The organism is Chromobacterium haemolyticum (genome assembly GCF_002081825.1).
GTDB classification, from domain to species: Bacteria; Pseudomonadota; Gammaproteobacteria; order Burkholderiales; family Chromobacteriaceae; genus Chromobacterium; species Chromobacterium fluminis.
In genome coordinates this window covers 1-54,796 of record NZ_MUKU01000032.1, presented here as the reverse complement: position 1 = coordinate 54,796, position 54,796 = coordinate 1, and the positions used below count along the sequence as shown (strand labels likewise).

Genomic DNA, 54,796 nt, shown 5'->3' with positions numbered 1-54,796 from the left:
AAAAGAACAGCACCAACAGCATGACGAAGTAGGTGGCGGCGAACTCCATCCCGTTGTTCAGGATGACCGGGTCGCCCAGTTCAGTGATGTAGTTGTAACGACCGGGGAAGTTCTCTGCCAGCCAGGACAGGAAGCCGGCCAAGCGCTGGCTGGACTCCATGTCCTTGGCGGCAATGGCCAGCCAGCCGCGCGGCAGGTGCACCATGGCGCTGGCCGCGCTCATCAGCACCATCATGGGGATGGCCATCACCCGGGTGAACAAGCCGAGCGCAATGCAGACCAGGCCCAGCACCTCGGTGGCCACCGCCAGAAAGGCGAACAGCACGGGGAAGGGCAGGCCCAGGCCGCCTTCGCTGGCCGGAGCGCCGAACCAGCTCACCGCCGCGCTGAAGCCGACCACCTTGGAGTGGGCGCCGACGTAGATCACCGGGAGCAGATAGAGGCGGACGCCCAGCAGGGCGATGAAGTCGTATTGTTTGCATGCTGCAAGCGCTCGGTCGAAGCCATTCATTATCTTGGCAATCATTTTCGTATTCCTCATATTGGGCGGCCGGCGTCGGACGCCGGCGCGCGCATGTCGCGCCTCTGTATCAAGCCGATGGCGAGCGCTTCCTTGAGCCAGGTCCAGAGCGCGTCGAGCGGAACTTCAGCCGACAGATCCGGATAGGTGCAAGGCGTCCGCAAGGCTTCAAGCAGCCAGCGATCTAAAGCGCTCAGCGGTTTCTGGATCACCTGATGACGGGCGTCGCGGAAGATGGCGTAAGGGCCGGCAAGGCCGGCGAAGTCCAGTTGGATATCAATGCAGGCCAGCGTGGGATTGAGCGAGAAGACTGAGCGCTCCGTCACTTCGCTTGTGGATGGCGGCGTCACGAGAGCTTCGTCGATTTCCACGCTGAACAGCAGCCACTCGTATTCCAGACATTGCCGCAGATCCGCGGGCAGGCCGGCTTGGGAAAAACAGAGAAACTCGGTGGCGATGTGGTGGAACTCGGGGCTGGACGAGGCGTGACCCGCCAAAAAGTCGTCGATGCTGCCGCGCAGCTGCTCAGCCGACAGCCTGGCGCAGAACAAGGGGAAAACATGGCTCAGCACTTCCTCGATATTGCCGCGCAGAAACTGGCGGTAAAGCTCGACGGAACGCTCGCCCAAGGCCTCCGGGCCGCCCCGCAGCCGCTGGCTGAAGGTTTCGATGTCCGATATCGCGTTCATGATGTCTCCTTTGCCGCGCTCAGGCGGCCTGGGCCGCGGCTTGGTGGAGGCACTGCCGCAGTTTGGCCGCTTCAGCGCATAACTCGCTCCACGGCGGCATGCTGTTGTCTCGCTCCAGCAGCAAGGGACGAGAGCCATGCTGCGCTACGGCGTATCGGGCAAGCTCCAGAACTTCCTCGCATACGGCCGCGCCATGGGTGTCGATCAACATGCCGTCGTCGCGGCGCCAGTGGCCGGCGATGTGGAAGTAGCGGATGGCCTGGGACGGCAGATCGGCGATGAAGCGTCGCGGGTCGTAGCCGTGGTTGCAGGCGTTGACGTAGACGTTGTTGATGTCCAGCAACAATTGACAGCCGCTCTGCTCCACGACGGCGCGGATGAAATCCGCTTCCGCCATCTGGCCGGGGTGATTGTGGTAATAGCTGATGTTTTCCAGAATCAGCGGCCGCTCCAGGGTGTCTTGGGCTTGGCGGATCTTGGTTGCGATGCGCGCCACGGCCGTCTCGTCGCGCGGAATCGGCAACAGTTCGTACAAATAACCTTGCCGATCGCGGGAGTAACTGAGGTGGTCGCCGTGCAGGCGGATGCGATAGCGGTCGAGAAAGCGCTTGGCGCGCTGGAGATAGTCCGCGTCCAGCGGCAGCTCGTCGCCTATCGACAGGCTGAGCCCATGCGAGATCAACGGGTATTTCTCCGCCAGGCGGTCCAGCTGCTCGCGTTTGCGGCCGCCGATGTCCATCCAGTTTTCCAGCGTGATTTCCAGGAAGTCGATTTCAGGCTGCGGGGGGTGATCGGCCAGCCATTGGGCATGTTCGGCGCGCAGCCCCACGCCGACGGCCTGTTGATTTATTGTCCGCATACGCCCTCCACCATTTTTCCCTTGCCGGTTTGGTCGGAGTGGACGCCTTGGCCGGTCTTGCCGCACTTGCCGTCGCGAGCGCGGACCAGTTGATCTTGCGGGTTGTGCTTGATGTCGGCTTTTTCATACATCTTCACCGTGCCGCACTTGCCGCTGGCGCATTTGCCACCATGGCCGCTTTGGCTTTTCACCTCCTGCTCCGGCTGGCTGGCTTCCGCCGCCAATGCGGCTTCGGCGCTCAGGCCGAGCAAGGATGTCATGGCGATGGAAAGAATGATCTGTTTTTTCATGTCGGTTCTCCTTTGGGATGGCGGCGCTCAATGCGCCGGGAAGCATGAAAGGTCGCGGCTGGCGTAGAGCGGTCCTTTGTAATAGCGGCGGACAATGGAGATTGATTGCTCCTTGAGCCGTAGCCCCTTGCCCATAAAATGGTTGAGTACCAGCTGCTTGGGTTTCACCGCTGCGGCGATGCGGCCGACGACGGACGGCTTGGCGTGCAGGAAGGCGGAAGCGGGGTCCGCCTGCTCGTCGATGGCGAGCGGCATTACCAGGATGTCCGCATTCTTGGCAAAATCGAGAAAGTGCGGGTTGCTGCCGTTCTGGTCGGCGGAGATGACAATGCTGCCGTCTTTCGTGTCTATGCGATAAGCCAGGCAGGGCACGTCGCCATGCGGAATGCCGAGCGCGCTGATGCGGACGCCGTCTTTTTCATACACGGTGGTCGGCGTGGTCTTGCGGTAGTCCACATTGGACAGCGATACCTTCAGCGGAATAGCGCCCTGACCGGAGTAGAGGCCGGACAGATAGGCGTAAGCGCCGCTTTTGGCGTTGAACTGGGCGTTCATGAAGCCGCTCAGGCTGGGAAAGCCGGCGCCGCCCGTTGGGCCGGACATCTGAATGGCGCGCGGCGAGCTGAAGAAGTAGCTGCCCTTAAGCAGCGCGGGCAAGTCCGATACATGGTCGGTGTGGAAGTGGGTGAGGCCGATGAAGCCGACGTCTTCCAGCCGCGCGCCGGATTGGCCGAAGCGCAGAAAGGCGCCACCGCCGGCGTCTATCATCGCCACGGGTTTGTTCTTCCACCAGATTAGCGAGGCCGACGAGGCGCGGCCGTCGTCGGAGATCGGCCCGCCCGAGCCCAGCAATTGCAAGGCGTAGTCTTTGTTTTCGCATTGAGTTGGGCTGGCCAGGGAAGCGTTGGCTGCGCAGGCCAGCAAGAGGGATAAGGCAAGCATGCGGATTTTCATTTTGCGCTCCTTGTGCGGCGCGGTGATTTGGCCTGAGGAGGGAGGCCGGCCTGCGTCATCGCCGCCGTATTTCATTGAATTCGACGAGATTTCCCCTTGCAGGCGGGAGTCGCGTCGCTTTTGCTATGACTAAAGCTTATCACCGCGCTTATATCAGCATTACTTTTTGTATTTATGGATATGAGTAGAAAAACTTATATGCAAGAGCGAAGATCCCTTGAACATTTGGCGATGGGCGACGGCGGGAGAGCGCGGAGGAAGTAGACGGGGACAGCGTCAAAACGATGTGGAGGATCAAGCAGACGCGCCGGCCTGCTTGTGATGGAAAGATGGATAGGGGTGCGAGACGGGGGCCGTCCGCCATGCGGCTAAGCGGCTAGGCCCGCCCCTCGTCCCGCGCGCGCAGCCACGCTACGGTGTGATTCAGCAATTGATAGGCAATGGAGATGGGCGTCGGCGTTTGCGGCAGGGCGTCGATGTCGAACCAGCCGGCGTCTTCGATTTCGCCCTCCTGAGGTTGGATGTCCCCGCTGTCGTACTCGGCGGTAAAACCCAGCATCAGCGAGTGGGGAAAGGGCCAGGATTGCGAGCAGACGTAGCGCAGATTCTTGATGCGCACGCCCACCTCTTCAAACGCCTCGCGGTGCACGCATTCCTCCAGTGTTTCGCCGGGCTCGACAAAACCGGCCAGCGCGCTGTAAACGCCGGGGACGAAGTGAGGGCTGCGCGCCAGCAACAATTGCCGGCCGCGATGGATCACCACCATCATCGCCGGCGACAGCTTGGGATAGTAGAGCTGGCCGCAGCTGGAACAGCGTTTGCCGCTATCGTCCGGCCGCTGAAGCAGCGGCCCGGCGCAGCGGCCGCAATAGCGATGAGTGCGTTGAAACTGGCGGATTTGCGCGGCGCGGGCGATGGCGGGCGCCAGCCCGGAAGGCAGACTGAGCAAGGCCGGCCGCAGGGCCAGCCAGTCGCTGCCGGACGGCGGCGCGCCCACCAGTTCCGCCAAGTAAAGATTGTGACCATCATGTACGCCGATGAACAGCTGCTGGGACAAAGACCAGCCGCGCGCGCGCTCATCCGGCAAGGCCTGATCCAACAGCAGAATCTTGGACCCTTCGAAAATGCAGTAGCGGGCAGGCAGCGCGGGGTCGGGCAGGGCGGGCAGGTCGAATGGCATGGCGGCTTGTGGTAATGTGGTAGCCGCTCAGTTTACGCCCACTCCCGGCGCCGCGTACATCCAGTGTTCGCTTTGTCGACGCACGACTTCGGACAAAGAACCGCTGTCGTCGAACACTTGGCGCAGCCAAGCGCTGTCCGACTGTCGTTTCAGCACCCGCTGACGCAAGGCGGCCAGTTGCGTCTGATTGCCCAACGCCTCGGCCTGCGGCTCCAACTGATTCAGCGTGTTGAGCAAATCCTCCTGCAGTCCGATTTGGCTATTGTTGCCGGCATCCACCAACATGCCGTCAAAACCGAAGCGGCAGGCCTGGAAGCGATTGTAGCTATAGGTCAGATAATGTTCCTGACACACCTCGTCCTGCTGCTCGCCCAGGCAACGATGCGCCAGCATCTGCGCATAAGCCGCCAACAACACCGGGGTCTCCACCGACAACGGCGTATCGCAAATGCGGATTTCCACCGTGCCGTATTCCGGTTTGGGCCGGATGTCCCAGTAAAAATCCTTCATGCTGGCGACAATGCCCAGATTGGCCATGCGCCGGAAATAGTCGTTGAACTGCTCCCAGTTGTTGACGCAAGGCATGCAGCCGGACAGCGGAAAGGCGTTGACGCTGGTCAGCCTTGAGGTCTGGAACAGCGTATCCACGCCTTGGTAGAACGGAGAGGAGGCGGACAGTGCGATGAAGTGCGGGATGTAGCGCGCCAGATAATGGGTCAGCCGCACCGCGCTGTCGCCATCAGGGCAGCCGATGTGAATGTGCTGACCGTAGACGGTGAATTGCTTGGCCAGATAACCGTACAGCTCGGATACCAGGTGATAGCGTTCTTTGGGATAAATGCGTTGCTCGTCCCAATGCTGGAACGGATGCGAGCCGCCGCCGGCCAGACCCAGGTTCAGTTTGCGCGCGCTGCTGACCAGCAGCTCGCGGATGGCCAGAATTTCCTCCAGCATCTTGTTGACATCGCTATGCACGGCGGTGCCGATTTCTATCATGCCCTGGGTGATTTCCGGCTTGATGTCGAAACCGTGTTGCTGACGATTCACCTGCAGCAGCAAATCGTCCGAGCCGCGGGTCAAATCGTAATCGCGCCGATTGAGAATCATCAGCTCCAGCTCCACCCCCAGGGTTAGCGGCTGACTGCGGTTGAATTCCAGCATCGTCTCACTCCTGCGGCCGGGTTTCGCCGGCCAGCTTCAAGGCCAGGCGGGTTAGCACCGGCGCGCACAACTCATTGATCACCAAGATGGCCATCATCACCCCGCTGAAGTTGCCCGCGGCGGCCCCAAGGGAAATCGCGCCCAGGCTCATCAGCAGCGAAGTGCCGCCGGACCAGGAATTCAGCGCCAGCCCCAGGCAGGCGCCATGGCGCTTGGGCAGGCCATTGGCGCTGGCGGCCAGCCACCAAATCAACACGGCGAAGCCGGTTCGCAACAGCAGGCAGGCCACCGCCACCGGCCAAAACTGCGCCAGCGACTGCGGAGCCAATTGCGCGCCGGCGGCCACGAAGAAAGCCACGGTAAAGATATGAGCCGACGACATGATGCCGCGTTCAGTGACGGTATGGCCGTGCTTGAGGTTGCGAGTGGCCAGGCCGGCCGTAAGCAAGGCAAGGGACGGTAAGACTTGCAGCATGTCCGCCACCCCGACGACCAGCGCGATCAAACCGAACAACATGACTTTCTGCGATTCCCGCTGTCGGCCGCCCAGCCAGCGATTAAGCTGGATCGCCGCGAGACCGGCCAGCAAGCCCAGTGCACAGGAGGCCAAGGTTAGCCAGCCCGGCAGCAAAATACCGCTTTCCACCCCGTTGTTGCCGGACAGATGCCCATAAGACAAGGCCAGCGCGAAGCAGGGCAGCGCCAGCAGATTGGACAGCGCGGTGGCCACCAACAGGCGCTCGCTGACCTGACCGTCAGCGTTAGATTCCCGCACAATTTCCAGTGTGACCACCGGAGAAGTGGCCACGCCCAGCGCCGCCAACATCAGGCTGGCCGCCAGCCCCAGGCCAAACAATTGCAAGGCTGCGAATAGGCCGAGCAAGGTCAGCAGACAATAGAACAAGGTGGTCAGCAGCAAGGTGCGCTCCACCCGCAGCCAGCGCAGATCCACGCGGCGGCCGGCCTCAAACAGCGCGATGCCCAAGGCCAGGTGCACGAAAATGGACGCTTGCTGCAGTAGCTGCTCGTCCAGCAGCCGCAAGCTGTGCGGACCAATCAGCAAGCCAGTCAGCACATAGCCGACAATGGCGGGCAGCCGCGCCACCCGCACAGCGATCTGGCCGCCTATCACCCCTAGCGACAGCAGCACGCCAAATGCCGCTAAAGGATTGAGCGCCAGCGTTTGCCAAGGCAGGCTCATGATAATTCCCCCGTTTATTTTATGATTTTGACTGTTGCGCTAGCCTGGGCCGGCGCAGCGAAAGCGGAATGTTGACGTCTTGCGACAGATCGGATGGGGTGCGCATTGAAATGCGCAAAATCGCCCTCAGAGTAGGAGAGACGATAAAACGGGACGAGAGTTCATGGTGATTGAGTGGATTCGCCGCGCGCTATCCGGCAAAACCGCTCCGGAAACAATGGCTGCGTTGCGCGAACAAGCTGTACGCATGCCGCTGTTGGCCGGGCTGAGCGAGGCGGAGCTATCGCGCCTGATCGAACTGGCGGCCTGGGTTTTGCGCAGCAAAAGCTTCTCCGGCCAAGACGGGGTGCGCTTAAGCGCCCGCTCATGCGCCAGCGTGGCCCTGCAAATGGCGCTGCCCGCCATGAATCTGGGCAAAGCCGCCCTGAGTGGCTGGAACGACGTGGTGCTGTACCCGTCGCCGTTTGTCGCGCGCGACATCTGGATGGACGGCATAGGCCTGCAGCATGAGAGCGAGAGCGTGCTGATAGGGCAGGCCCGTCAGGACGGCCCGGTGGTGTTGTCGCTGCCGGACGCGCGAGCTTCGGAGCAACTGGACGGATGGAATGTGGTGGTCCATGAAGTGGCGCACAAGCTGGACATGTTAAGCGGTCCGGCCAATGGCTCGCCGCCTTTGCACAAAGGAATGAACCAGGCGCAATGGAGCCGCGTCTGGTCTCAAGGTTATCGTTTATTTTGTCGCATGCTGGACCGCGGAATCGATCCTGGCTGGCTGGATCCGTATGCGGCGGAGAACCCTGCGGAATTCTTCGCCGTGTTGAGCGAGGCTTTTTTCGAGCTACCGCATCATCTCAAGCTGGATTGCCCGGAGCTATACGAGCAGCTTGCCTTGTTCTACCGGCAAGATCCGGCAAGGAGATTGCCCGAACCCGAGGGGGAACCCGCCCCAGGGCCCGAGCTCTGACTCAGCCGACCCGCGGGGCCGGCAGTTTCTCCAGATCATCCAGCAAGCCCAGCAGTTGCGCCAGTTTTTCCTGGCCCAAATGGCTTTCGATCTGTCGATAACAGTCTTCCGCCAACGGGGAGATTTGTTGAATCAGCTCACGCCCGTCCCGCGACATTGAAATGATCAGGCGCCGGCTGTCAACATGGTCGCGCTGGCGATGGATCAACCCCGCTTTTTCCATGCGGACCAAGATGCCGGTCAGGCTTGGCGGTAGGATACAAGCCCGGTCCGCGATAACGCCGGCCTCCTGATCGCCAAAGTCCTCCAGCACTCGCAGAATGCGCCACTGTTGCTCTGTCACCCCGTAACGGTTGAGGATCGGGCGGAAGTAGGCCATCACCGATTCTCGTGCCCGCAGCAGGTGCTGTGGCAGCCGTTGATTATGTAGTTTTATGTTTTTGTTGGTCATTTAGATCGTTGCTTCCGGCTGCGCGCAGCCAGTGTTGCTGGTTATCGCTCTCGCGGGCGAACTCGACAAATAAAATGCCATGCAAATATCTGTCACATATTTACTTTATTCCAAATTTTAATCCAAAAACAAAAAAAATAGCATCTCAATACCATATATCCTTCGAATTAATTATGCATACCGGGCGAAGTAACGGGCAAAAGCACCAAGCGGCATGGCCTCTAGGCGTGATATTTTCGTCACCGTGACGATAATTTTGAATTTCCGTCACGGTGACGCATAATTAACTTAGACAAATAAGCAGAGGAGGGCTGGCGATGAAGAAAGAACAGCGGCAAGGTGAAGCCAACACCGCCGCGACCAAAAAGCGCGGCCGTCCTAGCACCGGCCTGGCTATGTCCGGAGCGGAACGACAACGCAAGTACCGGGCAAATACCGTCACTGTAACGCTAAATGACCAGGAGTGGGCCCACCTGACCAATATGCTGGAGCAAGCAGTAAAAGCCGATCCATCGCGTTACGGCGAGTCCGATTTCGCGCTGGCCAGGAAAATCTACAGCGCCGCCATCAAAGGCAATCCGCCGCCGGATTGTTTTCACAAGCCCGCGACCAAGCGTCAAAACGAAACATAGTCATTCCAAGACGCAACCATCCCAATGGGCACTGCGCAAGACGCCGCCTGGCTTATGCTGATGAGTGTTGTTTTTTGCGTGGGACTAATGAAGATGAACGCCTCTTACAGTCCAAGCGGAATCTACGTTGAAGCCGCTGCGGCCGGCGCGCATGGATTTGACGCCGATACGCCGCTGTCCCTGGAGCTCGCCCGGCAGTTCGCCGCCTCCGGCTACCAATTTTGTGTTCGTTATCTCTCGCTAGGGTCCGATGAGTACGCCTCAGACCTGTCCGCAAGCGAGGCGCAGGATATTCTTGAAGCGAGCCTGGCTTTGATGGCCGTGCAACACGTGAGAGAGCCCGGTTGGTCGCCGAATGCGGCCATGGGCAAAAGCGACGGCCAAAACACCGCTGCGCACGCGAAAACGGTCGGATTATTGCCCGGCGTGAACATCTGGTGCGATCTGGAAGGCGTGGCGGATGGGACGGCGGCGCAGGATGTGGCCGACTATTGTTCGCAATGGTTTGAAGCGGTTTCCGCCGCGGGCTACGCGCCAGGCTTGTATGTAGGTTCCGACGCGGGACTGAGTGGAGCACAGTTGTATGAACTGCCTTTTCAGCATTACTGGCAATCTTGCAGCAGCGTGCCGGAGATCCCGCAACGGGGCTACCAAATGATGCAAACCCTGGTGCCTCAGCTGGTGAACGGGATCGGCATCGACGCAGATCAGACGCAAACCGACCAGTTGGGCGGCACGGTGAGATGGCAGGCTCTGGCGGAGGGGGCTTGACGATGAAGGCGGCGAAGAACTTGGGGAGCTTTTTCCCTAGCTTCCTTAATTTGACATAATATACATTATGCGAACCTGAGACGCAGAAAAAAAAGCCGCCCACTCTCGATCAAGCTGCGACTCATGAAAGCGCAGATCGTCGCGGCCCATCGCTTCAATCGCTTTGCAATACAAGCGGCCAAGCTTTTGCCAATATTCCGGCGTGTCCGGGTCATCTCCAAACATAGGACTACGGAGTGACCCGGTCACTTGTTTCTGACCAAGTTGAACGACTTTCCCACCGCCTTCAAGGCACTCACGGACGAAATCGCGCAAGCCAATGTCTTCACGCCATGTGTCGTGAGCGACTGAAACGAAGGTCTTTACGTCCATTGGCGTTACCGTAACGCCATTACGCTTACCGTCAAACTGGACAATGAACGGCGAAGCCATCCACACACCCGTAGCTAGGCTGATCCAGCCGCCGCCAATCGCGCGACGCACCTTGTAATCCTTGTTGTCCCAGACCGCACGAATCCAGCCAGGCGCAAGAATGTAAGCGCGCTCTTCACGCTGATCATCTGTAAAGCCCCCGGCGCCGTAAAGCCTCGCGCCTACCGGCAACTGCCAGCCGTCCCCGCCTTTGCTCGCATATTTCGCAAGATAGCCCACCGCATTGCGGGCCCACTCGATACGTGTGGACCCATGCGGCCACCAGCCCTGTTTATCAGGCTTGGGAAGCGTCAGGCCACGCGGAAGAAAGAACACAAGGTGATAATGAGGCTTGCCGGCCTTGGTAAGCTCCAAAACCCACACATACCGCAGCTGATGGACGCCGCGCCGCTTGAGCCACTTGCGCACGCGCTCAAGCAGGTCAGAAACGTGACGGGGGCTGTAATCAGCATCAGGACGATAGGTCAACGTCAGCATGGCAGCTTTGGGCTTACGAAAGCCCTTCGCTGAGACGTGTTCCGCATGAATTCTGGCGGACGTGATGACGGTCCGCTTCATGCGCTTGAGGCGGCTAGCACGCGCTTCAAAGAACCGCTGCTCGTGCGTCGCACTTGTTGAATATAAGACAAGCCCATGCGGACGCTTCGCGTCCTGACGACTAAGAGGCTTGGAAATCGGACCTTCAGGGTATATAGTTTCGGTGTGCATGGCAGCCTGTATCTGTCGTGTTCGCAACACCCCCCAAGATCAGCTGCAACTGACTTGGGGGTTTTTCATTTGGAGTAACGTAAGAATAACCCCAATTAGGTGACATTGTGAAGTGATTATGACGCCCTACTACGGCCGCTCGATGGCGGCCTAGTCCCCCTACCCCCACGGCGGGCACAAAACGCCCGCATGGGGCCCCTAGGGGCGCTTCGCGGGGCTACGGAAGCGAGCGGGTGAGAGAGCTATGAGAGGTCTTCAGAAGAGCCGGGGCGAGAGGCAGAGGCCCAAAGAATTTCGTTACGGTAACGGAAAATAGATACAAAAAAGCCCAGGGCGCACACCTGGGCATTTTTAGAAGCGGGGTTTTCGTTACGGTAACAAAAAGAAGAATTGAAAGTTAGTCATGGCGGACCCACAAATCGTCAATCTGGCCGCCACCATCAAGCCAGTTTTTAACCCACACAGGCTGACGCCCCCTACCCGTCCAGGTAAGCATAGGTTCATCCGGATGAACGTAGCGCACCTGAAAATTGTTTTTCGTTACAGTAACGGCTTTAGTAGTATCGGGAATTTCCGTTACGGTAACGGGTTCTTTTGACTGGGCCTGAACCTGGGCCAGCGCCTTCTTAACACGCGGCTTTTTCGTTACGGTAACGGGTTTGTCCTCAACATCCTCAATTTCCGTTACGGTAACGCTTTCTTGGACGAGTTGATTTTCCGTTACGGTAACGGACGTAAAATCAAACGATTTAGAATATTCAGCCGGCAATTCATCATTAAAGCGAGAATTGTAAACAAGCCTCATTAATTCAAAGGTCTCTTTACTCGAACTAAAATACGTGCTGCTTCTTGCGGCAGCGTCAATGACACAAATCAAATTAACCCACTGATCATCAGTTAATTCTAAGTGATGCTTAAATTTTTTAGAAAGCCTAAATATACGCTGACGCTCAGCATTGGTTAATGCTTTGCCACTCGCAGGACGGCCACGTTTCTTAGCAGTCGGAATCAATTCAAGCGTTGCGCTGTCATTCATGTCTTTAGCCATTTGCGTAAACTCCGTTTAGATAATTCATTATCCGTTATGGTAACGAATAATGGAAGTTATTTAATTGGAATTCTCAAATTCTTTTATTCTCCGTTGTAATTTAGCAACTCTTATTTTTAAAGCCCTGGCAATTAAATCTTTTGAAGGCGGCTTAATTAATCTATCGAAATATTTTTCGATTCGCCTTGAACTAAATAACATTCCAGCAAAGCTAGAAACTCCAAAGCCAGAGAAAAAGGCAAAAAAAGAAACAATTAAACAAAGCTTGAGAATATCAAAAATTTCAATCGTTTGCATTTTAGTTAACCCCGTAGGAAAAACTTAAAAATAAGAACTAGACCATACGCTGAAAAAGCTAGCATTAATAACCAAAACAAATAAGTCATTTCTTAACCTCTATCTGTTGAGTTTTAATGTTTGTCGTTTGTGGCGGCGAAACCTGTTGATCAAGATACGGGTTATAGCGAGGCTGCTCCATCTCAGACAAGCACTGCTCATTCGACATCGCAACTACCGTCCCTTGCTGTGTAAACGCCTTACAGCGCCCTTTGCTGGCGATATAGCCCACAACCATAGGCATAGCTTTTACAGAGCGCTGAGCATCATATAGCGGAGCTGTCTCAGGCCTTCCAGCGATACGCGGATGCTCAGCCTCGTAAATCGAAACCGCCGTCACATCCGCCTGAGGACGCGCCGCCGGCTGCGCCGTCGTCGCCACCTCAGGCGTCCGATCCGGCTGCGTTAAACTAGGCTGAGCCTGCTCGCCCTGGTGCATCTTTCGATTAATAGAACGATACGCAAAAAAGGCCAATAGCAAAGCAATGACAATAGAAAATCCAATAACCCAAACATAAGTAGGCATTCGCTTATCAACTTTAACGTGAAGACTAGCGCTTTTATAAAGACCAAATACTTTCTTGGGTAATTTGTAGTTTCGCCGTGCAGCAATATCGCGGGAGGTTTTACTCTTTGGGTCTCCACACTCGGACCACTCATAAAGCTTGCGGCCAAAAGGCAGCGCACGAATATGGACATGTCGACCCACAAGCGGACGGACATTGGAGTCTATTAAATGCACGCCCTGAGTAATCAGCCAAATATCAATGCCGGTATGGCGATGAGTTTCAATCGCCGCAACATGGTCAGGAACGCGGCTACCAGCCGCACGCGGTCTATATACGGTCTGTGCTTCATCGACTAGAAGGATTGCATTAGGCGGGAATTGAAAAACAGGACGCTGGATTGAAGGGTCTTCCGGCAAAGGCACGAGCTTTGTCCACTCTGCAACCGGCGGCGCCACTTCATGCGGTATCTTTAGCTCTGAAATACCCATCACAAACAAAGGACGCTCGCCCTGCTCTTCAAGCATCATAGAAACAGCTAACGCTGATTTGCCCGTACCAGGATCACCAGTAATTAGAGTCAACATAATTATTTGCTCTTGAAGTCAATGCGCTTAAACGAACCCATAGACAAGCGAAAAGCAAAGGCACCGACAATAATACCTAACGCTTCACCTACACCGGCCAAGCCAAATAAGTTTGATACAACAACAGGCAAGCCATTCAAGCTATTTTGAATATAGCCATTTAGTTGCGTCAAAATCATTTGAATGCCGCCAAAAGTAATTATCGACAAGCCAAGGCTCACTAAAATCTGAGCAATAAGCGGTTTCACCATCGAAATTAAAAAGCTTGCAAGATTCATGACTCACCCTTCCTTGCACCAAAACAAATGTAATAAGCAGCAACAAATGCAGCCAAAAGAATGACCGTCTTCATAGCCGAAGCAAATCGACAAAACCACTCAAAAGAATAATGGTACGTCATCCCATTCGATAGCGTAAAAACATAATCAGGCGGACATGTGGCAGGAAGTGAAAAGGGATTCCATTCAAATGTGACATTTTGTGTGGATTCCGGAATAGTAATTGTCGGAGGATCACCATATTCCGAGCAACCAATAGAATTGGGATGCTTGTCACAATCTGTTTTTTGTTCCTCAGGCGGCTTTGTTGTTGTCGTATTCGAATTAGTTGTGCAAGAGCCTGCACCCGTACACGTATTTGTTGTTGTCGTTGTCGTAGTCGTTTTTCCAATTTTGATTTCACCGCCGGCCTTGCCATCGCCTTTGGGGGTATAAGTGGTCTGAGTCTCTGTTTGCCATTGCGATTCTGTACCGTCAGCGTTTTTTTTAGTGCCCGATGCAGAAACAGACTTTGGACCGGTAACAGGATCACCAGAAGTCGTTACAGGCGTATTGTCATCCAATTCAAAAATAGTCCCCTCTTTCATAAAGCCTTCAAAAAGAGGTTGCGTATAGTTGTAGTAATAGTCTTTTGCCAAATTGTCGATATCATTTTGAGTGGCGGGCGAACTCTGAGCATATTTGACCGGCGTCGTTTCTCTGCACCAGTAATAACCCGCATACTCTCCGCCACCGACAGGAATGTTGTTTCTGTAGAAACATTTATCAGGATTAAAAGAAGGACCGCCGCCCGTAGTTTGAATACAAACCCAACCTGGAATATGTACTATAAAAGTACCCTTTTGACCCCAAGCGAGTGAATACATATCACAATCAGAAGCATTAGACTCATTAATGCCGCTTGCAGGCGCATTCCAGCATCCGCCAGCCTTCATTTCACATTGAGCATCTTTCATCATCTCCCAACCTTTTTGAACAGCATAATCAGCCAAAAGATTGGCAACAATGGCACCTGGATTAATGCGGCCCTTTTTAAGCGCTGAAGCAGCCGCAGCAGCAGCCGCAGCGGCGGGAATAGGTATTTGATCAAGAATGCGTGACTGGACTAGATTGGACTCCATATTGACAGCAATTTGCGTAGTCACCCGCGCATTTTTAGCATCGTCTAAAGCAACCTTCATTACGGTATCAGATAGCTTTTGAGCGTCAGAAGCGGATGTCACTTTGCGAGTAATTGAATCACCGTAACGATAATAGGTGCCAACTCTATAGCTTCCCGCAAAAGAAAAACTAGCCGCCGCCGAAATCATGACGCCCACTAGAAAATATAGAAACAGGCGCATTATATTCATTTGAATAGCACCATTCCTACAAACAAAATAGAAATGAAACCAGCGGCAAAATAAATCATGTCAGCGCCCTTTTTAAAACAAGAATGCCCCATACAATAATTGCCGGCGTCAAAACCAGCCAACCTAATGAGACGCCGTCAAAAATAAGCTGCTGAGGATCACATTCAGCAAATTTAGGCACAACAAGCGAGCTAGAAACTAAAACAGCCCCATCGGGGCTGTTACGGTAGTTATTTAGCTGCCAGCTATGCCCGCTCTTCTCAAAAGCCTGATAGCCAGTCTCAGTAATGCGCGGAGCAGTAGACGTGTAAAGCGCGTCCGCTGCCGACGCCTGATCCGAATAGCAGGCATAGCCGACAGCGAAGCCCATCACACCGCCTTACGCAGCCATTTGAAGCCGGCAATGCCAACCATCACAACGAGCACCAAGCCACCGACGATAGCGGCGTCAGCGCCGGAATCCTTGATGGCCTTGGTAATCTCCTCAGAGACAGCAGCGTTGGCCGATGCAGCAGCAGCCATTGCGAACAGACCCAGGGCGAACTTGCGGGCAACATTCATATGTTTCATTTCAATCTCCATGGCTACAAATGGAAAAGGTCCGCACACGTAGCCAATGCGCAGACCGGGGGTTAATCTTCAATCGCGGAAAAAACGTTGATGACAGCACGTTTCTTAACAATCTCGCCGGTAACTTTGTCTTTACTATCGAACGGCTTGCCGTAGTAGCCAGTACACTGAACCTTGATGTGAACATCTTGTCCGATGTCGCCCAGGCGCTTGCGGGAGCGAACCTCTACGACCCCCGGCATGCTGTATTCATCCGGGGCTGGCTGGATCACTTCGGTGTGGACGAAATCATCGGACTTGCGGACGGCTTTGATACGGCCAATAACGACGGCCATATTTGCCGAGAGAGAAGGTTTGGAAGTCGGTTGTTCAGCCATTTGAGAACCTCTAGCACGTTGGAATATCAGTGCAGCTGGCGGGCTGCAACGCTGATAAAATGATCTGTCAAGAACGAAACTAACCCCACACAGGGGATAGTCTGAACAGAAGGCTAACCCCTAGTTGGGGATATGGCAAATAATTAAGGATTGTTCGAATGAAAACATTCAAAGACTACGTAGAAGAAATTAAGCAAAAAGAAGGGCTTACGAGTGATTATGCTGTTGCAAAATTGCTGCTAATCGACGTAAAAAAGATGAGTGACATCATGGGAGGAAGAAGACAGGCACCGCCAGTAGCGGGATATGTCATAGCTGACATACTCGGACTTGACGCAAGAGAGGTAAAGGCTTGTTTAGACTATGAATACACGAAAGACCCCGTAGCAAAAGAGTACATCAAGAGCATTTTTTTGCGGCATTCGCGCAACGTTGCCGCTTTGTTCCTAGCGATTACGATGCTAGGCGCAGGGCAAAATTCAGAAGCCTCTACAATAGGTAAACATGACAAAGGATTAGACTTAACTGCCCATTATGCGAATATTTGAAAGCGGCGCGATATCACCCCCGTCGCTTGCCTTGCTCCCACATCTTCCACCATGGCAATACCTTAGATGCAGGCATGGGCTTGGCGATGCTGTAGCCCTGACCCAGATAGCAGCCTAGCTGCATCAAAACTGGCCAATACTTCTTGCGCTCCACGCCTTCAACAATAAAGTCGATAGAACGACTCTGACAAAACACCGCCATGCACTGTATCAGTGAAGCGTTGAAGGAGCCTGGCTCCAATTCCTGCGCAAAAGCCTTGTCCAGTTTGATTTCGGTGATTGGGCAGTTTTTCAGGTAGGTAAAGGACGTGAAGCCCGCGCCAAAGTCGTCTATAGACAGGGACACGCCCCTGGCGTGCAATTGCTCAATCATTTGCTTGGCCTTGACCGGGTTGATGACTAGAGCGGTTTCCGTCAATTCCAACACCAGTAGCTTGGGGGGAATCTTGTAACCGGCCAACCGCGTCATCACTTCTTCGACGAAGCGACCATCTTCCAGCATCCTCGCAGAAATGTTCACCGCAATCTTGAATGGTTCCTGCAACTGCCTGATCCAGAGCTGTTGCTGGGACAGCACCAGCTCCAGCGTCAGGTATGTAAAACGACTCAAGAGATTGCAAGACTCCAGCGTGGGCATGAAATCATCGGGATTCACCTGGCCCTGTGCAGGGCTGTTCCATCGGACAAGGGCTTCGAAGCCGACTACTTCCTCGGTGTCCAGCCGGACTTTTGGCTGGTAATGCATTTCCAGTTCCTCGTGCTGGATCGCTCGGGTTAGCTGGGTAATCAAGGCCTGAGTGGTTTGTCCCGACTTGGGCCAGGGTTTGTCGTTTTCGCCCGCGTACAAGGCAACGGAGCCGAGGTTGCTTTTTGCCTGGTACATTGCGATATCAGCGCAGGACAACAGCTGGGCGGGATCGCAGCCATGCTGCGGGCACATGGCCACGCCGAAGGAGGCGCCTATCGACAAGGCGTGTTCGCCCACCAGAATCGGCGCGTCCAGCGTATGCCCCACTTTCTCTGCCAAGGCCAACGCGCACTCCGCGCCATCCACCTCCAGAAGCAAGGCGGCGAATTCGTCGCCGCCCAGGCGCGCAATGGTATCCGAGCCTCGCAGCAGGCTGGCGAAGCGCGCGCCGACTTCCCGCAACACCAAATCGCCCGCCTGGTGGCCCAGTTTATCGTTGACCTCCTTGAAACGGTCCAGATCTATCATCAACACGGCAAACGGCAGCTGATTGCGAGCGTGCAATGCGCACAACTGGTCCAGGCGATCGAGAAACAGGTTGCGGTTGGGCAAGTCGGTCAGCGAATCGTACAGGCTGCGGTGTTGTAATAGCTGTTCGGTTTCACGCAGCTTGGCCTGCATTGCCGCCACCCGCACGCCGTCGCTGATGGTTTGGCGCAACCGGTCCTCGGTCAGCTCGAACTTGGGTAAGTATTCGTATACGCCCAGTTTGATGGCCTCGGCGGCGATTCGCTCATTGCCGGTGCCGGTGACCGCCACGATCAGACAGGATTGGTTGCGTTGCTGGATGGACGGCACCAGTTCGCGGCCGTCGCCGTCGTCCAGTTTGAAATCCAGAAAAACGAAATCAAATAGCTCTCGGCCCAGCAGGCTCAAGGCGCTGGCCTTGGAGTCCGCTTCCAGGATTTGCGAACATAAGGCGTTTCTGTGCAACAGGCGGATGATGCGCTCGCGGTCGACGTCGTCGTCGTCCACCACCAGCACGCTGACTTGCTGCGGAGCCTCTTGCAGGCATTCGACATCGTCGATCATTGCGATTACCGGGCCGGCAAAACCACGGACTGGGCGTAAGAATGCAGTAGATCCATCAGTTTCACGAATTGCGGACCCACGGCGGATTTCATCATATAGCCAGCTACATTTTCTTCGTAAGCGCGCATGCGGTCCGCATCCCGAGACGAGGTGGTCAGCACGAAGATGACCGAGTGGCGCAACTGGTTGTCGGCGCGGACGGCTTCAAGGAATTGAAACCCGTCCATCCGCGGCATATTGAGATCTAGCAAAATCAGGAAGGGGCTGGTAATCCGCTTGCTGTCGTGCGTTCCGCGCAAGATTTGCAAGGCCTCAAGGCCATCGCTAGCGGTCACCATCTTGCACTCAAGCCCCTGGCGGCGCACCCCCCGCAATACGCCTTCGATGGCCACGTCATCGTCATCCACCAGTAAAACCGTAATATCGCTTGATATCACCGCACTTGCCATCACTCCACCTCCTTGAGCGGAAACCGCGGCCAGCGGATGCGGAAACAGGCTCCACCCAAGGTGCCGTTTCGGTCCAGCACCACGGTGCCGCCATTGCTGTTGACCATGCGGCGGGTCACCGCCAGCCCAACGCCATGCCCCGCCGCCTGACTGCTGGCGCGGTGAAACAGCTTGAAAATACGCTCTTCCGAGCCCTCTGGCACGCCAACACCGTCGTCTTCCACCGTGAACAGATTGAAACGCCCCTCCTCCTCCACCGTGATGCGGATCACGCCTTTGCCACTGCCGTGATGCTTGCAGGCATTGGACAACAAATTGCGGATCGCCAAGGACAGCGGTGTGCGCGCGGCGGGAAAAGGCTTGGCATTGATTTCAACCTCCAGCTGGAAACCGGGGGAGATATCGAGGAGTTCCAGGGTTTCGCGCACCAGTTGACCGGGGTCAATCACTTCAAATCGTTCATCCTGGCGCCCTGCCCTCGCGTATTCCAACAAGTCTTCTATCATGCGTTCGGCGCGGGCGATGCGCTCTTCAGCCCGGGTAAAGTTTTTCTCTATATCCGCGCTGAGCTGGGAGGGATCCAAATCTTCGCGAATCCACGAAATCAGATCCGCGATTCCGCGCAAAGGCGAGCGCAAATCATGGGAGGCCACATAGGTGAACTCCTCCAGTTGAGCGTTGGCCTGCTGCAGCGTTTCCTCAAATTTCTTGCGCAGGGAAATGTCGGTGATTGCGGCCAACACCTGCCGCTCCCCTTCGGTTTCCAGCGGGGTCAGACCCACTTCCACCGGAAATTCGCTGCCGTTCCGATGCTGGGCCAGCAGATCGCGACCGGAGCCCATCGCCCGCACTTCCGGCGCTTTGGCGAAGGCGGCGCGCAAAGCCGGGTGGCCATTTCGCACGCGCTGCGGCAGCAACACCTCCACCGGTTTGCCCACCAGTTCGCCTGGCGGATAACCAAACATGGCGTCCAGCGCTTGATTGGTCATTGAAATCCTGCCGTCCGCGCCCGCCATCAGCAGGCCGATAGGCAGCGACGACACCACTTTAGAAAAGCGATGCTCGAGCCGGCGTCGCGGCGTGATGTCGCTGACAAAGGCCACTGCGCAGACTTCGTCGTCGTGGGGCATCGAACCCAGGCCGATTTCGATCGGGAACTGTCGTCCATCGGCATGCTGGGCAAACAGTTCGCGGCCGCTGCCCATGGTTCTGGGCGTGGGATTGGCAAAAAACAGCTGACGAAAATCCAGATGGCGTTCACGAATATCCGCCGGCAACAACATTTCCACCGGCTGTCCAAGAAGTTGGGCCTTGTTGTAGCCAAACATGTTTTCCAGCGCGCTGTTGACGTAGAGCATGCGTCCATCGGCCGCCACCACCAACACGCCCACAGGGGCGGCCTCTACGACGGAAGCCAGCCCGGCATTACCGGAGGCGCCCGCGGCAGGAACCCTTTCTGGAAACTTGAACGACATCTCGTCCTGCTTTCACCTATGTTTTATTGCTGTAGGTTTAGCATAGGGTTTTCTCAAGCGCTGTTAATTCTGATGTCCTATCCGCTTCATCGACAACGCTTTGCTCAAGCAAGCAGCAAGGCCAGTTCCGCCGCCGCCTCGCGGAGCACCGGCAAGATGCGCAATAACAAATCCTCGCGGCTGACGCGCGCCGCCTGCACGCCGACATTGATCGCCGCCGCGGCGCGGCCATCGGCGCCGATGATGGGCACGGCGATGGAACGCAGGCCGATTTCCAGCTCCTGATCAATCAAGGCATAGCCCTGCTCCGCCACCCTCGCCAGCTCCGCCTCCAGCTCCGGTCGCTCTACGATGGTGTACGGCGTGTGCTGGACCAGCCTCGCCCGATCCAATAGTTGAGTGAGCTCGGCGGCGGGCAGTCGGCTCAGCATCGCTCGGCCCATGGATGTGCACGCCGCGGGCAAACGGCTGCCTATGTCCAGGTCCACCGTCATGATTCGGCTGGTGAAGGCGCGCGCGATATAGAGGATGTCGTCGCCGTCCAGGATGGCGATGGAGCTGGATTCGTTGACGCTGCTGCTCACGTGGCGCAACACAGGCTGGCCGGCGCGCGCCAAGGGCGTGGAGCCCAGATAAGCGTGGCCCAGCGCCAGGATGCGCGGCCGCAGGGAGAAATGACGGCCGTCCTCGCTGTCCACGAAGCCCAGCTTGTTCAAGGTGTACAAGCAGCGCCGCACCGCCGCGCGAGGAATGCCGGTGCGCTGGCTGATTTGCGAAGTGGACAGCAGGCGCCGCTGCGCGGAGAAGGCCTGAATCACCGCCAAACCGCGCGCCAGCGAGGCCATGTAGTTGGGGTCGCCGCTGAAAGTCTCTTCCACGCCCTCTTCGGCGATAGGGTCTTGCCGCTGTTGCATCTTGCCTCCCTTTTTTCATCTTGAGCGATTACCGCACACTATTGCGATCATCGTATTGACCCAGCCGCTGGCGGGCAAGCATGCTGAATGCGCGATTAAAGTTATTTTGTTCGATAATCGCACAACTCCTTTATGGCTGCATGCAACCCGCAAAGGACAGTCGATGATAGATAAAACGGTAAGTTCTCCCGCCACCGCCATTGCCGACATCCACGACGACGCCACGGTGATGATCGGCGGCTTCGGCGTCGCCGGCCAGCCGGCGGAATTGATAGACGCGCTAATAGACCACGGCGCGCGCAACCTCACCATCGTCAACAACAACGCCGGCAACGGCGAAACCGGGCTGGCCGCGTTGCTGCGAGCACGCCGGGTGCGCAAGATCGTCTGCTCGTTTCCGCGCCAAGCGGACTCCCAGGTTTTCGACGCGCTCTACCGCGCCGGCGACATCGAACTGGAACTGGTGCCACAGGGCAATCTGGCGGCGCGCATCCAGGCCGCCGGCGCCGGGCTGGGCGCCATCTTCACGCCCACCGGTTATGGCACCCTGCTGGCGGAGGGTAAGGAAACCCGCCGAATCGATGGCCGCGACTATGTGCTGGAACTCCCCATCCACGCCGACTTCGCCCTGATCAAGGCCTGCCGCGGAGACCGCTGGGGCAATCTGCAATACCGCAAGGCGGCGCGCAACTTCGGCCCCATCATGGCCGCCGCCGCGCGCCAGACCATCGTCCAGGTGGGGCAACTGCTGCCGCTAGGCGAAATGGACCCGGAAACCGTGGTGACGCCGGGCATCTTCGTTCACAAGCTGGTTTGCGTCGCCGGCCAGCTTACGCAAGGAGGCCGGCATGCATAAGCGACTGGACCGCGAACAGATGGCGGCGCGGGTGGCGCGCGACATCCCGGAAGGCGCATACGTCAACTTGGGTATTGGCCTGCCCACCCGGGTGGCCGACTATCTGCCGCCGGAGCTGGATATCTTCCTGCATAGCGAAAACGGCCTGCTGGGCATGGGGCCGGCGCCGGCTCCAGGCCAGGCGGACCCGGACCTGATCAACGCCGGCAAGGAGCCGGTCACGCTATTGCCCGGCGGCTGCTTTTTCCACCATGGCGATTCTTTCGCCATGATGCGCGGCGGTCATCTGGACATCTGCGTGTTGGGCGCTTTTCAGGTGTCGAGGCGCGGGGACCTGGCCAACTGGCATACCGGCGCGCCGGACGCCATTCCGGCGGTGGGCGGCGCGATGGACCTGGCCATAGGCGCCAAGCAAGTGTTCGTGATGATGGAACATTTGAACAAACAGGGCGAATGCAAGCTGGTGGAAGCCTGCAGTTATCCTCTGACCGGCGTTGCTTGCGTGCACCGCGTGTACACCGACCTCGCGGTGATCGACCTCCGCGACGGAGAGTTGCTGGTGCGCGAATGCGTGCACGGCCTGGATTTCGATGAGTTGCAGCGGCTGACTCCGGTTCGGCTGACCGATGCCCGTCAAGGAGGTATCCAATGAAACAAGCTTATATCTGCGACGCCATCCGCACCCCCTTTGGCCGCTACGGCGGCGGGCTGTCCACCCTGCGCGCCGACGATCTGGCCGCCCTGCCCTTGAACGCGTTGCAACAACGCAATCCGGGCGTGGACTGGGCCTTGTTGGACGATGTTTTTTATGGTTGCGCCAACCAGGCCGGCGAAGACAATCGCAACGTGGCGCGCATGGCCGTGTTGCTGGCCGGCCTGCCGGCATCCACCCCCGCCAGCACGATCAACCGCCTGTGCGGTTCCAGCCTGGACGCCATTGGCCAGGCCGCGCGCGCCATCAAGAGCGGCGAAGCCGAACTGCTGATTGCCGGCGGCGTGGAAAGCATGAGCCGCGCGCCCTATGTGATGGGCAAGGCGGACAGCGCCTTCGCCCGCAATCTGCGCATAGAGGACAGCACCATGGGCTGGCGTTTCGTCAACCCCTTGCTGCGCGAGCGCTACGGTGTGGACTCGATGCCGGAAACCGCGGAAAACGTGGCCGAGCAGTTCCGCATCTCGCGCGCGGATCAGGACGCTTTCGCGCTGCGCAGCCAGCTGCGAGCCGCTGCCGCGCAGGAGGCCGGCCGGCTGGACGATGAACTGATGGAGGTGCTGATTCCGCGTCCCAAGAGCGAGCCGCTGCGCTTCACGCGCGACGAACACCCGCGCACCACCTCGCTGGAGGCGCTGGCCCGGCTCAAGGGCGTGGTGCGGACCGACGGCAGCGTCACCGCCGGCAACGCCTCCGGCATCAACGACGGCGCGGCGGCGCTGCTGCTGGCCGGAGAAGGCGCGCTGAAACGCCATGGCCTGACGCCGCGCGCACGCGTACTGGCCATGGCCTGCGCCGGCGTGGAGCCGCGCATCATGGGCTTCGGTCCGGCGCCGGCCATCCGCAAAGTCTTGACTCTGGCCGGGCTGCGCCTGGATCAAATGGACGTAATCGAACTTAACGAGGCCTTCGCCGCCCAGGCGCTGGCTGTATTGCGCGACCTGGGCTTGCCGGACGACGCCGAGCACGTCAACCCCAACGGCGGCGCCATCGCCCTCGGCCATCCTCTGGGCGCCAGCGGCGCGCGACTGGCCGCCACCGCGCTGTATCAGTTGCAACGCAACGGCGGCCGCTACGCGCTGTGCAGCATGTGCATAGGCGTGGGGCAAGGCATTGCGCTGATCATCGAGCGCGTCTGAGAACCTGTTCGCCATCAATCGCGCGTCGGCGAGGCGCGACACGGAGAGAGCCGACCGCGCGCCCACTCTCATAGGAGCCCCCCATGCAGAACAAGCCTATGGACATCAGCGAGTTCATCGACGACAGCCCGCTGTCCCGCTATCAAGTCATGGTGTTGACGCTGTGTTTTCTCATCGTGCTGCTGGACGGCTTCGACACCGCCGCCATCGGCTACATCGCGCCGGAGCTAATCGGCCAATGGGGCATTTCCCGCGGTCAACTGGCGCCGGCTTTCGGCGCAGGCTTGTTCGGCATGCTGATAGGCAATTTCGCCTTCGGTCCGGTGGCGGACCGCCTGGGCCGCAAGCGGGTGCTGCTGCTGTGCACCTTGATCTTTGGTCTGGGCACCTTGGCCTCGGCGCAATCCAAATCGATAGAAACGCTGGCGCTGTTGCGCTTTATCACCGGCATCGGCCTGGGCGGCGTGCTGCCCAATTGCATTACGCTGAGCTCGGAATACTCTCCTGCTCGCCACCGCATGTTGCTGGTGACGCTCAGCTACGCTGGGTTTACCGCCGGATTGGCCCTGGGCGGTGGTGTCGCCAGCCAGATTATTCCGTTATGGGGCTGGCAAGGCGTGCTGGTGGCCGGCGGCCTGGCGCCTCTGCTCTTGCTGCCCTTCATGGTCTGGCTGTTGCCGGAGTCCGTATGCTATCTCGCAGGCAGACCGGAGCAGATAGACGCGCTGCGCCGCATCGTTGCCCGCATCAATCCGGACCCTCATTGGCAAAGCCAGCCCTTTCGCCACGAAAACGCGGCGTCTTCCGGCCGCACCTCGGCCAGCCTGCTGTTCGTCGCCGGCGCTCGCGCCCGCACTTTGCTGTTGTGGCTGACTTTTTTCTGCTGCTTGTTCGTGTTCTATCTGTTGACCAACTGGATGCCCACCATTCTGCGGGACCACGGCTACAGCACCGCTCAGGCGGCGCGCATCAGCGCCATGGTGCCGCTGGGCGGCGCGGTAGGCGGCGTGGTCATGGCCATGCTGATGGACCGGATGGGCGCGCGCCGGGTGCTTCCCTGGCTGTGCTTGCTGGCGGCGCTGGCGCTGTCCGCCGTGGGCGCGGCGCTGGGCGACGGCGGCTGGCTGTTCGCCACGGTGTTCCTGGTGGGCTTCAGCCTGACCGGCGCCTTGAACAATTTGAGCATACTCGCCGCCACGCTCTACCCCACCCAGGCGCGCGCCACCGGGGTAAGCTGGGCGCTGGCGGCCGGCCGCGCCGGCTCCATCATCGGCTCGATGACCGGCGCTCTACTGCTCTCCGCGGCGGGTTCCGCGCACGGTTTCTTCGCTTGGGCCGCCGCGCCGGTGCTGGCCGGCGCGCTAGCCTTGTTCGCGATGGCGCGGCTGGACGCGGCGCCTACGGTTTTGAAATCCCAGGCATAGATAAAGGAGCCCGTCATGCCAATGCTGAAACTAGCCAGCCATTCGCTGCACTACCAACTAGAGGGCCCTCCGGCCGCGCCGGCATTGTTGCTGTCCAACTCCCTGGGCGCCACGTTGGACATGTGGAAGCCTCAACTTGCGGCCTTGAGCCAGCGTTACCGGGTGCTGCGCTACGATGTGCGCGGCCACGGCGCCAGTACGGCCAGCGCCGAGTGCAGGTTGGCGGACCTCGCCGGCGACGCGCTGTCGCTGCTGGATGCGCTGGACATCGAGCGCGCGCACTTTTGCGGCATTTCCATGGGGGGCCTCACCGGCCTGTGGCTAGGCGCTTACGCGCCGGAACGCCTGCAATGCCTGGTCGTCAGCAATAGCGCAGCCAAAATAGGCGAAAGCGAAGCCTGGCGGCAGCGCGCCGCCCAAGTGCGCGCCGAGGGCATGGCGGAATTAGCCTCCAGCGCCCATCTGCGTTGGTTCAGCGCCGATTTTTGCGCTAAGGCGCCGGACGCCGTCGAGCAGGCCCGCGCCTGGCTGGAGAGCGCTTCGCCGGACGGCTACGCCGCTTGCTGCGAGGCGCTGGCCGACGCCGACCTGCGCGCGGACTTGCCGCGCATCGCCACGCCCACACTGCTGATTGCCGGAAGTTACGATCCAGTCACCACCGCAGCGGAAGCGGAGAGAATGGTGGCGGCCATGCCTAAGGCCAGGCTGGCGCTGCTGCCAGCCTCCCATCTGTCCAATCTGGAAGCGCCGCTCGCTTTTGAGCAAGCGCTGCTTGAATTCCTGGACGCGAGCTGAAGCAAGGATGCCAATGGAACTGCTCAATTCCTTATTCCGCCCCGGCGTCGGGCCCCAGGCTTTCACGCCCGAGGCCACCATCCAGGCGCTGCTGGACGTCGAGGCCGCGCTGGCGTGGGCCGAGGCCGACGTCGGGGTGATTTTGCCCGCCGCGGCAGAAGCCATTGCCGCGCACTGTCGCGTCGAGCGGATCGATCTGCCCCGGCTGGCGGCGGACGCCGCGCAGGCCGGCAATCTGGCGATTCCCCTGGTCCGCCAGCTGACGGCGCTGGTCGCCACCGACGATGCCGTCGCCGCTGGCTTCGTGCACTGGGGCGCCACCAGCCAGGACATACTGGACACCGCGCTGGTGCTGCAATTGCGGCGGGCGTTGGCAGGCATCGCTGCCGATCTCGACAGCCTGATTGAGCTGTGCGCGGAGCGCTGCGCGCAACACCGCGGCGAGATCATGGCCGGCCGCACCTGGCTGCAACAGGCGCCGCCCATTACCTTGGGCCTGAAGCTGGCCAGCCTGCTGGATGCCCTGCTGCGCCAGCGCGAGCGTTTGCGGCAGCTGCGCCCGCGCCTGCTGACGCTGCAATTGGGCGGCGCGGTCGGCACCCTGGCCGCGCTGCAGCCACATGGCCTGGCGGTGGCGGAACAGATGGCGCGGCGGCTGGATCTCGCCGCGCCGGACCTGCCCTGGCACAGCCAGCGCGACCGCCTGGCCGAACTGGCCTGCTGGTGCGCGCTCTTGTGCGGCACCCTGGGCAAGCTGGGCCGCGATGTGTCCTTGTCGATGCAAACCGAAATCGCCGAGTTGTGCGAGCCGGAACAAGCTGGCCGCGGCGGCTCGTCCAGCATGCCGCACAAGCGCAATCCGGTGGCCTCGGCGGTGATGCTTGCCGCCGCCGCGCGGGCGCCGGGATTGGCCGCCACCCTGCTGACGGCCCAGGTTCAGGAGCAGGAACGCGGCCTGGGCGGCTGGCATGCGGAGTGGGAAACGCTGCCTGAGCTGCTGTGCTTGTGCGCCGGGGCCTTGCGCCAGGCGGTGGAGCTGTTGCGCGGGCTGGAAGTCCGCCCCGACGCCATGCGCCGCAATCTTGCCGCCAGCTGCGGCCTGATCATGGCGGAAGCGGTGACCATGGCCTTGGGAGAGCGGCTGGGCCGCTCGCGCGCTCATCAGCTGGTGGCGGAGTGCTGCCAACAGGCGCGCCTACGCGGGGAAGACCTGGCCGACGCGCTGCGCGGCCACCCCGAATTGTCGGCCTTGCTGAGCCACGACGAATTGAGCACGCTATTGGAGCCTTCTCAAAATCTGGGCGCGGCCGATGCCATGGTGGCGCGAGTCTTGCGTCGTTATCGGGAGCGAACGGATGAATGAACAAGAACGACTGCGCCAGGGCGAAGGCATACGCCGGGAAGTGCTTGGCGACGCCCACGTGGACCGCAGTCAGGCCGGACGCAACGACTTCAACGGCGATTTCCTGGACCTGATCACCCGCTACGCCTGGGGCGAGATCTGGGATCGCCCTGGCCTATCGCGCCGGCAGCGCAGCCTGATCACCATCGCCATGCTGGCGGTGCTGGGCAGAGAGGCGGAGCTGAAGCTGCATTTGCGCGCGGCGCGCAACAATGGCGTCAGCCGGGACGAACTGAAGGAAACCCTGCTGCAGGTGGCGATATATGGCGGCGTGCCGGCGGCGAACACCGCCTTCCAGCTGGCGGAAGAAGCCTTGGCCGCCTCGTCCTGCGACGGCGGCGACGGCTCAGACGCTTAGCCGCAACCCTTCCAGCAAGATCTCCAGCGCGTCCAGCGTCTGAGCCAGCGCCGCCGCCGGCTGCTCGGCGCCGGACGCCCAGCAAGCGCCCTCCACCAGCGCGCCGTTGATCAAACGCGCCAGCGCCTGAGGATCGGCGGGGCGGATCAGGCCGGCGTCCATCAGCGCGCGCAAGCGCTCGGCGATGGCGCCGACGCACTGCCGCTGGCCGGCCTGCACGTATTCGGCGCCCAGCGCCGCCGGCGCATCATACAGCAAAATGCGTTGCGCCTCCGGCTGCGTGACCGCTTGCAGGTAAGCGCGGCAACGGCGCTTGAAACCCTGCCACGGGTCCGCCGCCTCGCGCTCCGCCCGCGCCAGGCCGGCCTCGATCTCGGCGTCCAGCGCCTGGGCCACCGCCAACAGCAAGCCCTTCTTGTCGCCAAAGTGGTGGTAGAGCGCGCCACGAGTCACGCCAGCGGCGGCGGTCAACTCGTCCATCACCGTCGCGGCGTAACCATCGACGCCAAAGCTGCGGCGCGCAGACTGCAGCAGCCGGTTCCGGGTTTCCTCCATGGTTTCGCTGCGCGTTTTGCCTGCCATCGCGTTCTCCTGTTGCCGCCTGGGTCGTCACCCCGCATTTGACATACGGAATGTATGTCGATTAGTTTAACATACGTCGCGTATATTAAAACAGCGGACGAGCTGTATTCACATCGTCCGTCACAAGGAAACCCGATGGCCAACCCCTACCTTAGCCTGTTCTCCCATCCCGGCAGCCTGGCTTTCTCCGCCGCCGCCTGGGTAGCGCGGATGCCAATCTCCATGACCGGCATCGGCATCATCACCATGTTGTCGCAAACCTCCGGCTCCTATTGGCTGGCCGGCGCCGTCGCCGCCACCTTCACCTTTTCGATGGCGCTGCTAGCGCCGCAGATCTCCAGATTGGTGGACCGCTACGGCCAGCGTCGGGTATTGCCGGCCGCCACCGCGCTCAGCGTGACGGCGATGCTGGCGCTGTTGTTTTGCAGCTGGGCGCAATGGTCGGTGTGGACCTTGTTCGTTTCCGCCGCCCTCGCCGGCTGCATGCCCAGCATGTCGGCGATGGCGCGCGCGCGCTGGACCGAAATCTATCGCGGCTCGCCGCAACTGCACACCGCGTTTTCGCTGGAATCGGTATTGGATGAGGTGTGCTTCATCGTCGGCCCGCCCATTGCCGTTGGCCTGAGCGTGGCGGCGTTTCCGCAGGCCGGGCCCTTACTGGCCGCCGTGCTGCTGGCCGGCGGCGTCGCCGCCTTCTGCGCGCAAACCGGCACCGAACCGCCGGTGCACCCCAGCGCACGGGAACGTCGCGGCTCGGTCGCGTCCTTGGCCGGCATGCGGGTGTTGATCCTGGCCCTGCTGGCGCTGGGCACCATCGCCGGCGCGGTGGACGTGATCAGCGTCGCCTTCGCCCAGCAGCAAGGGCAGCCGGCGGCGGCCAGCATCGTGTTGTCGGTGTACGCGATCGGCTCCTGCCTGGCCGGCCTGCTGTTCGGCGCGCGCAAGCTCAACATGCCGCTGCCGCGGCTCTTCGTCTGGGCCGCCGCCGCTACCGCCTTGGCCACCCTGCCCTTGCTACTGGTTTCCAATCTGTGGCTGCTGGGCGCGGGCATGCTGCTGGCCGGGGTGTTCTTCGCCCCCACCATGATCGTGGCGATGGGCTTGGTGGAGGAGATGGTGGCGCCGGCTCAGTTGACCGAGGGCCTGACCTGGCTGATCACCGGCCTGGCCAGCGGCGTGGCGCTGGGCGCGGCGTTGACCGGCTGGGTGGTGGACCACGCCGGCGTGCGCGCCGGTTTCGGCGTGACGCAGGTCGCCGGCGTGCTGATGGCCTTGATCGCCTGGGCCGGGCGGAGCCGCTTGAAAACGCGTGTCCTCGAAGCGGCCTTGGACAGCTGATTGCGCGGCCCTTACAACTCGAAGAACACTGTTTCCCTCTCCCCTTGCAGATGGATATCGAAACGGTAGGCGAGTCCGTCGCTGGAGCTGTCCGGCAACGCCAGCAGGGTCTGCCGCCTTGCTTCCCCGTCGATCAGGTTCAACACCGGGTCCGCGGCATTGGCCTCTGCCTCGTCGGCGAAGTAAATCCGGGTATGGAGGCCGAGATTGATGCCGCGCGCCACCAGCCAGACATTGATGTGCGGCGCCATCCAGCGGCCGTCCCGCCCCGGTGCCCGGCCAGGCTTGATCGTGTCGAAGCGATAGCGCCCGCTGTCGAAATCAGTGCAGGCGCGCGCCCAGCCGCGGAAGCCTCCAGCCTCCGCTCCGGCATAGCGGCCGAGGGCGTCCGCCTGCCAGATCTCCAGCAGCGCGTCGCGCACCGGCGCGCTGGCGCCATCCAGCACTTGCCCATGCAAGACGATGGGCTGGCCCTCCAGACCGTCCGTCAGCAAGCAGGAACCCAAGCGACTCTGGAAAATATCGAAACCGGCCTGTTGCGGCGCCAGCCCGATGTGGACATAAGGGCCGGCGGTTTGGGAGGCGGTTTCGCGCAGCACGGCTTGCGGGATCGGGAACGGATTCATGAAACCTCCTGCGTGGTTTGAACGCGGTTTTCGAACAAGGTGACGCGCCGGCCGCGCAACACGATATCGAAACGATAGGCCAGGCTGTCGAAAGGCACTGTCGCCTTGCGATCCAGTTGCGCGATCAGCCCCCGTACCTGCTCCTCGTCGCCTATGGTCCCGACAATGGGGCAACTGGCGATCAAGGGATCGCCCTCGAAATACATCTGAGTGATCAAGCGCTGCGCATAGGCGGCGCCGGACAGGGAAAAATGGATGTGGGCCGGCCGCCAATCGTTGGCGCGGTTGCGCCATGGATAGGGACCGGGCTTGATGCTGCGGAAGAAGTAATAGCCGTTTTCGTCGGTCAGCGCGCGGCCGCAACCGCCGAAATGGGGATCTATGGGCGCCAGGTACTGGTCCTGGCGATGCCGGTAGCGGCCGCCGGCGTTGGCCTGCCATATTTCCACCAGGGTATTGGGCGCCGGACGGCCGTTTTGGTCGCGAACAAAACCGTGCACGATGATGCGCTCACCTATCGGCGAGCCCTGCCGCGCGTAATTGCGCGTCAGATCGTGATCCAGCGCGCCCAGCTCTTCGCCATGGAAGACCGGTCCGGTGATTTCCGACAGCGAATGCTGCAAGGCGATCTGCGCATGGTGCGGCGCGCGCAACACGCTGCTCTTGTAGTCCGGCGTCAATGCCGGCGGATGATCGCGATGATCCCGCGGGTAAAGTTCATCCGCGCTCTGAGCGGGTATCCACATGGGCTTGCTCCTGTTCGTTTGAGGTTGGCAGCGACGACGTTGCGGGCCGGGCTGCGTCGAAGGGCGCCGCCACGGCGGCAAAGCGCTGCTTGCACAGCAAGGCCGCAGTGGCCAGCACAGCCGGAATCGCCAGCAGCGCGAAGATGGTGTCCAGCTCCAGCTGCCGGCGCAGCAGCTCGCCGCCCAGCAAGGCGCCGGCGATGCCGCCAAAGCGCCCGATGCCCAGCATCCAGGCCACGCCGGTGGCGCGGCCATGGGTGGGGTAGAAGCCGGCGGCCAAGGCCGGCATCGACGATTGAGCGCCGTTCATCGCCGTGCCGGCCAGAAAGATCAGGCCGCCCAGGCTCAGCATCGTCGCCGTTCCCTGTCCCACGGCGAAGATCAGCGCCGCGGTCAAGGCATAGCCCAGCGCCACCACCCGGTTGGGGTTGAAGCGGTCCATCAAATATCCTGCGGCCAAGGTGCCGATGCCGCCTCCCAGCGGAAACAAGGCGGTCATCAGCGCGGCCTGGCTGATGGAAAAGCCGGCGTCCTTGATCAGGAGAGGCAGCCAACTGGTCAGCAGATAAAAGATCAACAGCCCCATGAAATAAGCCAGCCACAGCATCAGCGAGCCCAGCCGGTAGGCCGGCGCCAGGACGACGCCCACTGCCGAGCGCCCGCCCAGCGCCGGCTCGGCGGCGACAAAGCCGGGCTCGACGGACAGATCGCGCCCGGCGATGCGCTCCAGCACGCCGCGGATACGCGCCGCCGGCGCGCCGTGGGCGGCCATGTGGCGCACGGACTCCGGCAAATAGCGCCACAGCGGCACGGCCAGCCCCAGCGGCGCGAGGCCGCCGAGCAAGAGCACGCTGCGCCAGCCGTAATGCGGAATCAGCCAGGAGGCGAGCACCCCGCCCGCCGACGCGCCAAGCGGAAAGCCGCAGAACATCGCGTTCACCAGCACCGCTCGGTAGCGGGCCGGCGCGAATTCCGACATCAGCGTCACCGCATTGGGCATCGCTGCGCCCAGCCCCAGGCCGGTCAGAAAACGTAAGGCGGTCAATTGCTCCAAGGTGGCGGCGAAGGCGCTGGCCAGGCTGCCCGCGCCGAAGAACAGCACCGAGGCCAGCAGCACGGATTTGCGGCCGTAGCGGTCCGCCAGCGGCCCGGCGCTCAATGCGCCAAGCGCCAGGCCGAACAGGGCCGCGCTCAGCACCGGCCCCAGCGCGGCGCGCGGCACGCCCCACTCCTGCACCAGGGCCGGCGCGATATAGCCGACGGCGGCGGTATCGAAGCCATCCACCGCCACCACCAGGAAGCAAAGCGCCAGCAGCAGGCGCTGACAAGGGCTGAAACGCTCGTCGATGATGGTCTGCACATCCAGCGGCGGTTTGCTCATGACCTCTCCTTTGAACAGGCTCTTGCTTGTTGACGGCTCAGTCCCAGTCCCTGGGCATGCCGACATAGTTCTCGGCCAGGCTGGTGGCCGCCGCGCGCGAGGACACCAGGTAGTCGAGCTCGGCGCGCTGCATCTCGCGTTCAAACGGGCCGGCATCGGGAAAAGCGTGCAGCAAGCCAGTCAGCCGCCAGGAAAAGTGCTCGGCGCGCCAGATGCGGCGCAAGGCGCGCCGGCTGTAATCGAGCAGCGCCGCTTCGCTGCCGTCCCGGAAATGTTCTACCAGGGCCAAGGCCAATAAACGCACGTCGGCCGCGGCCAGGTTGAGTCCTTTGGCGCCGGTGGGCGGCACGATGTGGGCGGCGTCGCCGGCCAGAAACAGCCGGCCGCGCTGCAAGTTGCGCGCGACGAAACTGCGCATCGCGACGATGTTCTTGTGCAGGATCTCCCCCCGCTCCAGGCCCACGCCATCGGCGGCCGGCACCCTGGCCTGCAATTCGTCCCAGATACTGGCGTCCGGCCAGGCGTCCACGCTGTCGTCCGGCGCGCACTGGAAATAGAGCCGCTGCAGCGTGGGCGAACGGGTGCTGACCAGGGCGAAACCGCGTTCATGGCAGGCATAGATCAGTTCCGGAGCCGAGGGCGGCGTCGCCGCCAGAATGCCGAACCAGGCAAACGGGTATTGCCGCTGCCAAGGCGGTTCGCGCTCGCCCAGCGCCTGGCGCGCGATGCCGTGAAAACCATCGCAGCCGACGATGAAGTCGCACTCCAGCGCCCGCTCGCCGCCGGCGTCGCGGTAGCGTATCCGAGCTGGGCCGCTGCCGTCGAAAGCCTCCAGCGCCGTGACCGGGCAGTCGAACAACAGCCCGCCACCGGCCTCCAGCCGCGCGGTGATCAAATCCTTCAGCAACTCGTGCTGGGCGTAGACGGTGATGGCGCGCCCGGTCAGCGCGTACAAGTCGATGCGGTGGCGGCCTCCGTCAAAGGCCAGCGCTATGCCGCGGTGCTCCTGCCCCAGGCGACGCAGCCGCGCGTCCGCGCCGGCCTCCGCCAGCAATTCCACCGTCCCCGGCTCCAGCACGCCGGCGCGCACCGTCGATTCGATCTCGGCGCGCCCCCGCGCCTCCAGCACCACGGAATCGATGCCGTGCCGCTGCAGCAACTGCGCCAGCAGCAGGCCGGCAGGGCCGGCGCCGATGATGCCCACGGATGTACGCATGGCAAGCCTCCATGAAGAGCGTGACAAGGCTTGCACGATTGCGGCAATGCCAAGCCACCGCATATTGCGCCGCAGCAATGACGGCGGAAAACCGTGCAGCCGAATACATTGATTTGCCAGGGAAATCCTAGCCGCTACCGGGAACGTGCTAAATGGAGCAAGCTGACAAAGACTTGTACTATTTGCTCAGTCTTGATTCGGGAGAGCCGCATGGACCGCGCGCCGGAATTCACCCTGTATGGCGAAGAGAGCAGCGTCACAGACGCGGCGTTTCTGCATCTCGAGCTGCTCAGCTCGCGCAGCCGTCGCTTCGACTGGGAAATCGCCGATCATTGTCATCGCGGCCTGTTCCAGTTGCTTTGCCTGCTGGACGGCGAAGTCAAGGCGCGCATCGACGACCGGGAATATCCGCTGAGTGGACCGGCGGCCATATGCCTGCCGCCGGCGACGGTGCATGGCTTCAGTTTTCTGGAAGAGGCGCAGGGCTTTGTCTTGACCGTGGCCGAAAGCGCGCTGACACACGATCCGGATCAAGCCAGCGCCTTGTTGCGGCCGCTGCTGCAAACGCCCAGGCTGGTGGATCTGCGGCGGGACTGGCCGGCCAGGGAACGCATCGAATCCTTGTTTGGCCAACTGCTGGCAGAATTGCACTGGCCGCAACGCGGTCAAGACTTGATGGTGGACTGCTTGCTCAAGGCCCTTCTGCTGATGCTGGCGCGCCTGGTCGACGAGCAGGACGCCGGCGGCGGCGGGTACCCGGCCGAGCGCGATTTGCTAGCCCGTTTCCACGCCTTGTTGGAAGAACGCTATCGCGAGCATTGGGACATCCCGCGCTATGCGGACGCCTTATGCGTGACGGCCAGCAAGCTCAACCGCGCCAGCCTCAAGCTGAGCCGGAAAACCGCCTTCGCCTTGACGCAGGAGCGTCTGATGCTGGAGGCGCGCCGCATGCTGGCTTACAGCGCCTGGCCGATCAGCCGCGTGGCCTATGATCTCGGCTTCAACGATCCCGCTTATTTCTGTCGCTGCTTCAAGCGCCAGCTTGGCTTACCGCCAAGCGAGTTCCGCAATAAGACATGAACCAGCGCCAACGCCCTACTCCTCCAACACCTCCTCGCGCGGCAACAGCTCGCGCAATAAGCGTCGGATCAGGACCAGTTCCTCTGAGCAGTCCCCGCGCCGCGCGCTCATGATCAGCGGCGACGCCAGGCCCTCGTCCGTCAGCGGCCGGTAGACCACATCGTCTCGGCGCAGCCGCAACACGCTGGCCGGCACCACGCACACCCCCATGCCGGCGGCCACCAGGCCCAGCGCGGCTTGCAGCTCGCGCACCTCCAGCGCGTAAGCGGGCTCCAGCGCGCGCTGGCGGAAGGCGGACAACACCTGGTCGGCGTAACTGGGGCGCGGCTGGCGTGGATAGATCAGCACCGTCTCCTCCGCCGCGTCGCGCAAGCGCAGCGGGCCTTCTCGCCCCACCAGCGGATGCTCCAGCGGCAGCGCCAGCCACAGGGCCTCCTCGGCCAGCACCTCGCGCTCTACCGCCGGGTCGTCGAACAACAGCCGGCCGAAGCCGACGTCGATGCGTCCGGCTTTCAAGGCCTCCACCTGCTCCAACGAAGTCATTTCCAGCAAGGACAGCTCGGTGTCGGCGTGGATGGCGCGGAAACGGCGTATCACCTCCGGCAGCGGCCGGTACAGAGTGGAGCCGACATAACCTATCACCAGCTGGCGGCGCGCCAGAGCGATCTTGCGCGTCATCGCGCGCATGCCCTGGGCCTGGGCCAGCAGATTGCGCGCCTGGGCGTAGAAGAAGCGGCCGGCCTCGGTCAGCTGCAGCGGCCTCGCGCCGCGGTCCAGCAGCAACAGGCCCAGTTCCTCCTCCAGTTGCTGGATCTGTCGGCTCAGCGGCGGCTGGGCGATGTGCAGTCTTTCCGCCGCGCGAGTGAAGTTGAGCTCTTCGGCGACGGCGACGAAGTAGCGCAGATGGCGCAATTCCATTCAATACCTCACAGGTATGGAAGCAGACGAAAACGGTGTTGGACCCGCGGTTCCACAGGCTTGCATGATATCCGAAACCACGGGAGCGCAATCTTGATACCTGATACCGCGATAGACACGGTGGAGACCATCCTGGTCGACCTGCCCACCATCCGCCCGCACCAACTGTCGGTGGCCACCATGCGCAGCCAGACGCTGGCCCTGGTGCGCATCCGCTGCCGCGACGGGCTGGAAGGCTGGGGCGAGGCCACCACCATAGGCGGGCTGCAATACGGAGAGGAAAGCCCGGAAAGCGTCAAAACCAATATCGACCGCCACTTGGCGCCGCTGCTGCTGGGCGAGGACGCCCGCGGCCTGGGCCGACTGCTGGTCAAGCTGCGCCGCGGCGCCCGCGGCAACCGCTTCGCCAAATGCGCGCTGGAAACCGCCTTGCTGGACATCCAGGCGCAAAGATTGGGCGTGCCGGTGAGCGACTTGCTGGGCGGCCGGGTGCGCGACAGCTTGCCGGTGGCCTGGACCCTGGCCAGCGGAGACACCGGCCGCGACATCGACGAGGCCGAAGATATGCTGGATCGGCGCCGTCACCGCGTATTCAAGCTGAAGATAGGCCTGCGCGCGCCGGAAGACGACGTGGCACACGTGCTGGCCATCCGCCGCGCGCTGGACGGCCGCGCCGGCGTGCGCGTCGACGTCAACCAGGCCTGGAGTGAGATGCAGGCCGAACGCGCCATCGCCCGGCTGCAGGACGGCGGCGTGGAGCTGATCGAACAACCGGTGCCGCGCGAACACCCCGCCGCGCTGGCGCGGCTGGCGCGGCGTTTCGAGGTGCCCATCATGGCGGACGAATCCCTGCACGGCCCGGCGGACGCCAACCAACTGGCGCGCCAGGACGCCGCCGATGTGTTCGCGGTGAAGATAGCGCAGTCCGGCGGCTTGTTCGCCGCACGGCAGGTGGCCGAGATCGCCGCCGTCAATGGCCTGGGTCTTTACGGCGGCACCATGCTGGAGGGCGGCATCGGCACCATCGCCTCGGCCCAGTTGTTCTCCACTTTCGAACAGCTGGACTGGGGCAGCGAGCTATTCGGCCCGCTGCTGCTGACCGAGGAATTGCTGACCGAGCCTCTCTGCTACCGGGATTTCGAGCTGCACTTGCCGTCCGGCCCCGGCTTGGGCGTGAGGCCGGACCTGGACAAGCTGGCGGCCCTACGCCGCGACCGGAGCTCGCCGCGCTTGCACGCGCTCTGAACACGACAGCCACTGAGAACCTGTTCAAACAAGCCAAGGAGACCACCATGCTGTTTCATGTGGAAATGCAAGTGAATCTGCCCCACGACCTGGACCCGGAACGGGCGGCGGCCTTGAAGCTGGACGAGCGCGAACGCGCCCAGGCTCTGCAACGCAGCGGCCAGTGGCGCCATCTGTGGAGGCTCAGCGGCCAGTACGCCAACATCAGCGTATTCGACGTCGCCGACGCCGAGGAACTGCATCAGCTGCTGTCCAGCTTGCCGCTGTTCCCCTTCATGCGCATCGAGGTCCGGCCCTTGAACCGGCATCCGTCGAGCATCCACGCCGACGACCGCTAGGCGCCCGCCCAGTCGGGCCACCACGGCGGAATCAAAACACAACACCCCCGCCCGCCAACAAAGGAGAAACACCATGGAACGCGCCGAAATCGACGCTTTGCTGCAACGCTTCGACCAACCCGCCACCGACCAGGCCAACCCGCGCACCCGAGCCATCGTCAACCATTTGATGCGCGAGCTGTGCTATGCGATCGAGGATTTCGACATCCAACCGTCGGAGTTCTGGAGCGCTGTGGGCTTGCTGGCCGACGCCGGCCGCAGCGGCGAGCTGGGCTTGATCGTGCCCGGACTCGGGCTGGAACACTTCCTGGACATGCGCGCCGACGAGGCGGAACGCAAGGCCGGCCTGCTCGGCGGCACGCCGCGCACCATAGAAGGCCCGCTCTACGTGGCCGGCGCGCCGCTGTGCGAATGCGAGGCGCGGCTGGACGACGGCAAGGACGACGGCGAGCCCTTGTTCATGCGCGGCCAGGTGCTGGACAGCGCCGGCCAGCCGGTGCCGCACGCGCTGGTGGAAGTGTGGCACGCCAACAGCCTGGGCAATTACTCCTACTTCGACCAGACCCAGAGCGCTTTCAACCTGCGCCGCAGCATTCGCACCGACGAGCAAGGCCGCTACCGCTTCCGCAGCATCATGCCCTGTGGCTACAGCGTGCCGCCAGACGGCCCCACCGACCGACTGCTGCGGCAGCTGGGCCGTCACGGCCACCGTCCGGCCCACGTGCATTTCTTCATCTCCTCGCCGGGCTTTCGCAAGCTGACCACACAGATCAACATTCAGGACGACCCCCATCTATGGGACGACTTCGCCTTCGGCACGCGCGAAGGGTTGGTGCCGGATGTCCAACGCGTCAGCTCGCCTGAGGAACTGCGTCAGAGCGGCGTCGGCAAGCCTTTCGCACGCATTGAGTTCAACTTCACCCTGCACCGCGAAGCGGCGCCGGCGCCCTCCACCGAGGTGAGCCGCGCCCGCGCTCAGGGCTGATGGGCTGATTGAAACCGCGGCCCCGCCCCGCCCGGCGCGGCGAGGCCGCCGGAATGCAGAAAGGAGATTACGATGAGCACAAGCTTCCGCACCACGGAGCAATGGCGCAGCTTCGTCGGCGGCTGCCTGGACTTTCGCCCGGACGACGGCGTCTACCGCATCGCCCGCGACATGTTCACCGACGCGCAGCTGTTCGATCTGGAGATGGAGCTGATCTTCGAGAAAGTCTGGATTTACGCCTGTCACGAAAGCGAAATCGCCGCCCCCAACGACTTCATCACCGTGCAGGCCGGCCGCCAGCCGCTGATCGTCAGCCGAGACGGCAACGGCGAGCTGCACGCGCTGATCAACGCCTGCCAGCACCGCGGCGCCACCCTGGTGCGCCAGTGCAAGGGCAATCAATCCACCTTCACCTGCCCGTTCCACGCCTGGTGCTACAAGAACGACGGCCGCCTGCTCAAGGTCAAGGCCCCGGGCGAATACCCGGCGGACTTCGACAAGGCCGCCCGGTCGCTGAAACAGGCGCGCGTCGCCAGCTACAAGGGCTTCGTTTTCGTCAGCCTGGACCCGGACGGCGCGGACTCGCTGGAAGACTATTTGGGCGACGCCAAGGTCTTTTTCGACATGATGGTGGCGCAGTCTCCCAACGGCGAATTGGAAGTGCTGCCCGGCAAATCCAGCTACACCTACGACGGCAACTGGAAGCTGCAAAACGAAAACGGCCTGGACGGTTATCACGTCAGCACCGTGCACTACAACTACGTGACCACGGTGCAGCATCGCCAGGAAGTCTGCCGCCAACAGGGCGAGGCGCAGGCCGCCACGCTGGACTACAGCAAGCTGGGCGCCGGCGACGCCGCCACCGACGATGGCTGGTTCTCCTTCCCCAACGGCCACAGCGTGCTGTTCAGCGACATGCCCAACCCCGCGGTGCGGCCCGGCTACGCCGGCATCATGCCGCGTCTGGTGGCCGAACACGGCCAGGCCAAGGCGGAATGGATGATGCACCGGCTGCGCAACCTCAATATCTACCCCAGCTTGTTCTTCATGGACCAAATCAGCTCCCAGCTGCGCATCATCCGCCCGCTGGCCTGGAACAAGACCCTGGTGCAAAGCCAGTGCCTGGGCGTCAAGGGCGAATCCGCCGCCGACCGCGAGAACCGCATCCGCCAGTTCGAGGACTTCTTCAATGTGTCCGGCATGGGCACGCCGGATGATTTGACCGAGTTTCGCGAGGCCCAGCGCGGCTTCCAGGCGCGGCTGGAACGCTGGAGCGACATCTCGCGCGGCCACCCGCGCTGGCAGACCGGCGCCACGCCCAATAGCAAGACCCTGAACATCGCGCCCTGCCTGACCGGGACTGAAATCACTCATGAAGGCCTGTACGTCAACCAGCACAGCGCCTGGCGGCAGTTCCTGCTGCAAGGGCTGGCGCGGCGCGGCGCCGCCGAGGGAGTCGAGCGATGAATATCGAACTTCATTACCAAGTGGAACAGTTTCTCTATCGCCACGCCGAGCGCTGCGACAGCCAGGACTGGGACGGCTACCTGGCCGATTACGCGCCGGACTGCGAATACCACGTGCCGCAATGGGACGCCGAACACGTTTACACCACGGACCCCAAGCGCGAGATGTCGCTGATCTACTACGCCAGCCGCGCGGGCCTGGAGGACCGGGTGTTCCGTATACGCACCGGCAAATCCGCCGCCTGCAACCCGATGCCCCGCACTTTGCACCAGTTGGCCAATGTCCGCGTTGAACGCGGCGCCGACGGTTTGGTGGAAGCCCGCGTCAACTGGGCCACTTTCTACACCCGCTTTGGCGAGACCGGTTATTTCTACGGCCGAGCCGCTTACACGCTGGCGCGGGACGGCGACGGTTGGCTGATCCGGCGCCAGCATGTGCTGCTGTTGAACGATACCGTGAACGCGGTGCTGGATTTCTACCACCTCTGAGAACCTGTTTACGATCTGCCGCGCGTCGAGAGCCCTTTAGCGCTTAGGAAAGCTGATGTGCCGTCCACGCATTTCGCTTTCTCCGCCGCAACGTCTCTAGCTCGCAAGATCGTAAACACGCTCTGACATCTCAAAGCGGAAACACCGAAATGCATCAAGTGGCTTTGAATTTTCTCGATGGCCATACCCTGTTCCTGGAGGCCAAGCCGGGCGAACTGCTACTGGACGCCGCGCTGCGCCAGGGCATCAAGATCCCGATGGATTGCCGCGAAGGCGTGTGCGCCACCTGCCGCGGCCGCTGCGACCGCGGCGATTACAGCCAGGACTACGTTGACCCCGAGGCGTTGTCCGCGGAGGATCTGGCGGAGCGCCGCATCCTGTCCTGCCAGACCAGGGTGCTGTCCAACGCCGCCTTTTCCTTCGACTTCGACTCCAGCCTGTGCCGGAGCGCGCCGGCCGCCCGCCTCGCCGCCGTGGTCAGCCGCGTGGAGCCGGTGTCGGACAGCTGCGCCGTGCTGTGTCTGGACGCCTCCGCCACAGAAGGCGCGCTGTCCTTCCTGCCCGGCCAGTACGCGCGGCTGCGCGTGCCAGGCGGCGAGCAATGGCGCGCCTACTCCTTCGCCCACGCCCCCGCCGCGGACAAGCAACTGCGCTTCCTGGTGCGGCTGCTGCCGGACGGCGCGATGAGCAATTATTTGCGCACTGGCTGGCGGGCCGGCGATCGCATCGAACTGGAGGCGCCGCTGGGCAGCTTCTACCTGCGCCATATCGACAAGCCTGTGCTGATGCTGGCCGGCGGCACCGGCCTGTCCGCCTTTCTCGGCATGCTGGAGCAATTGGCCGAGCAAGGCGGCTGCGGCCAGCCGGTGACGCTGTACTACGGCGTCAACCGCGAAGGCGATCTATGCGAGCAGCCGCGGCTGCGCGGCCTGGCCGAACGGCTGCCCGGCTTTGCCTGGCATCCGGTGGTGATGGCGGCGGAAGACGGCTGGAGCGGCAAGCGCGGGCTGATCCCCGAGCACCTGGACGCGGATACGCTGCGCGCCCAGGCCGCCGACATCTATCTATGCGGCCCGCCGCCGATGGTGGACGCGATGCGTGACTGGCTGCGCCGCAACGGCTGCGAGCATCTCAATCTCTATTTGGAGAAATTCGCCGATAGCGGCGGCTGAACGACGGCCGGCGAAAACACCCGGGACGTGCGCGCGCCCCGAGCGTTTGCCTGTCCGTCCGCCTATTTCTTCATGAAAGGCGCGAAGAAGGCTTCCGGCATTTCGGTGGGGAAGCCTTTGGCGTCGCTGGGGCGCAGGTCGGACATGTCCGGCTGGAAGTCGTAAGTCTTCTGCCGGCGCTGCTGGTCCTGATGCACCGCCACCTGCTTGTCCACCGCCGACTTGATCGCGGTCATGTGGTCCAGCATCTGACGACCCACATCCTGCACATTGCCGATCATATTGCTGGCATTGCTGCCGGAGGCGATGTTCATGCCCGGCACCGAGTTCATGAACGGTTCGGCCATGGAGCCGCCGGCGCTCTGGCCGTACTGGTGGGCGGCGTTGCACGCCTTGAGGATTTCCGCCGGGTTGATCATGTTTTCTGCGGCCTTGGTCATGGTGTTTCCTTTCAGTGGATAGGGGAACGAAACAAACAGCGGAAAACCCGCCTGAAGCCCGTTCAAAATCTGCTGTGCTGAACGGGCTTCATCTTGCCGGGGCCGACAACGTCGGCCCCTGAACCGTCGTTAGCCGCCTTGCGGACAACGGAAAGACTGGATCAGCCCGGACCACAGCGGCGACGGCGAGGACAGCGACTGCCACTCTATGCGCACCGAACCCAGGCTGCCCTGATACAGGCGCTCGCGGCGATCCGCGCTCCCGCCCACGCCGCGGCCGGCGTCGAAGAAGCGGAACAGCGCCCACGGCCCGTCGTATTGCAAGGTGTTGACGCGGCCGTCCACCGACTTCATTTGCAGCCGTATCGCCAGCTTCTGGCTCTGGCCGTTCCAGTCGATGCGCTGCGGCGTGGTGGCGCCGTGGGCGAAACGCAAGGTCTGGCCGGCCAGGTCCAACTGCACCTCGGCCAATTGCGGGTCCATGTCCAGGAAGCGCAGCACCGTGGGCACCCGCAAGCGGCCGCCGTCGTCCAGCATCGCGTCGCGGATGCGGCTGGCGCTTTCGTAAGCGCCTATCACCTCCGGGCTCAGCAGCGCCTGCTTGCCGCCGTCCACGCTGCGCGCCTTCCACGGCGTGACCGAGGTGTCGACATAGGCGGCCAGATGCTCGCGGAAATACACCGCCATCGCGCCCTGGGGCGCGAACAGCCGCTCAAAGCCCTCTACGCTGGCGTCCGCGCCGGCGCCGCGGCGGAACGGGTAGCGGCCGGTCAAACCCTGATCGCAGGCGCTGCGCGTGGCGCCGGCCGCCCCCTTGTTCAGCACCGCCTGGGTCTGGCTGGAAGTGGCGGCGCTGCCGTTGTTGATCAGGTCCAGCATGATGCCGCGCACCGGCTCCGGCTGCAGGCCGGCGTCGCCGCGCAGCTTGGTAAACACATCGTATTGCGCCGGCAGCACCTGGCCGGTTTGCAAGGCGCCGTTGACCAGGCCCAACTGGCGATACAGCGAGTCGAACAGCCGCGCCAAGGGGTTGCTTCCGCTGTTGTCGTTTTTCTCCAATTGCTTGGCGATCTGACGCAAGGCCTGGAAGTGCTCCTCCACCGCGTGCTCCGGCAGCAAGGTGGTGCGGTAGCGCTCGCCGTTGATCTCGCCGACCAGGGAGCGGCGGCTTTTTTCCAGCCGCGCCTTCTGGCGGTCTATCCAGCTATCCATGCCCCCGTCGTAGTTGCCGGTCAGCATGGTTTCGCGCCCGGCGAAACGCAGCAGATTGGCCAGCGGCGATTGCGAGTTCATCATCGACGCCGCCAGCTGCGCGGCGTCGTCCAGGCCGGTGACGGAGCGCACGCTGACATTGGCAAGAAAGCTTTGCCAGGCGGTGATGTAGTCCTGCAGATATTGATTGCGGGCGCTATCGGCCAGCTTCTGCACCAGGCTATCGATTTCAAAACCGTTGCCCCGCAGCGGCTCGTTGCGCAGCACCCAACTCTGCTCCTCCAGCATGGCCCGGGCGCTGGGCTCCAGCCTGGGCAGGAAGGCGTCGACATAGCCGGCGCGGGTGTACCAGCCGGAAACGGCGCTGTCGGTATCCGGCACATTGTTGCGCAGGCGCAGGCTCATCGCCGAGCCGAAGCCGGCCGCGCGCGCCAGCGAGATGTCCTGAATCTGGGACGGCAGGCCCTGCTCCCGCACATGGTTGAGCACCCGAGTCACCACCGGAATCTGCGAAGCGCGGGCGCGGGCGGTCTGCACCAGGTTGGCGTCCTCCGGCGCCGCCGGCAGGCCGGGCAGCGTGATCAGCGCGCGCGCGTCGGCGATCAGCATGCGCCGGTCCTCGTCGTTGTATTGCCCTTCGGACAGCGCTTCCCAGCGGCCGGAGATCCAGCGCTCCACCGCGTCGGCGGAACGGTACTGCGGCCGGCACAACATCAGATAGACCTTGAGCGTCAGGAAGATGTCGCCGGGGCTGCCTTCGGTCTGCGCCAGCAAGGTGCGCTTCACCTCGTTGTACAACTCCGGCATCAGCGTTTTCTGCAGATGGCGGTGATAAGTGGCGGTGGCGGTTTCAGCCACGCGACGGTGCTCGAAATACGGGGTTCTCATCCCGCGCTCGGCGCTTTCGGCCTGGGCCTGCGCGTAGCGCATTTGAGCCGCCACCGCCAGTAGCGGCGATCCGGTGCTGGGCGCGCTGCCGGCCTGCTCCCGCGCCAGCGTCTTGCCCTCGCTGAACTGGGCCCAGACGTATTCCAGATAATTGCGCTCGGCGAAATAGCCCCAAGCCACCCAGACCAGCAAGGCCAGTGCCAGCATCGGCAAAGTCGCCCAACGCAGGGCATTCAGCAGCCGGCGCTTGCGCGACGGCGGCGCGGGCGGGGCCGGCCGTTCCCGAGCCTGACGTTCGACCGCGGTCAGGTTCTGCTCCATCAATTGCCGTTCCACGGCCACCTGCCGCAGCAAGGGCGTCCACAGCTCGCCCAAGGGCCGCGTCGTCGGCTCCGGTCCGTCGATCTCGATGTCGGCCACTTCCGCCACCGAGCCCAGCCACAGTCCGCGCAAATGGGCGGCGTCTTCGTCGCCGTCGCGGGCGAACAGCGGCGGCAGCAAGCCTTGCAGCGCCTGGCGCAGCCGGCCCAGCGCCTCCACGAAGCGCAGCTGGGCGTGGTTGGCCTCCACCTCGCCAGCCAAGGGCGCGGCGAACAATACCTGGCGCTGCACCCGCTGTTCCAAGCTATGCAAGGCCGGCGCCCAGGCGCCGGAGGCGTCCGCGCCGGCTTCCAACGGCAAGGGGAAGCCGATGCCGCGCGCCCAGCGCTCCGGCCGCATCTGGTTCAGCATCGCCAGCGCGCCGTCCAGCCGGTCCGCCCCGGTCAGCGCCAGGTAGACGTTGGGGGTGCGACCCAGGCCGTCGCGCAACTTGAGCAGGCGCTGGCGCAAGGTGGCGGCCATTTGCTGACGGCGTTTGGACGCCATCGCGATCAAATCGTCGCCGCCCACGCACAGCACCACGCCGCTGACGCTGATCTTGTCGCGCAAAGCGCCTAGGCCGGCCAGCAGCTTGTCCCAGGCCGCCGCGGCCTCCTGGTCGTAGCCTTCGCTCACGTTCCACTGGCCCTGGGTGTCCAGCCACACCGCGTCCGAGGACAGGCGAAAATCCAGTCCCATGCCCTGTCCTATCGCTGCCACCGCCGTCGGTTCCGCGCCGTCGCGCAGCGTCCAGGACAACAAGCTGCTTTTGCCGCTGCCGGCGGCGCCCAGCAGCAGATAGCACGGCAGCGGCGCGCCGCCGCGACGGCTCAACTGGCGTTCCAATTGCTGCAAGGTGTCGCTGATGTAATCCAGCGGGCCGGGGTCCGGCTCAGGCTCGGGCTCAGGTTTGGGCGCGCGGCGGAAGGAACGCGGCGCGGCGCTCAGCCGGCCCCATAGCCAGCTCAGCAGCGGCCAGAAGCCCCAGATCAACACCGCCGCCACTAGAATTTGTCGCAGCAGCGCCCAGCCCAGCGGCCGGTAGACGCCGATGGAAATCAGCGGGCCTATCCACCAGATCGCCAGCGCGATCAAGAGCGCGATCAAGACGCGCATGCTTTGCCGGATCATGGTTGTTGCTCCTTATAGCCAGGCTCAAGCGGGCTGGGCCCGTTGCCGATGCCGACGCCGGGGGCCAGCGCCAGCGGGGCTGGCGTCTGCGGGGACTGCGTTTGGGGAAGGGACGGCAGGGCCGGAGCGCCCTTGGCGGCGTCGGCCACTTTCCACAACACGTCGACGCGGCGGTTGCGTTCATAGGCGGCCGGGGTCTGCGCCGCGTCCAAGGGCGCGCTGTCGCCGCGGCCGGAGGAATCAATGCGGCGCGCCACCGCGTTGTCGGGCGCTTGCGCGCCGCCGGGAATCGCGGTCTGGCGCAGGGTGTCCGCCACCGAACGAGCGCGCGCCTCGGACAAGCGCTGGTTGCTGGGGAAGGCGCTGGTCTGGATGGGTTGGCGGTCGGTGTGGCCTATCACCTCCAGATCGCCCGGCCACGGCGCGAAAGCCTGGCCCAGCCGTTCGATGTTTTTCTGGAAGGAAGCCCTCACCTCGGCCTTGCCGACGTCGAAGGCGCCGTCGCTGCGGAAGACCAGCAGCCAGCCTTGCGGATGCTTATAGGCCACCAACCAGCCTTCGGACAGCAGCTGCGGCAGCGGCGGCGGCAAGGTGGTGGCCAGATTGATGCTGCGCAAGGGCGGGGTCCAGGCCGCCAGGGCTTCGCGTATCGGCCGGCCCAGCAGGTCCAGGCTGATATTGGCCGCGCCGTAGGCCAGCGCCACCACGCCCAGCGCGATGGCGCCGCCGCGTAAGGGGGTCAGCCAGCGCTGGCGCGGCGGCGCTTCGGGTTCCGGCGGCGGCGGGGGCGGCGGCGGCGCGATCAATTCCGCCCCCAGCGGCTCCGGCTCCCGCTGGCGCCAGATGGCGGCATGCAGCTGCGAGCGCAAATCCTGCAACAACGCCTCGCCGCGTTCCAGTACCCGGTAGCGGCCCTGCCAGCCCAAGGCCAGCACCAGTTCGTAAAGCTCCAGCAAAGGGGTGGGCGACGGCTCGTGGCGCAGCCAGCGCTGCAGGTCGGCGAAGGCGTCCTCCCCGCCCCAGGCGTCGTCGTGGAACTCCACCAAAAGGCTGCGCTCGCCGTCGTAGGGCTGCTGGCCGGCGCCGCGCGCCGCGTCGTTGCAGACTTCGTCCAGATAGGTGCACAGCAGATAGGAGGCGTCCTGGGCCTGTTGCCACTCGCAGCCGGACGCGGCCAGGCGTTCGCGATAGAGCTTGAGTTCCAGACCCAGCTGGGCGCGGATCTGCGCCTGACTCTCCGCCGCGCCGCCTTGCAGCCGCTGTAATTGCAGCACCGCCGGCAAGGCGTGGGAAATGAAGGGGTTGTCCCATTGCGCTTGTTGCAAGCCTGCCTTGAGCAGGCCGCCGCGCGCGCTGGAGCGCTGGTAGATCACCGGCGCGTCGTCGGGTTCGGCCTGCGCCCTGCCCGCGCCCGCCGTCGGCGGCGCGGCGGGCGGGAGCGCCAGCGGCAAGGCGTTCAAGGCTTCCGGCTCGGCTTCAGCGTCCAGCGTGGACACTTGCTGGCCCGGCATCAGCAAGGGCAGGTTTTCCAGCCGGCTGCGCATCGCGCCCTCCAGCATGCCGCTGTTCAGGTGCGCGGCGGAGGCCCGGCGGAAGATGGAGGAAAAATTGTGCAGCAGATTCATTTGGGTTCACTCTTTCGGCTATTGGGTTTTGAACCTGTTTTACGATCCCGCGAATACGCGCGGCGGATCGAAAACAAGTTCTAAGCGACCTTGCCTTCGCGCAGTCCCCAGGCCTCAAACCGCAAGTCCTGGAAATCCCCGACGATGCGCAGCGCCAGCGCCGAGCCGGCGAAGGCCTGCGCCCAAAACGGGTCGCTGGATTCCACTTCGAAGTACACGCTCTGCGCGTAGTACGGCACCTGGCGCGGCGGGTTGGGTGCCGGAATCAGCCGCGCGCCCGGCAATTGCAGGTCCACCAGTTTCTGGATCTGCTCCACCGCGCCCAGCTTGGCCTGCTGCGGCAAGAGCTGGCGCAGCTTGTCCGCCGGCATCGCCGCGGAGAAGGCGAACACCATCTTCTGCAGCTTCCACTGGCGGTCCACCACGCAGACATGAACCTGGTCGCCGCGGTCTTCGAACTTCAACGGCAGCACCGGGGTTTCGATCACCCTGGCCAGCGCGTAGCGCAAGGTGGCCGCCAGCGGCTCGAACCCGGCTTGCAGGTCGTTGTGCTGATAGACGAACTCCCGTTCGGCCAAGGCTTCGTCCACGCCGGGCAGCACGCTGAGCCGGCCCAGCAGGCCGATCAGTTCCTGGAACAGCAAGGCCGGCGGCAGCGGGTCGAAGGCGTCCAGGTGGGCCAAGCGCATCCGGTATTCGGCGATGCCCTGGCGCAGCATCAGTTCCACCAGATCCGCCAAGCCGCCGCCGGCGGACAACACCCGCAAGCCGGCGCTGCCGGCCAGCCGCACTTGCAGCGTGCTCTGCAACTCCTCAATCAGCGCGCGCAGCGTCTGGTGGGCGCGGCTATCCAAGAGCGGCGGAATGAAACGCGGGTCCAGCAGCAGAGTCAGCGCGCTGCTGCGCCCGGCCACCCGGGCGAAGGGCAAGGCGGTTTCGTCGGCGCGCAATTGCGATTGCCAGCACAGCCGCGTCATCATGCGGCCGGTTTCCAGCGTCAGCCGGCGCGGCGAGCCCGGCGCGTCCAGGCCCACGCTGAGATCGGGCACCTCGGTGGCGGCCGCGTGGTAGCGCGCGGCCGCCGACGCGTCGCCGAAGGCCATTTCCGGGCCGCCGCAACCGGCGGCCGGCAGCGCCAGGCAGGCGATGTCGCCGGCCTGGGCATCCGAGGTGTCCAGCGGCGCCGGCAAGGGGTCGTGAGCCGGCAGCGCGAACGGGGTGCCGTCCGGCAATACGCCTTCGGCGGCGCGCAAGCCCAAGCGGCCGAGCCCCAAACCGTCGCTGTCCACGTCCAGCCGGGAAAAGCCCCAGCCATGGTTGGAGGTCTGGCGCAGGCGCAGGCCGAACTGATGGGCCAAGTGGCGCTCCTGCTGCTGAAAATGCTGGGTTTCTATCAACATGCCGTCGCTCCAGGCGACGGGTCCTACAGGCAAAGCGCTCATGGGCTTTCCTCCAAATGGGCGATGGGCGCCTTGCGCGTCTTGCGCCAAGGCTTGCGGCCGGGCTTGGCCGGCGGCGGCGACGCGGCCGGGGCCGCCGCGGGGACGTCCGCCAACGGCGCGGCGGCGGGCCGCAACGCGTCGACGATGCGGTTGCGTTCCAGCAGCACCGCCAGATGGATCAGCTGGCGGCCGTCCACCCGGATGCGCAGCGGCGCGTAGCCGGGTGACTTGCTGGCGAAATCGGCGTCCGCCAACAGCCAGACCGGGTCCGATCCGGAGGCCGGCAGCAGCACTTGCTGCACCTGGTTGGGCGCCACCACGTGGCGGGATTCGGCCGCCACTTCGCGGCCGCGCTGGGCGCAGCTGGAATCCTCCAGCCCGGCTGGCGGCAGCCAATTGGCCTCACGCACCACGTACAGGCAGACCTGCACCGGTCGCGGCCCGCCGCCGCTGTTGTTGAGCTGACCGCCGCCCACCAGGGTGACGTGCAGCTGGCGCGGCCCGTCGTCTCCGCGCGAGGAGAACAGCGAGGAACAGCCTGCCAGGCCAGCCAGCGCGCACAGCAGCAGCGCGCGCCGGACAAAGGAGAAGGAGGTCATTAGCTCAAAGTCATGGTGATGGTCTGGGAAGGCGCCACCGTCTGCCCGGCGGTGTTCTGGTTATTGGGCAGATTGGTGTCGGTCAGCCGCGTCTGCGGCGCGCCCTGGATCAGCACCTTGCCTGAGCCGGTCACGTGGCGGGACAGCGCCGCCACCGTGCCGGAGGCCACTCCGCCCATTGAGCCGCCCTCGTCGCCGTGGGTCATCGGAATGATGGTGTTGAGGTTGTGCACCGGCCCGCCGGCGTAAATGATGGTCGGCACATTGGGCACCGCCTCCGGCTTGTTGGCGATATTGGCGTAGGTGGACGGAATCCCCAGCGGCGGGGTCTTGCAGACATCGGAGGCCGCCAGGGCCATGCCGCCGGCGGAACAATTGGCGAACATCGCGTTTCTCCTTTAGGCGACGTGGATTTGACCGGCGTCCAGCTTCAACAGCGAAGCCGAGCTCAGCGCGGTGCTCTTGGCGTGCAGCCCCATGTGGCGGTCCGCGTGCAGCAGCAGGCTGCCGCAGTGCTCGGCGTCGGTGCCGCCGATATGGGTCTGCCTTTCCTGCGCCGCGGTGGCGATGGCCTGGGCGCGGCTGTTGAGCTGTCGGCCGCTCAGGCTCAGCTCGCCGTCGGCGCACAGATGCAGTTCGGCGGCGTGCAGTTGCACGCTGGCCGCCCCCAGCTCCAAGCGGCAAACGCCGCCCGGCTGCGGGCGCTCCAGAATGGCCAACACCCAGCAAGCCTCATCCGCCGCCGCCAGCTGCACCAGATCGCCGCGCTGCGGCCGCACAAGGCAACTGAAGGCGGCTCGCGCCTGGCGCAGCGCGCCGGACGGCAGCCGGACCAGCCATTCGCCTTCCTTTTCGCCTTGCGCGCATACTCTCGCCGGCAGCCATTCCTGGCTGGGCCGCGGCGTCGGCGCGGCCACGCGCAGCGCGCGCAGCACCGGATCGGATTCGGCCGGCGTTTCGGCCCAGGCCAGGGCGCTTTCTTGCATCCATGTCATCATGCGGCTCCTCTAGGTCCGGGCTGCGCCTGTTGCCGCCAAGCCCGGTCTTGCTCAAGTTTGCTATCGTCGAACAGCGCGCCGGCGGTGTCCGCCGCGCTCCATGCGCCGCGCGGCTGGCCTAGCAGCCTGCCGCCCCGGCAATCGCAGCCGGACAGCTTCACCGACTGCAGCGCGGCGCCGCTGGCGTCCAGCCCGCGCAGATTGGCGCCTGACAGGTTGACCTGTTCCAGCCGCGCCTGCCGCAGCGACAGCCGCGGCGCGTTCAATTGCTCAAAGGCGCAATCCTCCAAGCGCGCGCCGTCGAACATGGCCTGCTCCAGATCGGCCTCGCGCGCCTGCACCCTGCGCAGCCGGGCCTGGTCGAAACTGGCGCCGGCCAGGCGGCTGGAGCGGATGGCGCCGCCGTTCCAGACGCTGTGCGACCAGGCCGCCTGTTTCAGCTCGCAGTGGTCCAGCGCCATATGCTCCAGTTCGCAATCTATCCAGCGCGCGTTCACGCCGCGGCAGCCGCTCAGCGCCACGCGCCGCGCCTGGCTTTGGCCGTGAATGAAGTTGTGCAGCTCGACCTCCTCCACGCTGAAGCCGTCCAGCTGATTGCGTATCCAGGCGCTGTCCGACCAACGGCCGCCCTGCAGCCGCCATTCCCGCAGCCGGCAGTCGACGAAAGAGCCGTGCTCGCTGCGAACATCGCTGACGCGCCAGCCGGCGGCGTCCAGCTCCACGCAGGAAAAATCCCGTTGCCGCCCGCCGCGCCACTCGGCCCTGGACGCGATCACCCGCTGCCAGCCCACCCGCTCCAGCTCGCACTCCTCCCAGACGCAGTCGATGAACTGGCTGTCGGCGCAGCCCGTTTCGCGCCAGACGCAGCGCTCGAAGCGATTGGTTTCGAAGCGGCAATTGACGAAGCGCGCTTTCTCGAAGCGGCACTGCCGCCAGTGCACGCGCTCGAAACTGCAATCGATGTAGACCACGCGGCTCAGCGTCTCCGCCGGCGGCGCGTTGAAGCGCTGTCCTTCCACCACGGCGGGCAACTCTCCGGCCAGCTCCCGCAGCGAGGCCTCCCGCGCCGCGCTCATTGCGCCCTCCTCGGCCAATCCTGGCGTCCGGTTTCCAGATTGCCGCGCCAGCCTCCGCCGGACGGCGGCCGCATCCAGGCGGTTTTGACGTCAATCAGATTGCAGCCCTCCATCCGGCTGTCGCCCAAGCTTGCGCCGTAGAACAGCGCGTCTTTCAACGCGCAAGCTTCGAAGCGGGCTCGCTCCAGTTCGGCGTGGGTGGCGTTAAGGCCGTCCAGCGCGCAGCCCCGCCACAGAGAATCCGGCGCCCGCAAGCGTTGCGCGTGCAGTTGCGGGCAGGCGCAGTGCTCCATCCGCAGCTGCGCCGCGTCCAGATCCTGCCAACTGCAAGACAGCAGTTCGCAGTCTTCCAGCCTCGCCTGGCGCAGAGAGCTGCCGTGCGACACCACTCCGAAACGCTGCTGGCAGCGCTGCCAGACGCTGGCGGACAGGTCAGTGTCCAACGCGCTGAACTTCAACAGCCGGCATTGCCGCCAGCCACTGCGCGGCAGCTGGCATTCCACTAGCCCCAGTCCGTCGGCCTGCACCCCGGTGAAGCGCCAGTCCTCTGCGCGAACCCGGCACCAATTGACTTGATCCCAACGCAACTGACCAACCCGGCCGCCGGCGCCGCCCTCGCCCTGCACGGTGACCGCTCGCCAGGCGCCGCCGTTGAGGGCAATATCGTCCAGCCGGCAATCCTCTATGCCCAGCTGAGCCAGTTCAACGCCGTTCCAGACGCTGGCGCCCAGATTGCAGCGGTTCAGGCCGCCGCCGGTCCAGCGCACCGTATCCAGCACGGCGCCGGCCAGCGAGCAATCGACGAACTGCACTTGTTCCAGCCGGCATTGCCGCCAGCGGCCGTGGTCCAGCTTGCAGCGTTCGAAGCGCACCTGATTCAGCTCGCGGCCGTCGAAAACCAGGCCGCTCAGATCGGCGTCGCGTATGGTCAGCTCGCTCCAGGGACCGCGTTCGCTTTGCAGCCGCGCGCGCCAGTCTTCGTCGTCGGCCGCCGCTTGCGGCAGGCCGGCCAAGGCGTTTTCATTGGCGCGGACAAAGGACTGCAGCCGGGTTTGCGCCGCCTGCGCCTCGCGCAAGTCCTCGTGGCTTTGTTCCAGCCGCGCGCGGATATCGACGCGGTCGCGCGGCGACGGCGCGAAACGCGGGTGATCGGCGGAGTCGAGTATCTGTTCCCAGACCCAGCCGCGGGCCGGATCCGGCATCAGAGCGTGATCGGCCAACAGCAAGGGGTCTTGATCATCCAAACGGGAACGGCGCTCGGCGAAGGCGGCCAGTTCCGCCAGCCGTTCAGGCTCGGCGGCGTCCTTGAAGCCCAACGCCAGCCGGCCGACGCCGTCGTCCAATACGTAATCCAGCGGCAGAAAGCCGTTCCACCACATCACGCCCAGGTCCGCGTCCGGCAGCAGCCACACTGTCTGCAGCGCCAGTTCCGGTCGTTCGTCCAACGGGCCGTCCCCTCGCCCCGCCAGCAGCAGCGGTCGCAAAGCCGGCAACCGTCCCTGGACTTCTCCGCCGCGAAAGCCGCTGAGCGCATACGGCGCTTGAGCCGGCCAGCAGGCCTGATCCGACCACTGGTCCGGCGCCGCCTGTTGGAAAAAGCGCAGATCGGTGGCCGCCGGCCATCCCATATGGCTGCCGTCGTCCGCCATCGCTTGCGGAGAACCGGCGAAGCGCGGCTGCCATTGGCGGCGTTCCGGCCAGTCGCTGCCCAGCGGCCCCATCGCCGCCAGCGGCGCCGGGCTCACGCTTAAGCCGCGAATCCGTTGCAAGGGCGGCGTCGCGTGGCGTTGCCCAAAAGGGTTTTCCCCTTGAAGACCGGCCGCGGCCTGGCGCGGGTCCAGCGCCAGGCTGGCCTCGACGCGGCCGCCGTCCAGACGCGGCTGCGCCCGGCAGCTCGCGATCTTGCGCACGCCGCCCAGCTCGGCCTCGGCCAGCCAGTCCAGCGCGCCGGCGCCGGCCGCCGGGCCGCGATAATGCGCGCTGCCCAGCAGCAACCATTCGGCGCGCAGCTTGGGCATTGCCGGTTCGAACAGCGGCAAGGCCGGGTTGGCCGCCTTGATCGCCTCCCAGCATGCGGCCTCGTGCGCCAGGATGAAGGGATCGCTCAGGCGGAAACCGATGCCGACGCCGATGCGCAACATGGCTTGGGAGCCGATCTGGGTGCGCGACGAGGAAACAAGCGCCGCCTGGGGTTTGATATGACGCAAGGGCATCAGCTTTTGACCTCCATGCCGACTTTTTTCAGATCCACGCCGGTGTCCGAGTAGGACGCGCCGGTGTAGGAGTATTTGAAACCGGTGGTGGAGCTGCTGAAGCCGGTGCTGCTGACGTCAGACCCCACCGAACTGATGCTGGAACCAGTGGAGGACATCTTGCTGCCCACCGCCTTGGTCTCGGAACCCGTCATCGAGGTATCGCTGCCCACCAACTTGACTGAAGCGCCGGTGGTGGACACCGAACAGCCGGTGATGCTGGCGTCGGACCCTGTGGTGGACATCTTGCTGCCGACCACCTTGGTGGCGCTGCCGGTGGTCGACATATCGGTGCCGGTCACGCTGATCGAAGTACCGGTGTCCGACATCGAAGTGCCGGTCACGCTCTTGGAGCTGCCGGTCACCGACATCTTGCTGCCGGTGACGCTGGTGGAGGTGCCGGTATAAGAGGACGACACCCCGGTCATGCTTTGCGACATGCCGGTGGCCGACACGCTGGTGCCCGTCATCGAGGTGGACACGCCGGTCATGCTCTGCGAGGTACCGGTCACCGAGGTCCGCGTGCCGGTCAGGCTGGTGGACACCCCGGTAAAGCTGGTGGACACCCCGGTGAAACCTGTCGAGATTCCGGTAAAGCTGGTGGACACGCCGGTAAAGCCGGTGGACACCCCGGTGAAACCGGTGGAGACGCCGGTGAAGCTGGTGGACACCCCGGTGAAACTGGTGGACAGGCCGGTGAAGCTGGTCGATACCCCGGTGAAGCTGACCGACAGGCCGGTGAAGGACACCGACACCCCGGTGAACTTGATCGAAGCCCCGGTGACCGAGGTCGAGGTCCCTTTCACATCGATGTTCTGATCCTGGCCCACCGCCTCCGAGCTATTGCGCTCGGTGGTCTGCTGCATATCGCGCTCGGCGTGCAACATCACCCGCTCGGCGCCGCGCTGGTCGTCGAAGGTGATCTGACTGGCGTTGCTGTAGCGGCCTTGTTTTAAAGAGCGCGTCACCAAGCCGGTATAACGGATGTCCTTGGGCAAGTCGTAAGGCGTCGGGTTGTCGCCGTTGTAGACAATGCCGGTGACCATGGGCCGGTTCAGATCGCCGTCCACATAGGTGACCAGCACTTCCTGACCCACCCGCGGCAACGCCAGCACGCCCCAACCCTTGCCGGCCCAGGCTTGCGATACCCGGATCCAGCACGAGGCGTCCTCCTCCTGGGTCTTGTAGCGATCCCAGTGGAAGTGGACGCGGATACGGCCCAGCTTGTCGGTATGGACCTCCGCGTTTACTGGCCCCACCACGGTCGCGCTCTGGATGCCGGGCAGGATGGGCTTGGGCGTCAGCCTCAGTGGCCGGAACGGACGGTCGTCCCGCATCGCGCGGAACACGCACATCACATTGCGGCCCTGGCTGCTGCTGTCCGGTCCGTCTTGTAGAAAGGTCAGCTCGCTGGCCGCCACGTAGTAGCGGCGGTTGCGCGCCGCGTCCGGGTGGCCGTCCAGCGTGAAGGCC

The 54,796-nt window shown here is 63.0% G+C and carries 57 protein-coding genes (1 of these 57 cut by a window edge); 19 read left to right on the top strand and 38 right to left on the bottom strand.

All coding sequences use genetic code 11. The annotated features are described in order from the left end of the window. From B0T39_RS19230 to B0T39_RS19195, 8 genes are all read right to left on the bottom strand, one after another. Nucleotides 1-526, bottom strand: partial view of an HvfX family Cu-binding RiPP maturation protein gene (locus tag B0T39_RS19230; protein ID WP_081549441.1) — the 5' portion only. Its footprint begins 59 nt before the window's first position; 526 of the gene's 585 nt are visible here — the first part of the coding sequence; the start codon lies at nt 524-526; the stop codon falls past the left edge of the window. A gap of 11 nt (nt 527-537) precedes the next feature. Next, nucleotides 538-1,209: an HvfC/BufC family peptide modification chaperone gene (locus B0T39_RS19225; protein WP_081549440.1), complete on the bottom strand. Its 672-nt coding sequence runs from the start codon at nt 1,207-1,209 to the stop codon at nt 538-540. 19 nt (nt 1,210-1,228) lie between these two features. After that, nucleotides 1,229-2,068: a DUF692 domain-containing protein gene (locus B0T39_RS19220; RefSeq protein ID WP_081549437.1), complete on the bottom strand. Its 840-nt coding sequence runs from the start codon at nt 2,066-2,068 to the stop codon at nt 1,229-1,231. Then, nucleotides 2,056-2,358 (bottom strand): hypothetical protein, encoded by a 303-nt coding sequence (locus B0T39_RS19215; RefSeq protein WP_081549435.1) that lies wholly within the window; start codon nt 2,356-2,358, stop codon nt 2,056-2,058. The genes B0T39_RS19220 and B0T39_RS19215 overlap by 13 nt, the downstream gene beginning before the upstream one ends. 27 nt (nt 2,359-2,385) lie before the next feature. Beyond that, on the bottom strand, nt 2,386-3,312 hold the full coding sequence (locus B0T39_RS19210; RefSeq protein WP_081549455.1) for an MBL fold metallo-hydrolase: 927 nt from the start codon (nt 3,310-3,312) through the stop codon (nt 2,386-2,388). Nucleotides 3,313-3,688: 376 nt separating this feature from the next. Continuing rightward, nucleotides 3,689-4,492 (bottom strand): NAD(+) diphosphatase, encoded by an 804-nt coding sequence (gene nudC / locus B0T39_RS19205; RefSeq protein WP_081549434.1) that lies wholly within the window; start codon nt 4,490-4,492, stop codon nt 3,689-3,691. Between the two features lie 27 nt (nt 4,493-4,519). Next, nucleotides 4,520-5,653 carry a YbdK family carboxylate-amine ligase gene (locus B0T39_RS19200; RefSeq protein ID WP_081549432.1) on the bottom strand — a complete coding sequence of 378 codons (1,134 nt, stop codon included), beginning with the start codon at nt 5,651-5,653 and terminating at the stop codon, nt 4,520-4,522. A 4-nt stretch (nt 5,654-5,657) separates the two neighbouring features. Then, complete coding sequence (locus tag B0T39_RS19195; protein ID WP_081549430.1) at nt 5,658-6,854, bottom strand: cation:proton antiporter; 1,197 nt, start codon at nt 6,852-6,854, stop codon at nt 5,658-5,660. Between the two features lie 163 nt (nt 6,855-7,017). Here B0T39_RS19195 and B0T39_RS19190 point away from each other — a divergent pair, with 163 nt between their 5' ends. After that, nucleotides 7,018-7,818: a zinc-dependent peptidase gene (locus tag B0T39_RS19190; protein WP_081549428.1), complete on the top strand. Its 801-nt coding sequence runs from the start codon at nt 7,018-7,020 to the stop codon at nt 7,816-7,818. A gap of 1 nt (nt 7,819) precedes the next feature. Here B0T39_RS19190 and hpaR read toward each other — a convergent pair whose 3' ends face one another. Further along, nucleotides 7,820-8,269 carry a homoprotocatechuate degradation operon regulator HpaR gene (hpaR, locus tag B0T39_RS19185; RefSeq protein WP_081549426.1) on the bottom strand — a complete coding sequence of 150 codons (450 nt, stop codon included), beginning with the start codon at nt 8,267-8,269 and terminating at the stop codon, nt 7,820-7,822. Nucleotides 8,270-8,586: 317 nt separating this feature from the next. On the opposite strand from hpaR, the gene B0T39_RS19180 reads away from it, so the two are divergent. Both B0T39_RS19180 and B0T39_RS19175 read left to right on the top strand, forming a co-directional pair. Further along, the gene (locus tag B0T39_RS19180; RefSeq protein WP_081549424.1) at nt 8,587-8,901 is read left to right on the top strand and encodes a hypothetical protein; all 315 of its coding nucleotides are present in this window, start codon (nt 8,587-8,589) and stop codon (nt 8,899-8,901) included. A gap of 93 nt (nt 8,902-8,994) precedes the next feature. Then, nucleotides 8,995-9,672 (top strand): glycoside hydrolase domain-containing protein, encoded by a 678-nt coding sequence (locus B0T39_RS19175; protein ID WP_081549453.1) that lies wholly within the window; start codon nt 8,995-8,997, stop codon nt 9,670-9,672. A 45-nt stretch (nt 9,673-9,717) separates the two neighbouring features. Here B0T39_RS19175 and B0T39_RS19170 read toward each other — a convergent pair whose 3' ends face one another. The 9 genes from B0T39_RS19170 to B0T39_RS19145 form a co-directional block, all read right to left on the bottom strand. Continuing rightward, a complete protein-coding gene (locus B0T39_RS19170; RefSeq protein WP_141111307.1) occupies nt 9,718-10,812 on the bottom strand; it encodes a rolling circle replication-associated protein in 1,095 nt (364 codons plus the stop codon). A 397-nt stretch (nt 10,813-11,209) separates the two neighbouring features. Continuing rightward, nucleotides 11,210-11,860 (bottom strand): H-NS histone family protein, encoded by a 651-nt coding sequence (locus B0T39_RS25250; RefSeq protein ID WP_141111306.1) that lies wholly within the window; start codon nt 11,858-11,860, stop codon nt 11,210-11,212. Between the two features lie 60 nt (nt 11,861-11,920). Further along, complete coding sequence (locus B0T39_RS25245) at nt 11,921-12,157, bottom strand: hypothetical protein (RefSeq protein ID WP_141111305.1); 237 nt, start codon at nt 12,155-12,157, stop codon at nt 11,921-11,923. An 85-nt stretch (nt 12,158-12,242) separates the two neighbouring features. Then, nucleotides 12,243-13,289 carry a zonular occludens toxin family protein gene (locus tag B0T39_RS19160; RefSeq protein WP_081549418.1) on the bottom strand — a complete coding sequence of 349 codons (1,047 nt, stop codon included), beginning with the start codon at nt 13,287-13,289 and terminating at the stop codon, nt 12,243-12,245. A 2-nt stretch (nt 13,290-13,291) separates the two neighbouring features. Beyond that, nucleotides 13,292-13,567: a DUF2523 domain-containing protein gene (locus B0T39_RS19155; RefSeq protein WP_081549415.1), complete on the bottom strand. Its 276-nt coding sequence runs from the start codon at nt 13,565-13,567 to the stop codon at nt 13,292-13,294. Next, entirely contained in the window at nt 13,564-14,919 is a 1,356-nt protein-coding gene (locus B0T39_RS25240; RefSeq protein WP_141111304.1) for a virulence factor TspB C-terminal domain-related protein, read from the bottom strand. The genes B0T39_RS19155 and B0T39_RS25240 overlap by 4 nt, the downstream gene beginning before the upstream one ends. 55 nt (nt 14,920-14,974) lie before the next feature. Beyond that, complete coding sequence (locus B0T39_RS25235) at nt 14,975-15,289, bottom strand: hypothetical protein (RefSeq protein WP_141111303.1); 315 nt, start codon at nt 15,287-15,289, stop codon at nt 14,975-14,977. Next, entirely contained in the window at nt 15,289-15,489 is a 201-nt protein-coding gene (locus tag B0T39_RS19150; RefSeq protein ID WP_114152472.1) for a major capsid protein, read from the bottom strand. The genes B0T39_RS25235 and B0T39_RS19150 overlap by 1 nt, the downstream gene beginning before the upstream one ends. 62 nt (nt 15,490-15,551) lie before the next feature. Beyond that, a complete protein-coding gene (locus tag B0T39_RS19145; protein WP_081549412.1) occupies nt 15,552-15,866 on the bottom strand; it encodes a hypothetical protein in 315 nt (104 codons plus the stop codon). A gap of 158 nt (nt 15,867-16,024) precedes the next feature. On the opposite strand from B0T39_RS19145, the gene B0T39_RS19140 reads away from it, so the two are divergent. Beyond that, complete coding sequence (locus B0T39_RS19140; protein WP_081549409.1) at nt 16,025-16,414, top strand: hypothetical protein; 390 nt, start codon at nt 16,025-16,027, stop codon at nt 16,412-16,414. 13 nt (nt 16,415-16,427) lie between these two features. On the opposite strand, the gene B0T39_RS19135 is transcribed toward B0T39_RS19140, so the two are convergent. The 4 genes from B0T39_RS19135 to B0T39_RS19120 form a co-directional block, all read right to left on the bottom strand. Next, entirely contained in the window at nt 16,428-18,194 is a 1,767-nt protein-coding gene (locus tag B0T39_RS19135) for a putative bifunctional diguanylate cyclase/phosphodiesterase (RefSeq protein WP_081549408.1), read from the bottom strand. A gap of 5 nt (nt 18,195-18,199) precedes the next feature. After that, complete coding sequence (locus B0T39_RS19130) at nt 18,200-18,643, bottom strand: response regulator (RefSeq protein ID WP_081549406.1); 444 nt, start codon at nt 18,641-18,643, stop codon at nt 18,200-18,202. Then, complete coding sequence (locus B0T39_RS19125) at nt 18,643-20,118, bottom strand: sensor histidine kinase (protein WP_081549404.1); 1,476 nt, start codon at nt 20,116-20,118, stop codon at nt 18,643-18,645. The genes B0T39_RS19130 and B0T39_RS19125 overlap by 1 nt, the downstream gene beginning before the upstream one ends. 104 nt (nt 20,119-20,222) lie before the next feature. Then, complete coding sequence (locus B0T39_RS19120) at nt 20,223-21,032, bottom strand: IclR family transcriptional regulator domain-containing protein (RefSeq protein ID WP_081549402.1); 810 nt, start codon at nt 21,030-21,032, stop codon at nt 20,223-20,225. Nucleotides 21,033-21,195: 163 nt separating this feature from the next. On the opposite strand from B0T39_RS19120, the gene B0T39_RS19115 reads away from it, so the two are divergent. From B0T39_RS19115 to pcaC, 7 genes are all read left to right on the top strand, one after another. Further along, nucleotides 21,196-21,888, top strand: a complete 693-nt coding sequence (locus B0T39_RS19115; protein WP_081549400.1) for a 3-oxoacid CoA-transferase subunit A — start codon at nt 21,196-21,198, stop codon at nt 21,886-21,888. Beyond that, the gene (locus tag B0T39_RS19110) at nt 21,881-22,540 is read left to right on the top strand and encodes a 3-oxoacid CoA-transferase subunit B (RefSeq protein WP_081549398.1); all 660 of its coding nucleotides are present in this window, start codon (nt 21,881-21,883) and stop codon (nt 22,538-22,540) included. The genes B0T39_RS19115 and B0T39_RS19110 overlap by 8 nt, the downstream gene beginning before the upstream one ends. Further along, the gene (pcaF, locus tag B0T39_RS19105; protein ID WP_081549396.1) at nt 22,537-23,739 is read left to right on the top strand and encodes a 3-oxoadipyl-CoA thiolase; all 1,203 of its coding nucleotides are present in this window, start codon (nt 22,537-22,539) and stop codon (nt 23,737-23,739) included. The genes B0T39_RS19110 and pcaF overlap by 4 nt, the downstream gene beginning before the upstream one ends. An 83-nt stretch (nt 23,740-23,822) precedes the next feature. Then, nucleotides 23,823-25,163, top strand: coding sequence for an MFS transporter (locus B0T39_RS19100; protein WP_081549394.1), 1,341 nt, complete (start codon nt 23,823-23,825; stop codon nt 25,161-25,163). Nucleotides 25,164-25,178: 15 nt separating this feature from the next. Beyond that, nucleotides 25,179-25,958 (top strand): 3-oxoadipate enol-lactonase, encoded by a 780-nt coding sequence (pcaD, locus tag B0T39_RS19095; protein ID WP_081549392.1) that lies wholly within the window; start codon nt 25,179-25,181, stop codon nt 25,956-25,958. Nucleotides 25,959-25,971: 13 nt separating this feature from the next. Next, on the top strand, nt 25,972-27,321 hold the full coding sequence (gene pcaB / locus B0T39_RS19090) for a 3-carboxy-cis,cis-muconate cycloisomerase (protein WP_141111302.1): 1,350 nt from the start codon (nt 25,972-25,974) through the stop codon (nt 27,319-27,321). Then, entirely contained in the window at nt 27,314-27,718 is a 405-nt protein-coding gene (pcaC, locus tag B0T39_RS19085; RefSeq protein WP_081549388.1) for a 4-carboxymuconolactone decarboxylase, read from the top strand. Before pcaB ends, pcaC begins: the two co-directional genes overlap by 8 nt. On the opposite strand, the gene B0T39_RS19080 is transcribed toward pcaC, so the two are convergent. Beyond that, entirely contained in the window at nt 27,707-28,300 is a 594-nt protein-coding gene (locus tag B0T39_RS19080; protein WP_081549386.1) for a TetR/AcrR family transcriptional regulator, read from the bottom strand. The two genes, pcaC and B0T39_RS19080, sit on opposite strands and share 12 nt — an antisense overlap. A gap of 135 nt (nt 28,301-28,435) precedes the next feature. Here B0T39_RS19080 and B0T39_RS19075 point away from each other — a divergent pair, with 135 nt between their 5' ends. Beyond that, nucleotides 28,436-29,638, top strand: a complete 1,203-nt coding sequence (locus tag B0T39_RS19075) for an MFS transporter (RefSeq protein ID WP_081549384.1) — start codon at nt 28,436-28,438, stop codon at nt 29,636-29,638. Between the two features lie 11 nt (nt 29,639-29,649). Here the strand turns inward: B0T39_RS19075 and pcaG are convergent, their stop codons facing one another. The 4 genes from pcaG to B0T39_RS19055 are packed head-to-tail and all read right to left on the bottom strand — an operon-like array spanning nt 29,650 to nt 33,607. After that, complete coding sequence (gene pcaG, locus B0T39_RS19070; RefSeq protein ID WP_081549382.1) at nt 29,650-30,264, bottom strand: protocatechuate 3,4-dioxygenase subunit alpha; 615 nt, start codon at nt 30,262-30,264, stop codon at nt 29,650-29,652. After that, nucleotides 30,261-31,010: a protocatechuate 3,4-dioxygenase subunit beta gene (pcaH, locus tag B0T39_RS19065; protein ID WP_081549380.1), complete on the bottom strand. Its 750-nt coding sequence runs from the start codon at nt 31,008-31,010 to the stop codon at nt 30,261-30,263. The genes pcaG and pcaH overlap by 4 nt, the downstream gene beginning before the upstream one ends. Then, entirely contained in the window at nt 30,982-32,391 is a 1,410-nt protein-coding gene (locus B0T39_RS19060) for an MFS transporter (protein ID WP_081549378.1), read from the bottom strand. Before B0T39_RS19060 ends, pcaH begins: the two co-directional genes overlap by 29 nt. Before the next feature lie 37 nt (nt 32,392-32,428). Then, complete coding sequence (locus B0T39_RS19055; protein ID WP_081549376.1) at nt 32,429-33,607, bottom strand: 4-hydroxybenzoate 3-monooxygenase; 1,179 nt, start codon at nt 33,605-33,607, stop codon at nt 32,429-32,431. A gap of 210 nt (nt 33,608-33,817) precedes the next feature. Between B0T39_RS19055 and B0T39_RS19050 the strand changes: the two genes are divergently transcribed. Next, nucleotides 33,818-34,687 (top strand): helix-turn-helix domain-containing protein, encoded by an 870-nt coding sequence (locus tag B0T39_RS19050; RefSeq protein ID WP_081549374.1) that lies wholly within the window; start codon nt 33,818-33,820, stop codon nt 34,685-34,687. 15 nt (nt 34,688-34,702) lie between these two features. Here B0T39_RS19050 and B0T39_RS19045 read toward each other — a convergent pair whose 3' ends face one another. Beyond that, nucleotides 34,703-35,605: a LysR family transcriptional regulator gene (locus tag B0T39_RS19045; RefSeq protein WP_081549372.1), complete on the bottom strand. Its 903-nt coding sequence runs from the start codon at nt 35,603-35,605 to the stop codon at nt 34,703-34,705. A 93-nt stretch (nt 35,606-35,698) separates the two neighbouring features. Between B0T39_RS19045 and B0T39_RS19040 the strand changes: the two genes are divergently transcribed. From B0T39_RS19040 to antC, 6 genes are all read left to right on the top strand, one after another. Beyond that, complete coding sequence (locus B0T39_RS19040; protein WP_303245585.1) at nt 35,699-36,850, top strand: muconate/chloromuconate family cycloisomerase; 1,152 nt, start codon at nt 35,699-35,701, stop codon at nt 36,848-36,850. Nucleotides 36,851-36,897: 47 nt separating this feature from the next. After that, complete coding sequence (gene catC, locus B0T39_RS19035) at nt 36,898-37,188, top strand: muconolactone Delta-isomerase (protein WP_081549347.1); 291 nt, start codon at nt 36,898-36,900, stop codon at nt 37,186-37,188. A 73-nt stretch (nt 37,189-37,261) separates the two neighbouring features. Further along, the gene (gene catA / locus B0T39_RS19030; protein WP_081549345.1) at nt 37,262-38,173 is read left to right on the top strand and encodes a catechol 1,2-dioxygenase; all 912 of its coding nucleotides are present in this window, start codon (nt 37,262-37,264) and stop codon (nt 38,171-38,173) included. A gap of 72 nt (nt 38,174-38,245) precedes the next feature. Continuing rightward, complete coding sequence (gene antA / locus B0T39_RS19025) at nt 38,246-39,640, top strand: anthranilate 1,2-dioxygenase large subunit (RefSeq protein WP_081549343.1); 1,395 nt, start codon at nt 38,246-38,248, stop codon at nt 39,638-39,640. Further along, nucleotides 39,637-40,128, top strand: a complete 492-nt coding sequence (gene antB, locus B0T39_RS19020; protein WP_081549341.1) for an anthranilate 1,2-dioxygenase small subunit — start codon at nt 39,637-39,639, stop codon at nt 40,126-40,128. The genes antA and antB overlap by 4 nt, the downstream gene beginning before the upstream one ends. Before the next feature lie 149 nt (nt 40,129-40,277). After that, nucleotides 40,278-41,300 carry an anthranilate 1,2-dioxygenase electron transfer component AntC gene (antC, locus tag B0T39_RS19015; protein ID WP_081549339.1) on the top strand — a complete coding sequence of 341 codons (1,023 nt, stop codon included), beginning with the start codon at nt 40,278-40,280 and terminating at the stop codon, nt 41,298-41,300. A 62-nt stretch (nt 41,301-41,362) separates the two neighbouring features. On the opposite strand, the gene B0T39_RS19010 is transcribed toward antC, so the two are convergent. The 10 genes from B0T39_RS19010 to B0T39_RS18965 all read right to left on the bottom strand — a co-directional run. Continuing rightward, nucleotides 41,363-41,740 (bottom strand): DUF6277 family protein, encoded by a 378-nt coding sequence (locus B0T39_RS19010; RefSeq protein ID WP_217806284.1) that lies wholly within the window; start codon nt 41,738-41,740, stop codon nt 41,363-41,365. Between the two features lie 129 nt (nt 41,741-41,869). Then, nucleotides 41,870-45,331: a type VI secretion system membrane subunit TssM gene (tssM, locus tag B0T39_RS19005; RefSeq protein ID WP_081549337.1), complete on the bottom strand. Its 3,462-nt coding sequence runs from the start codon at nt 45,329-45,331 to the stop codon at nt 41,870-41,872. After that, entirely contained in the window at nt 45,328-46,956 is a 1,629-nt protein-coding gene (icmH, locus tag B0T39_RS26415; RefSeq protein ID WP_081549335.1) for a type IVB secretion system protein IcmH/DotU, read from the bottom strand. The genes tssM and icmH overlap by 4 nt, the downstream gene beginning before the upstream one ends. 80 nt (nt 46,957-47,036) lie before the next feature. Beyond that, the gene (tssK, locus tag B0T39_RS18995) at nt 47,037-48,398 is read right to left on the bottom strand and encodes a type VI secretion system baseplate subunit TssK (RefSeq protein WP_081549333.1); all 1,362 of its coding nucleotides are present in this window, start codon (nt 48,396-48,398) and stop codon (nt 47,037-47,039) included. Continuing rightward, nucleotides 48,395-48,997, bottom strand: coding sequence for a type VI secretion lipoprotein TssJ (locus B0T39_RS18990; RefSeq protein WP_081549331.1), 603 nt, complete (start codon nt 48,995-48,997; stop codon nt 48,395-48,397). The genes tssK and B0T39_RS18990 overlap by 4 nt, the downstream gene beginning before the upstream one ends. Next, nucleotides 48,997-49,383 (bottom strand): DUF4150 domain-containing protein, encoded by a 387-nt coding sequence (locus tag B0T39_RS18985; RefSeq protein ID WP_043593253.1) that lies wholly within the window; start codon nt 49,381-49,383, stop codon nt 48,997-48,999. Before B0T39_RS18985 ends, B0T39_RS18990 begins: the two co-directional genes overlap by 1 nt. A 12-nt stretch (nt 49,384-49,395) precedes the next feature. Continuing rightward, nucleotides 49,396-49,995: a DUF3540 domain-containing protein gene (locus tag B0T39_RS18980; RefSeq protein WP_081549329.1), complete on the bottom strand. Its 600-nt coding sequence runs from the start codon at nt 49,993-49,995 to the stop codon at nt 49,396-49,398. Beyond that, complete coding sequence (locus tag B0T39_RS18975) at nt 49,992-51,071, bottom strand: pentapeptide repeat-containing protein (RefSeq protein ID WP_081549327.1); 1,080 nt, start codon at nt 51,069-51,071, stop codon at nt 49,992-49,994. The genes B0T39_RS18980 and B0T39_RS18975 overlap by 4 nt, the downstream gene beginning before the upstream one ends. Beyond that, entirely contained in the window at nt 51,068-53,284 is a 2,217-nt protein-coding gene (locus B0T39_RS18970; protein ID WP_217806283.1) for a DUF2169 family type VI secretion system accessory protein, read from the bottom strand. Before B0T39_RS18970 ends, B0T39_RS18975 begins: the two co-directional genes overlap by 4 nt. Next, nucleotides 53,284-54,796 (bottom strand): type VI secretion system Vgr family protein (locus B0T39_RS18965; protein WP_141111301.1); only part of this gene is annotated, 1,513 nt, incomplete at its 5' end. The genes B0T39_RS18970 and B0T39_RS18965, both read right to left, overlap by 1 nt.

Excerpts from the sequence above, each read along its gene's own strand:
- B0T39_RS19225 (WP_081549440.1), bottom strand. The coding sequence starts at position 1,209 with ATGAACGCGATATCGGACATCGAAACCTTCAGCCAGCGGCTGCGGGGC.
- B0T39_RS19220 (WP_081549437.1), bottom strand. The coding sequence starts at position 2,068 with ATGCGGACAATAAATCAACAGGCCGTCGGCGTGGGGCTGCGCGCCGAA.
- B0T39_RS19215 (WP_081549435.1), bottom strand. The coding sequence starts at position 2,358 with ATGAAAAAACAGATCATTCTTTCCATCGCCATGACATCCTTGCTCGGC.
- B0T39_RS19210 (WP_081549455.1), bottom strand. The coding sequence starts at position 3,312 with ATGAAAATCCGCATGCTTGCCTTATCCCTCTTGCTGGCCTGCGCAGCC.
- nudC (WP_081549434.1), bottom strand. The coding sequence starts at position 4,492 with ATGCCATTCGACCTGCCCGCCCTGCCCGACCCCGCGCTGCCTGCCCGC.
- B0T39_RS19200 (WP_081549432.1), bottom strand. The coding sequence starts at position 5,653 with ATGCTGGAATTCAACCGCAGTCAGCCGCTAACCCTGGGGGTGGAGCTG.
- B0T39_RS19195 (WP_081549430.1), bottom strand. The coding sequence starts at position 6,854 with ATGAGCCTGCCTTGGCAAACGCTGGCGCTCAATCCTTTAGCGGCATTT.
- B0T39_RS19190 (WP_081549428.1), top strand. The coding sequence starts at position 7,018 with ATGGTGATTGAGTGGATTCGCCGCGCGCTATCCGGCAAAACCGCTCCG.
- hpaR (WP_081549426.1), bottom strand. The coding sequence starts at position 8,269 with ATGACCAACAAAAACATAAAACTACATAATCAACGGCTGCCACAGCAC.
- B0T39_RS19180 (WP_081549424.1), top strand. The coding sequence starts at position 8,587 with ATGAAGAAAGAACAGCGGCAAGGTGAAGCCAACACCGCCGCGACCAAA.
- B0T39_RS19175 (WP_081549453.1), top strand. The coding sequence starts at position 8,995 with ATGAACGCCTCTTACAGTCCAAGCGGAATCTACGTTGAAGCCGCTGCG.
- B0T39_RS19170 (WP_141111307.1), bottom strand. The coding sequence starts at position 10,812 with ATGCACACCGAAACTATATACCCTGAAGGTCCGATTTCCAAGCCTCTT.
- B0T39_RS25250 (WP_141111306.1), bottom strand. The coding sequence starts at position 11,860 with ATGGCTAAAGACATGAATGACAGCGCAACGCTTGAATTGATTCCGACT.
- B0T39_RS25245 (WP_141111305.1), bottom strand. The coding sequence starts at position 12,157 with ATGCAAACGATTGAAATTTTTGATATTCTCAAGCTTTGTTTAATTGTT.
- B0T39_RS19160 (WP_081549418.1), bottom strand. The coding sequence starts at position 13,289 with ATGTTGACTCTAATTACTGGTGATCCTGGTACGGGCAAATCAGCGTTA.
- B0T39_RS19155 (WP_081549415.1), bottom strand. The coding sequence starts at position 13,567 with ATGAATCTTGCAAGCTTTTTAATTTCGATGGTGAAACCGCTTATTGCT.
- B0T39_RS25240 (WP_141111304.1), bottom strand. The coding sequence starts at position 14,919 with ATGAATATAATGCGCCTGTTTCTATATTTTCTAGTGGGCGTCATGATT.
- B0T39_RS25235 (WP_141111303.1), bottom strand. The coding sequence starts at position 15,289 with ATGGGCTTCGCTGTCGGCTATGCCTGCTATTCGGATCAGGCGTCGGCA.
- B0T39_RS19150 (WP_114152472.1), bottom strand. The coding sequence starts at position 15,489 with ATGAAACATATGAATGTTGCCCGCAAGTTCGCCCTGGGTCTGTTCGCA.
- B0T39_RS19145 (WP_081549412.1), bottom strand. The coding sequence starts at position 15,866 with ATGGCTGAACAACCGACTTCCAAACCTTCTCTCTCGGCAAATATGGCC.
- B0T39_RS19140 (WP_081549409.1), top strand. The coding sequence starts at position 16,025 with ATGAAAACATTCAAAGACTACGTAGAAGAAATTAAGCAAAAAGAAGGG.
- B0T39_RS19135 (WP_081549408.1), bottom strand. The coding sequence starts at position 18,194 with ATGATCGACGATGTCGAATGCCTGCAAGAGGCTCCGCAGCAAGTCAGC.
- B0T39_RS19130 (WP_081549406.1), bottom strand. The coding sequence starts at position 18,643 with ATGGCAAGTGCGGTGATATCAAGCGATATTACGGTTTTACTGGTGGAT.
- B0T39_RS19125 (WP_081549404.1), bottom strand. The coding sequence starts at position 20,118 with ATGTCGTTCAAGTTTCCAGAAAGGGTTCCTGCCGCGGGCGCCTCCGGT.
- B0T39_RS19120 (WP_081549402.1), bottom strand. The coding sequence starts at position 21,032 with ATGCAACAGCGGCAAGACCCTATCGCCGAAGAGGGCGTGGAAGAGACT.
- B0T39_RS19115 (WP_081549400.1), top strand. The coding sequence starts at position 21,196 with ATGATAGATAAAACGGTAAGTTCTCCCGCCACCGCCATTGCCGACATC.
- B0T39_RS19110 (WP_081549398.1), top strand. The coding sequence starts at position 21,881 with ATGCATAAGCGACTGGACCGCGAACAGATGGCGGCGCGGGTGGCGCGC.
- pcaF (WP_081549396.1), top strand. The coding sequence starts at position 22,537 with ATGAAACAAGCTTATATCTGCGACGCCATCCGCACCCCCTTTGGCCGC.
- B0T39_RS19100 (WP_081549394.1), top strand. The coding sequence starts at position 23,823 with ATGCAGAACAAGCCTATGGACATCAGCGAGTTCATCGACGACAGCCCG.
- pcaD (WP_081549392.1), top strand. The coding sequence starts at position 25,179 with ATGCCAATGCTGAAACTAGCCAGCCATTCGCTGCACTACCAACTAGAG.
- pcaB (WP_141111302.1), top strand. The coding sequence starts at position 25,972 with ATGGAACTGCTCAATTCCTTATTCCGCCCCGGCGTCGGGCCCCAGGCT.
- pcaC (WP_081549388.1), top strand. The coding sequence starts at position 27,314 with ATGAATGAACAAGAACGACTGCGCCAGGGCGAAGGCATACGCCGGGAA.
- B0T39_RS19080 (WP_081549386.1), bottom strand. The coding sequence starts at position 28,300 with ATGGCAGGCAAAACGCGCAGCGAAACCATGGAGGAAACCCGGAACCGG.
- B0T39_RS19075 (WP_081549384.1), top strand. The coding sequence starts at position 28,436 with ATGGCCAACCCCTACCTTAGCCTGTTCTCCCATCCCGGCAGCCTGGCT.
- pcaG (WP_081549382.1), bottom strand. The coding sequence starts at position 30,264 with ATGAATCCGTTCCCGATCCCGCAAGCCGTGCTGCGCGAAACCGCCTCC.
- pcaH (WP_081549380.1), bottom strand. The coding sequence starts at position 31,010 with ATGTGGATACCCGCTCAGAGCGCGGATGAACTTTACCCGCGGGATCAT.
- B0T39_RS19060 (WP_081549378.1), bottom strand. The coding sequence starts at position 32,391 with ATGAGCAAACCGCCGCTGGATGTGCAGACCATCATCGACGAGCGTTTC.
- B0T39_RS19055 (WP_081549376.1), bottom strand. The coding sequence starts at position 33,607 with ATGCGTACATCCGTGGGCATCATCGGCGCCGGCCCTGCCGGCCTGCTG.
- B0T39_RS19050 (WP_081549374.1), top strand. The coding sequence starts at position 33,818 with ATGGACCGCGCGCCGGAATTCACCCTGTATGGCGAAGAGAGCAGCGTC.
- B0T39_RS19045 (WP_081549372.1), bottom strand. The coding sequence starts at position 35,605 with ATGGAATTGCGCCATCTGCGCTACTTCGTCGCCGTCGCCGAAGAGCTC.
- catC (WP_081549347.1), top strand. The coding sequence starts at position 36,898 with ATGCTGTTTCATGTGGAAATGCAAGTGAATCTGCCCCACGACCTGGAC.
- catA (WP_081549345.1), top strand. The coding sequence starts at position 37,262 with ATGGAACGCGCCGAAATCGACGCTTTGCTGCAACGCTTCGACCAACCC.
- antA (WP_081549343.1), top strand. The coding sequence starts at position 38,246 with ATGAGCACAAGCTTCCGCACCACGGAGCAATGGCGCAGCTTCGTCGGC.
- antB (WP_081549341.1), top strand. The coding sequence starts at position 39,637 with ATGAATATCGAACTTCATTACCAAGTGGAACAGTTTCTCTATCGCCAC.
- antC (WP_081549339.1), top strand. The coding sequence starts at position 40,278 with ATGCATCAAGTGGCTTTGAATTTTCTCGATGGCCATACCCTGTTCCTG.
- B0T39_RS19010 (WP_217806284.1), bottom strand. The coding sequence starts at position 41,740 with ATGACCAAGGCCGCAGAAAACATGATCAACCCGGCGGAAATCCTCAAG.
- tssM (WP_081549337.1), bottom strand. The coding sequence starts at position 45,331 with ATGATCCGGCAAAGCATGCGCGTCTTGATCGCGCTCTTGATCGCGCTG.
- icmH (WP_081549335.1), bottom strand. The coding sequence starts at position 46,956 with ATGAATCTGCTGCACAATTTTTCCTCCATCTTCCGCCGGGCCTCCGCC.
- tssK (WP_081549333.1), bottom strand. The coding sequence starts at position 48,398 with ATGAGCGCTTTGCCTGTAGGACCCGTCGCCTGGAGCGACGGCATGTTG.
- B0T39_RS18990 (WP_081549331.1), bottom strand. The coding sequence starts at position 48,997 with ATGACCTCCTTCTCCTTTGTCCGGCGCGCGCTGCTGCTGTGCGCGCTG.
- B0T39_RS18985 (WP_043593253.1), bottom strand. The coding sequence starts at position 49,383 with ATGTTCGCCAATTGTTCCGCCGGCGGCATGGCCCTGGCGGCCTCCGAT.
- B0T39_RS18980 (WP_081549329.1), bottom strand. The coding sequence starts at position 49,995 with ATGATGACATGGATGCAAGAAAGCGCCCTGGCCTGGGCCGAAACGCCG.
- B0T39_RS18975 (WP_081549327.1), bottom strand. The coding sequence starts at position 51,071 with ATGAGCGCGGCGCGGGAGGCCTCGCTGCGGGAGCTGGCCGGAGAGTTG.
- B0T39_RS18970 (WP_217806283.1), bottom strand. The coding sequence starts at position 53,284 with ATGCCCTTGCGTCATATCAAACCCCAGGCGGCGCTTGTTTCCTCGTCG.